Below are 57,199 nucleotides of genomic sequence, written 5' to 3' on the forward strand. Positions count from 1 at the left end.
ACTCGGCCAGGCGCTTTTCATTCGAAATACCTTTCCTCAACAGGTCGCGGATATAAAGGAGGTGAGGATCGATCGCGGGATCCAGCCCGCTGGTCGCCAGGGTCAGGCGAATAATGGTGCGGCACAGTAATTTCTCTCGCTCGTCCGTTTTCTGCCGGGATCCCGTCGATTCATCGACCAGCGTTGTGTGTCTCGCTTTCCAGTATTGCGGATCATCTGATTTGAGGTTGTTCATAGTCGTGTCTGTCGCGGCGTGAGGTGCTTGCCTTCCAAAGAAAGGAGGACTGAAACGGGTTCTTACAAAGTTTAATCGGGATCGAGAATGTCGCAGCGGTATTAACGACACTTATTGCAAATAAGTAGAAATTTCTTTCTGAATTAAATGTAAGCACGGTGCATTTGTTGAAATGATGTTATTTCTAATTAAAAAACAATAAGCTACGAAACCCCTTATTGTGGATAAAAATCATCGTACACACGGGTAAGAACTGTGGACAAATGTAGATGAACCGTTGCTCTCTCGGCTTGGAACAGCTTGCTAACAGGGTTTTGGATATATTCTGCACATGCCGGCTCGAGGTTCCGGAGGAGTCGGCAGAAGAATTTGCACAGAGCTGGAATCGACATCCTGGCAGGCACGAATGGCGTTTTTTCGGCTCGCGGGCGGACTGTCGAAGAGCGGTTTACATGAACTGTTTTTGGCAAATCCGGCCTAAAATGAATCTTCTGCGACCGGTACAATAGCCAGCCTTACTATTGTCCGAATCATCATTCCATGAAATATCGCGATCTTCGTGAATTTATTCTCCATTTGGAGTCGATCGACGAGCTTAAACGCATAACCGTGGAAATCGACCCGAACCTCGAGATGACCGAAATATGCGACCGGACTCTCAAGGCTGGCGGTCCGGCACTACTGTTCGAAAGGCCGACCGGATCGCATGTCAGGGTGCTGGCCAATCTGTTCGGGACGCCTCGCAGGGTTGCTTTGGGGATGGGGCAGGAATCGGTCGAAGCGCTTCGTGAAGTTGGAAAGCTTCTGGCTTTTCTCAAGGAACCGGAACCGCCGAAAGGCATGCGCGACATGTTCGATAAGCTGCCAATGTTCAGGCAGGTGCTGAACATGCCGGCCAAGGAAGTGAAGAACGCGCCATGCCAGGAGATCGTTTATGCCGGATCGGATGTCGACCTCGGCCGTTATCCCATTCAAACGTGCTGGCCGGGAGATGCGGGACCATTGATCACCTGGGCCTTGGTCATTACCCGAGGTCCGCATAAGGAAAGGCAGAATTTGGGAATTTACCGGCAACAGGTCATCGGCAAAAACAAGGTCATCATGCGCTGGCTCGCGCATCGGGGCGGCGCGCTGGATTTCAAGGACTGGCAGGAGGCCCGCCCCGGCCAGCCGTTTCCGGTTGCCGTCGCATTGGGCGCGGATCCCGCCACCATTCTTGGTGCCGTGACGCCGGTGCCGGATTCGCTTTCGGAATACGCCTTCGCGGGGCTCTTGCGTGGCGCCAAAACGGAAGTGGCCAATTGTCTTCTGAGCGATTTGCAAGTGCCCGCGACGGCCGAAATCGTCTTGGAAGGTTTCATCTATCCCGGCGAAACGGCGCCGGAGGGCCCGTTCGGAGATCACACCGGCTATTACAACGAGGTCGAGGAATTCCCCGTTTTCACCATCGAGCGCATCACGCAACGGGAAAGCCCGATCTACCACAGCACGTATACGGGACGTCCTCCGGATGAGCCGGCCATTCTGGGCGTTGCCCTGAACGAAGTCTTCGTGCCTATCCTGCAAAAGCAGTTTCCGGAAATCGTCGATTTCTATCTGCCGCCGGAAGGCTGTTCTTACCGGCTTGCCGTGGTCAGCATGAAGAAACAGTACCCTGGCCATGCAAAACGGGTGATGTTCGGCGTATGGTCGTTCCTGCGGCAGTTCATGTACACCAAGTTCGTGATCGTTGTGGATGAGGATATCGATGCGCGGAATTGGCAGGATGTGATCTGGGCGATGACGACTCGCATGGATCCTGCGCGCGATATCGCGTTGATCGAAAACACGCCGATCGACTATCTGGATTTTGCCTCGCCGGTTTCGGGTCTGGGTTCGAAAGTCGGGTTCGACGCGACCAATAAGCGGCCCGGCGAAACGGTTCGCGAATGGGGCCAACCCATCGCGATGACGGAGGCCGTTCGGTCAAAAATTGATCAGCTTTGGGATAGCCTGGGCATTTAAGCGAGGCCTCTAAGCGGAATGTAAACGGTCACGCAATCGGTGCCGCCGCTATCTCTCTATATTTCAAAATGACTAAGTATTTTTCGATGCCGCGTTTTCTTTGGCCGGTAATTCTTCTTTTAATGCTGGTATCCCACCTCGGGCTCAGCCAGTCGGCCGAGGTTGAACAGGCGCGCCCGTTGAACGAGTTGGTGAAGGATTGGCAGAAAGTCCTGGACCAGGCCGAAAAGGATTTGGCTAAACCCGATGTCCCAGACCGCCGGCTTGCGGCTCTGCGCGAAGAGCTGACGACCATGCAGCTCGATGCCCGCAGGGCATCGGACGAAGCCCTGCCGGAAGTACAAGTGATTCGGGACGAACTTGCTGCCTTGGGGCCGCCGCCGGCCGAGGGAGCGCCGCCCGAAGCGCCGACCGTGGCGGCCAAGCGCAAAGCCATGAACGAACGCCTCGCTGCGGCGGAAGGCGCAATCAAAGAGGCGGAGCTCATCATCGCTCGAGCCGGGCGACTCGCAGGCGAGGTCAAGACCTTGCGGCGCATCCGTTTTACCGAACACGTCTTGAAGCGGGGTATCTCGCCGCTGACGCCGGCAGTTTGGCGAAAAGCTTGGTCCGAGTTGAGTACCGGATTTAGCGTCATCGCGCAAAACCTTCAGCAGTGGCGGTCCAGCGATACCTTTGCGCGAGATGCCCGGGCCATCGGTTGGCGTCTGGCCTTAGGCGTAGGCGTCGCGATCCTGTTGGCGTTTCCCTTGCGCAGGGCTTTGATTCGAAGATTCGGCTATATCGAAGTCGAGGCCGAACCGACTTATGGCCAGCGTTTGAGAACGGCTTTGTTCACAGGCTTTATTCGGGCTCTGTTACCGTCCGCGGCCGTTTTGGCGCTTTTCCTGAGCCTGTCTTATACCGGATTGTTGACCGAGCCGCTGCTGGCCGTGGCTCGGACCGCTTTGCTCTCTCTGATTTCGCTGTTTTTCGTGGCAGGCTTTTCCCGTGCGGCGCTGGCCCCGTTCGAGCCGGAGTGGCGCTTGGTTCAAATCCATGACGAGGGAGCCCGGGCTATCAGCCGCACCGTGAACGGCTTGGCTTTCGTATTCGCTCTCGACCGGGTATTGAGCGAAATCGGGACCCAGTTCAATGCCTCGGTCGAATCGACGCTTTTGCAAAAATTCCTGTTCGGCTTGCTCATTGCAGCTTTGCTGCTGAGTCTGCTGCGTCGCAGTATATGGTTCTCGCCCGACAGACCCCCGCTCAGCCCGACCTGGCAGCGTCTTCGCTTCGTGTTGAAGGTCCTCGTTTATGCGATTCCGGTATCGGGCTTGCTCGGTTACGTGGCCTTGTCCCGTTTGCTGGCCACACAGCTGGTGTTGACTGCCGGGCTTTATTTGTCCGTGCTCCTGTTGCGCAAGATCAGCTACGAACTCATCGACGACGTCTTGAGCAAGACATCGCCCTTGGGGGCCAAGCTCCGCAGCAGCCTCGCCCTGAGCGACGACGGCGCCGAGATGCTCAAGTTCTGGCTGAGCGGAACCGTTGGCCTCTTAATCCTGGCCATGGGCGTGGTCCTGCTGTTGGTATTGTGGGGTGCCGCAGGCAAAGATCTCACCGCCTGGCTTCACAGCGTGTTTTTCGGCTTCAAGGTCGGCAACATCACGCTATCCCTTGCCGACATGCTGCTGGCCTTGGCGCTTTTTGCAGGGCTACTCGCAGCCACCCGGATGATTCAGAAAGCGCTGGACCAGCGTATCTTTCCGCGGACGCGACTGGATGTCGGCATCCGGCATTCGATCCGTTCCGGAACCGGCTACGTCGGATTTACTGTCGCGGCGATGCTGGCGATCTCGACCTTAGGTATTGACCTGTCCAATCTGGCCATCATCGCCGGCGCATTATCCGTAGGTATCGGTTTCGGCCTGCAGAATATCGTCAACAATTTCGTGTCCGGGCTGATTCTGCTCATCGAACGCCCGATCAAGGCCGGCGATTGGGTCGTGGTGGGCGATCACCAGGGTTATGTGAAGAAGATCAGCGTGCGCGCGACCGAAATCACGACCTTAGACCGCGCTTCGGTGTATATCCCGAACTCCACGCTGATTTCGGGCGCGCTAACGAACCGAACCTACGCCGACAAAGCGGTGGGGCGCGTCGTGCTGCCGCTCGGCCTGTCTCATGACACGGATGCCAAGCGAGTACGGGACCTTCTGCTGAAGATCGCGCTAGATCACCCGGAAATCCGCCGCATCCCGCCGCCGGTCGTTTTGTTCAAAGGGTTCGCGGAAAGTACCCGAAACTTCGAACTGATCGCGCTTCTCCACGATGCCGGAAAGGTCGATTCAGTGACCAGCGATCTTTGTTTCGAAATCGACGAAATATTCCGCAAGGAAGGAATCCCGATTCCGTTCCCGCCTCGGAATTTGAACCTGAATCTTAACGGCGAGCAGTTGCAGCAGATCCTGACGGTGCGCGAGGAAAAAACACCGCCAGGGAATTGAACCCGGATCACTCCGACTGATCGCCCGCCGGATTGTCCGAATAGCGGAGCGCTTCGGTCAAGTGAGGGTCGATGATGCTTGCCATGATTTGATGCAGCTTGGGATTTGCCGTCAGCACGTTACCGGATTCGAAGTATTTGTCTTTCCCTTCCAAATCGGTAACGATGCCGCCTGCTTCCTGAATCAGGAGAAGGCCGGCAGCCATGTCCCATTTTTTCAGGCCGATTTCCCAGAAACCGTCCAACCGCCCTGCTGCCACGTAAGCGAGATCCAGAGCCGCCGAGCCCGCGCGCCGGATTCCGGCCGTATCTTTCATGAGATCGCGCATCATGCCCAAATAGGCCTCGACGTGACGCTGATCCTTGAACGGGAAACCCGTACCCAGCAACGCCCCCTTCAGGCCGTTTTGCTTGCTTACCCGGATACGCCGATTGTTGAGCGACGCGCCGGCGCCTCGGGCCGCCGTAAACAGCTCCTGGCGCAATGGGTCGTAGATCACGCCCTTTTCGATGCGCCCGCGGTGGAGCAGAGCGATGGATACGCAGAATTGAGGAAACCCGTGCAGGAAATTGGTGGTTCCATCCAGGGGATCGATGACCCAGACGAAATCGGTCTTGGCCGGGCCTTGCCGACCACTTTCTTCCCCTAGAAAAGCGTGAGTGGGATAAGCTTTCTGCAAAGTGTGGATAATTTCACGTTCCGCCTGGCGGTCCACTTCGCTGACGAAGTCGTTGCGTCCCTTGGGCGTGATCGTAAGAAGGTTCACCCGGTCCATCGAGCGAACGATAATATCGCCCGCCGTCCGAGCCGCGCGAACCGCGATAGTGAGCATGGGATCCATATTGGAATCGGCGCTGGTTAAAAAGCGGTTTAGGGTATCAAATTTCTGATAGTATTTTACCTTTTTTGGTTATAGCTCTCGCTGAAGCATGAATCGCTTGTCCCATGTCAGGATCGTGCTGGTTGGAACCACGCATCCCGGCAACATCGGTGCGGCGGCGCGCGCCATGAAGAACATGGGGCTGCGCGATTTGGCTCTGGTCGCGCCCAAGGTCTTTCCCAGCGGAGAAGCGACGGCGCGAGCATCCGGTGCCGACGATATTCTGTCCGAGGCGCGGGTTTGCCGTGACTTGCAGGAAGCCATCGACGATTGTGCTTTGATTGTCGGGGCCAGCGCACGGCTCCGCACCATTTCCTGGCCGCAGCTCGATCCGCGGGAATGCGCGAAACAGGTCACTGCGGGTAATACGAAGACTGCGATTTTATTCGGGCGGGAACATTCGGGTCTGACCAATGAGGAATTGGAGCGATGTCACTACTTGCTGCATATTCCCTGCGATCCCGATTTCAGTTCACTGAATGTCGCCGCGGCGGTTCAGATCGTGGCTTACGAGCTTTTTCTCTCAACTCAGAAACACGCTCACACCGACAATAACGGTCCAGCCCTGGCTACGGCGGCTGAAATGGAATCCTTTTACGGACACTTGGAACGCACCTTGTACAATCTCCGATTTCTCCACGAAAGAAAGCCTGGACCTTCGGTGATGCGCAGGCTCAGGCGAATCTTTAACCGAGCCATGCTGGAGAAAAAGGAAATTCATCTTTTGCGCGGCATCTTGACGGCCGTTCAGCTTCGAATACGACCCCCGGCGTGAACCCTTATGTGGCAACGATTGAAAGAAGAATTCAGCTGTATTTTCGACCGTGACCCGGCGGCCCAATCCTATTTCGAAATTTTCACCACCTATCCGGGGGTGCACGCCATTTTGGCTCATCGATTCAGCCATCGATTGTGGAATTTCGGGCTCAAATGGCCGGCTCGATTCATCTCGACCTTGGCCCGCTGGTGGACGGGTATCGAAATCCACCCCGGAGCGCGGATCGGAAAGCGGTTCTTCATCGATCACGGCATGGGAGTGGTCATAGGTGAAACGGCGGTGATCGGCGACGACTGCACGCTATATCACGGCGTGACGTTGGGCGGCACGTCCTGGAAAAAGGGAAAGCGGCACCCGACCTTGGGCAATGGAGTGGTGGTCGGCGCCGGCGCCAAAATACTCGGTCCGATAACCATTGCCGACGGCGCCCGTATCGGCTCCAATTCGGTAGTACTGAAGAGTGTCCCTGCCGGCGCCACGGTGGTGGGCATCCCCGGTCATGTGGTGAGTACCGACCGCCAGGCCCAGGAAGCGCGCCGTCAGGCTATCGCCAGCAAACTGCGTTTCGACGCTTATGGTTTGACGCCCGACATGCCCGATCCGGTGGCTCACGCGATCAATCACATGCTCGATCACATACAAGCGCTGGACGAGCAGATCGAGGCGCTAAAGCGCGCCCTCAAACAGCAGGGTATCGGCGTTTCGGAAGCGCCATTGCCCGAACTGGAGCATTGCGAGCTGAAAACGGGCGAGGAAAAATAAAGAAATTCAGCCCCACGGCTATCGGGAGTGGCGATGCCGCTATTTTTCCAGTACTTGAAAAATCTTGTTCGCCCATCCGACACTTTCGAGATGAATCTTGCCTATTCGGGATAAGTCCAGGTTCTCGAAACGCACCTCGTCCAGCTTCCAACATTCGTAGTTGATGGCGCAACTCAGGGCCTCTCCAGCCAATCCCGCGCGATGCACTAAGGCATCTTTCACCTCGCTCGATAGCGGCAGGCCGCCAACCGCGTCATCCAAGGAAGTCTCCAGCAGCTGGTCGATGGTGGACATCAGGCCTACCAGGAAGAATTGCTCGCTGTTCGGCAACTTGAGGAACGCGGCGAGAGATTCGCACATTTTTGCTCGAATCAAAGCGATTTTGACAATCTCTCTCGGCCGGTCGGGAAAATTCGCCAGGCTGATCAACGATGCCCAGCGCTGGACTTCGCGGATACCCAAATAGGTAATCGCGAATTTCAGCGAATCGATCTGTTTCGGCAGCGCGTAAAATGCGGAGTTGATGTAGCGGAGCAGTTTGTAGCTGAGTCCCACGTCCATCGAAATCGTGCGCGCGAGTTCGGGTATCGAGATGTTCGGCCGATTGATTTTTGCCAACAGCTGTAAAACGGCGTGTTGACTGGTTTCCAACCGTTTTCCCCGCACCATGTTCGGCCGGCTGAAAAAGAATCCCTGAAAATACTGGCAGCCCAGCTCCCGATACTCCAGATATTGCTCCTGCGTTTCCACCTTTTCGGCCAGGAAGCGGACCGGCAGCTTCTTCAGTCGTTCCATCACACGTCCGCTCGCAGACGGAGTGACCATTTGGATGTCGAACTTGATGAAATGGGCCATTTCGATCAAAGGCTGCCAACGCTCTTCAAATACAAAGTCGTCAAGCGCGATCTTATAACCCTGTTGAACCAGGCCTCGCACGGCTTGAATCAAAGCCTCGTCGATGTGGACGTCTTCCAGTACCTCGATAACCACCTTATCTTTGGGGAGCAGCAAAGGGGTTTCGGAAAGCAAGTTCTCCCGAGTGAAATTAATGAAAGCCAGTTGTGCTCCGACGATTTGATCCAACCCGTATTCAAGCAAGCTGTCCACGACGATTTGATTGCTGGCGGCGGTTGGTCCGAACGTCTCAACGGTATCTCCGTTTATGTCGCGGAATAACAATTCATAGGCAAAAATGCGCAAGTCGCGGTCAAAGATTTGTTGCCGTCCGATGAGAAAATCGTTCCTCACGATGATCGAGCCCTGTGTCTGAGGTTTGAATCGGTTTGGCATGTTGCAGACTGGTTACTGCGCTACGATTTATGCCCGATTCACCGACGATAGCGTCGGATAGGTAATGAGTCATGAAAAGTTTAGCGAAGACTGAGACACACACTCGACAAGTCGGGTGGCTCACCCGGCAGGAACGAAGATTTGAACTCTCCGCTCGCTTGGCCCGATTGGCCGTGATTCAGTGAAAGAATAGTTCAGCTTTACGAAAATAGATTCGAGACAAACAAAACCTCATTCAGATGGAAACGATCATGTCCGACGCTATCCCAGACTTTGATGCCGATGTGCTTCAACGCAGCCACACCATACCGGTTCTAGTCGATTTCTGGGCGCCTTGGTGCGCGCCCTGCCGCGCTTTGGGCCCGCTCTTGGAGCGGCTCGCACAAAGAAATTCGGACCGCTTCGTGCTCGTGAAGATCAACACCGAGGAATTGCCGGACGTCAGCGCCCGTTATCAGGTGCGCAGCATTCCCAACGTCAAGCTTTTCGTTGACGGACAGGTCGTCGATGAGTTCAGCGGCGCGTTGCCGGAGACCATGATCGAGCAGTGGCTGAACCGTGTTCTGCCCAGCCCACTGAGGAATAGGATCAAACAAGCGGAAACCGAGGTCTTCGCCGGTCGTCCCGACAAGGCCGCGGCAATCCTGGAAGAAGTGCTTGCCGCAGAACCGGATAACGATGTCGCCGCCATCATGTTGGCTCGCTTGCTCCTTCCGTCGGATCACAGGCGAGCCATGGCAGTCGTGGAACGAATCGGCCCCGATTCGGATTCTCATCCGATGGCGGAAAGTATTCGCACTTTTTCCCGGTTGTTCGGTTACGCCGAAAACCCGGAAATGCTGCCGGAAGCTCCCCTGAAGCCTGCCTATTTATCAGCGATCGAGTATTTGAAGAATGCCGACTTCGAGCAGGCCTTATCGACCTTTATCGAGGTGGTCAAAGCCGCGCGTCATTATGACGGCGATGGCGCCAGAAAAGCCTGCCTGGCCATTTTCAAGTTTCTCGGCGATGACCATGAACTGACCCGGGAGTATCGCGGCCGTCTCTCCAGTGCCCTGTATGTTTGATCCGGCGGTTCGCTCTTATTTGTGAATTTTGACCCGGAAATATTCGGGATCGGCATCACCGGTCAAATCGACCATTGACGAGAAAGAACGAACCTCGCCCCGCTCCAGCATATCCAAATTCGGCGTGCCGTCTTGGTGAAAACCGATTTTGGACACGCCGACTTGAACGCCGACCCGGTCGAAAAAAAGGACATCCACCTCGGGATGGATGAGCGTCAAGTCGGTATTGTGCATAACGATCTTATACTCGTAATGTTTATCCGAGTTCTTGCCGGCGACGGTGAAAACGATGTTTTTCACATAGCCTAGATCGAGCGGAATCACTTTATCGAACTCGAGCTTGGTCAAGTTCGGCAAGCGAGACGTCGTTAGTGCAGCGATGTCGGCCCGCAGTTTTTCGACTTCCGGTTTCAGGGCTTGAAGCTCCAGCGCCTGTTTCTTCTCCAATACGGTCAAATCCAGATTTTCCTGTTCACTTAGAGTCAACTGGATAAACAAGACCAAAAGCGCCGTGGTTTCTACGACCAACACAATGGATAAAAGAAAAATCAACCTCGTCTTGGACGACGAGCGGCGATGTTTGCCTCGAGACGAATACGCTTGCACGTTATCCGTCGCATTTGCGGAGTCATTGTTCGATAGCCTGTACATTTTTTCTCCTTAGGCAACACCTTACCATCTCTATGAGTACGCTCGACGAGGTTTCGCATATCTGCCATACATTCCGGTACGGCCGTAAAGCGATCTCCCCCTTTCCGAAGACGCCAAGCACATACTTTCCATCCCCCGCTGGAAAACCCTTGCTAAAGTTTGTGGACAGCGTGTGCTGAACGAGCACGAAAGAGCTCGGCAAAAAATTATCCACAACTCAGCCACAGGCGTACACTGTTTTTAACACACCTTTATATATTTCTTAATGCATTGTTTAAAAAAGAAAAATAGTGAGCGTCAACAGACTTCTTCCGGCTTTGTAATTAAAGGAAAGATTTTTTGACTTGTTTACATTTGGTAATGTGGCCAATCGGGTCCGAGTCTAGATAAGCGGCTAAGCTTTAACAGGTCGCGAAAAACGAGAATATCGATTCCTGTTTGCGAAAAAGCGGCTGAGTTGCAAAAGAAAAAAGTTTCTAGAACGTTACATATTCAAAAAATCGATAAGGGGGGAGAGATGACCGCGTTTGGCGTTTTCGTATTATTTCTCTTGGTACTGTCCGTTATCTTGGTCGTACTGAGTGTCAAGTTCGTGCCTCAAGGTTCCGAATTCACGGTACAGCGGTTCGGAAAATACACCGCGACACTCAAGCCCGGCCTCAATGTGATCATGCCGGTGATCGATCAGATCGGCGCACGGATCAACATGATGGAACAGGTCTTGGACGTTCCTTCGCAGGAGGTCATCACGAAAGACAATGCCATGGTCAAAGTGGATGGCGTCGTGTTTTTTCAAGTGGTGGATGCCGCCAAAGCGGCCTACGAGGTCAGCAACCTGCAGCTTGCCATCATGCAGCTGACGATGACCAATATCCGTACCGTGATGGGTTCCATGGACTTGGACGAGCTGTTGTCGAAGCGAGACGAAATCAATGCCCGTCTGCTTTCAGTGGTGGACGATGCCACTACGCCCTGGGGTGTCAAGGTGACGCGGATCGAGATCAAGGACATTACGCCGCCGCAAGATCTGGTCGATTCCATGGCTCGCCAGATGAAGGCGGAACGGGACAAGCGCGCTGCCGTACTCGAGGCGGAAGGCTTGAAACAGGCAGCGATTCTCCGCGCCGATGGCGAAAAACAAGCGGCGATTCTCGAAGCCGAGGGCCGCAAGGAAGCCGCATTCCGCGAGGCCGAAGCCCGCGAGCGTCTGGCCCAGGCCGAGGCGCGGGCTACCCTGATGGTCTCCGAGGCCATCGGCAAAGGGGATGTTCAGGCGATCAACTACTTCGTTGCGCAAAAATACGTCGAAGCGTTGCAAACCCTCGCCGCGGCCGAAAACAGCAAGGTTATTCTCATGCCCTTGGAAGCCTCCAGCGTTATCGGCGCTCTAAGCGGCATCGGCGAAATCACCAAAGAAGCGTTTTCCAAGAAGGCAAGCTAAATGGCATTCGAGATCGTTTTTTGGCACTGGTGGGCGTTCGGCGTGTTTCTTCTTATCGTCGAACTCCTCGCGCCGGGAATGTACTTTCTATGGATGGCCGAATCGGCGTTCGTCGTCGGCGTGATCAAGCTGATCGTGCCGGCGCTGGACTGGGAGTATCAGCTGATATTGTTCTCGGTACTGTCGATCGTCAGCATCGCGGTGTTCCGGCTGTTCCTCAAAAGACATCCCATCGAGACCGATCAGCCTTTGCTGAACCAGCGAGCCGCGCAATATATAGGACGACTGTTCACGCTCGAATATCCGATCGTCAACGGTCAGGGGCGGATCCGCGTGGACGATTCCACATGGAAGGTGCAAGGGGAGGACTGCGAGCCGGGAAGCAAGGTTCGCGTCGTGGCCGCCGAAGGCGTTGTTCTGAAGGTCGAAAAGGCTGCGTGAATCGCGCGCGTTTAAACCCTCAACGCTCTCACGCGTCGCCTCAGCTGGTCGATATCGCGCGGATCTGCCTGTCGTCCGTATCGGATCCGCAGGAACAGCGTGGTGATGGCGCCGATGGCCTCTTTGGCCTCGGGCCGTTCGGAGGCGGCGCGTAAAGCGAAATCACGGGGTCCTTCGCCGGTCTGTTTGACCAGCCCGTTTTTTGCCATTTTTTTGAGGAATCGATTGTAAGCCGCCATGGCGGGATCGGCCGCCTTGGGCTTTCGGCGAGGGCGCAGCCAAAGTCCGACCAGCACGCCGCAGAGGATTAACAGCGCAGTCAGCCAGGTGATCAATCCCCGCCAGTCTACGATACCCAAAGCTTCCCAAAAACGCTTTTGGTTTTCCGGGTTATAGCTCAACACCCGCTGGTTCCAAGCGTGATCGACGCTGGCCCAGATGAGACGTGCCTGATCGTACCAGTCGTGGAGATCGAAAGCGGCATCGGCCAGTGCCCGTCCGACAGGACTGAAACTGACCTCGTGATCGGCCATTTGCCGATCCAGGTCTATCCCCTGCTCGATCCGGTGCGGCGCCACGGCGGCAGTGGGGTCGACGCGCGTCCAGCCTTGTTCGGATAACCACACCTCGGCCCAGGCGTGAGCATCGGCTTGGCGTACTTCCAGGAATTTTCCAACCGGGTTCCATTGCCCTCCCTGATAACCGGTTACCACCCTCGCCGGAATTCCCGCCACCCGCATCAGATAAACGAACGCCGTGGCGTAATGCTCGCAAAAGCCCTTGCGGGTCTCGAAAAGAAAGGTGTCCACCGGCTTGTCGCGTATGACCGGCGGGTTGAGCGTGTATACGAACGGCTCCTCGCGAAAATGGAGCAGCGCCTTGTTCACGATGTCTTTTGGGTCCGACGACGACTGGCGCCAGCGTTCGACCAGCCGGAGCATGCGTGCCGAAGGTCTATCCGGCAGCTGGAGACCCTGTTCCCGCTCGGCGGGGCTGAGTTCGCCGGTTCGGTAATTCGGATAGGAGCTGATCGTGTATTGCCGGCGTTCGCCGACGTTTTGCGGCGTCAGCAGCAAATATTCGGGCGTCTGAGCGAGGTTCTCGGGAAAAACTTTGGGTAGATCCAAAGCGAAAACCCAGCGTTTTTGATGCGGCTCAAGAGTGATCGTGTAACGGTAAGCCGGTCCGGAGAATGCCGGTGCCTGAACGGTGTTCCGGCCTTGTTCCGGCGGCAGGGTCCAGCGTCTTCCATCGGTATGCCAGAACACCGGGCCTCGCCAGTAGCGCTCGGCGGGCAGCGGCAAGGGACCTTCGAAATCGGCGCGAAAAGCCGGCTCCCGCGACAAGGCGAGGCGGCTGACGCTGCCGGGCTCTATGATATCGCTGAGCCCGGTCTTTGCGCTGCTCGGATCGTCCGGAAGCTTCCACAAAGGCCCCGCGATACGCGGGAAGAATATGAACAGGACTACCATGATCGGCATGGCTTGCGCCACCAATGACGCCGCCATTCTGAACTGGGTTTTGAGCGACAGGACAGGACCCGCGTTCAGGCCGATCAATACGGAAATCAGCAAGGCAACGGCAGCCAGCGTATAGACGGCCAGGGCGATGCTCTGGGAGAACAGGTACTGAGTCAGAGCCACGAAGAACGCGAGATAGACCACCAGGTATACGTCGCGCCGGTTCCGCATTTCCATCAGTTTCAGTCCCAGGCCGACGAGAAAGAGGCTGGATCCGGCTTCGCGTCCGTAAAAGCGATGGTAATCGACGTAAACCAAAGCTGCGCCGGACAAGGTCAGAAGAAACAACAGCAGACGGCCGGGCAGCAAGGCGGGCCGATACCCTGACGCGAATCGCCAGGCCGCCATCAAGGAAAAATAAAGAACGATTGCCCAGCCGAGATTGAGAAGATGCGGTGCGGCAACGAAGAAAACACTGAATAGAAGCAGGTTTTCCTGCGTCCGATCCGGCACGAACGACGTTGCTGCGGGCTTCTTCATAGATCGAACAGAGCCAGCGACTCGAGACACTTCCGGCAGTGCGATGCGCCGTGACCTTCGGCTATGGTCGTTCCTGGCAAGCTGAGGGCATATCGCATCCCAGCCTGCTCGGCATCCAACACCCAGCGGCAAAACCGGCTCAAGCGCGCCTCCGTATCCAATCCCTTGGTATCCGTCCAGTTCAAATGAAGGACTTCCGTTTCGTCCCCCGCGTATTGCTTGATTACCGGATCGCGTCCTTTGGCCAGACTTTTCCAATGAATGTGCTTGAACGGATCGCCCGGTTGATAAGCCCGAAACCCGTGGAAATCATCGGAAGCATTTCGTGGTCGGGCACCGACATGATCGTCCTCGGAACGTGGGAAAGGCAATCGTTCCTGGGTGGGTCTCGGGTAGACCAGAACCTTATATTTCAGATTGATCGGCGACCAGGCGTAGAAGATTCCCAAAGGAAACGCGGTGCTGATGGTTACGGTGTCGAGCTCGAGCCAGCCCCGCTTTTCCGCTGGGACCCGAAGGATTGCCGAAACAGTACCCTCGGGAGGTATGTCCATCCGTAACGCCTCGGCGTCTTTCAGCCTCAACTCGATGCCATAGCGCGGCAAAGCCGCGGAGTTGGTCAGCCGCAACTCGAAAGATGCCAGGTCGCCGGCGAAGACGGGGCTCATTTTTCCGGCGCCGACGCTCAGTCCGGAAAGGTTGCGGTAGCTGTAGAACAACGAGGACATGGCAGCCGCCGCCAATAGGAAAGTGAGGATGAACGCCAGATTGTTGCCATAGTTGATGGCGGTGAGCCACTGAATCAACAGGAGCAGCGCAAGGGCCAAGCCGGATCGGCTGGGCAGAATGAAGATTCGCCGGTGAGACAACATGACCGGCCCATCGATCGCTTTTTCGCCTCGGAGGAAGCGCCGAAGGTCCAGCCGTTCCCGAAGCGGGAGCGCAGTCATCTCAAACCGCCGCAACCTGTTCCAGCATCGGCGCCACAATGACGTCGGCGTTCGTAGCGCCGCTCGATACGGGACGCAGCCTATGCCCGCAAACCGGAGCCAATACCGCCTGCACGTCCTCGGGCAAGACCGCTTCACGGCCTTCGATGAAGGTCCAGGCGCGGGCGGCGTTCAACAGGGCGAGGCCCGCGCGCGGCGATAATCCGCATTCGTAATGACCGGATTCGCGGCCGAATCTGATCAGCGCCTGGAGATAATCCAACAGCGCATCGGAGACGTGTATGCTCCTGACCTGGTCCTGGATCGCCACTAATTCGTCCGTCTGAAGGCAGACCGGGAGTTTTTCGAGCAAAACGGAGCGGTCCTCGCCTTTGAGCAAGGCACGCTCCGACCGGCTATCCGGATAACCCAAGCTAATGCGCATCAGGAACCGGTCCAATTGAGACTCGGGCAAAGGAAACGTTCCGATCTGGCACACAGGATTTTGAGTAGCGATGACGAAAAACGGTTCCGGCAGCGAACGGGTTTCTCCCTCGACCGTGACTTGGTGTTCTTCCATCGCTTCGAGCAGCGCGCTCTGGGCTTTCGGGGTCGAGCGGTTGATCTCGTCAGCCAAGATCATTTGGTGGAAGATCGGACCGGGTTGAAAATGAAACGCATGGTTGTTCCCGTCGAAGATCGACGAGCCGACGATATCGGCCGGCAAAAGATCGCTGGTGAACTGAATGCGTTGGTATTTGAGGCCCAAAAGGTTGGCGAGAGTGTGCGCCAAGGTCGTTTTGCCGACGCCGGGCACATCCTCGATGAGTAAATGCCCCCGCGCCAGCAGGCAACAGATCGCGAGACGGATCTGACGCGGCTTGCCGAGGATGACGGTGTTGGCGGTATGGAAGAGTCGGTTTAGGGCGTTGCGCATGGAGAACCTGAGAAGTCGTTTTCGCAACGAAGTATAGCTTTGTCGGAAGACGCGACGGCGCAGAGACCGGACGCGGGCTTCCGTATCAATTCGAAAGCATCTGAATCGGTTATATCCCAAAATCCGGTATGTTTTTGGGATATAACCTAAAACGACGCCCCGATGGGTTTCTAGGCATCTTGAGCCCGCGATTCTGACCGCCCGCCGAAATGACAGCGAAGTGTTCATCTCGCTCATACGGCATAACGGACTTGACGGAAGTCGTTGGCGCTTTCGGCTAGGGTAAATCGACTCAAGTATTTGTAGGTCGGCAATCCTTTGCCGACAAATGCGCCGTGAAAGGATTCCCGACCTACTCGCGAGTGCCCGTACGGTAGATATGAAAATGCTCTAAGCTCGAACCAGGGCTTTCCGAGCCGATGCGCAAACTCTTGATGCATTGGATGTCCGGCGCTAGTACAAGGAACTGCATGCCCGGGACTGCATCGGCACGCACGGCCGTTCTGGATAGAGGTCGAATTGCTACTGGAGATTAGCCTGAAAACGGACGGACTGAACGGCTGGGACAGTCTCCCCGAACAATCGATCTAGGCGAATTCGTATCTCCGCTCTATGGCTGAATGCTTGGAACTCGGGGGCTGCGCGTGCATGCTGAAAAAACGCTCAAAGAAATGCTCGGAGCGGCATTGGATTCAAGAGTCCCGCTGCTCGATAAAGCGTTTTTCGAACTCGTCCTCCGGCAGAGGGGGAGAAACGTAGTAACCCTGAATTTCGTGGCAGCCATAGAATTTTAAAAGTTCCAGTTGCTCCCGAGTTTCGACGCCTTCGGCCACGACCTTTAAATTGAGGATTTGCCCCAAAGTCACGATGGTCTTGATCAGCGCCGCTTGCTCCGAAGTCGGGTCGCCGGTGTAGGCATGGATGAAGGAGCGGTCGATCTTGATGGTCTGGACGGGCAATTTTTGCAGATAAGACAAGGACGAATAGCCGGTGCCGAAATCGTCCATGGCGATATGGATGCCGCGATCCCGGATACGGCTCAGCCGCTCGGACGCTTTTTCGATGTCGTGCATTACCAAGGTTTCGGTGATTTCCAATTCGACGGCCCCGGGATCGGTTCCTGTTTCGGCCAGCACGCGATCCAGCAAGTCGATGAAATCGTCCGCTAAAAGTTGTTTGGCCGAGAGGTTGATAGCGATTCGGAATTCCGGCAGTTTGTGCTGCCAAGCGCTGGTTCTTAAACAGGCTGTCCTGAGAATCCATTGACCGAGCGGAATGATCAGGGCCGTTTCTTCGGCAATGGTGATGAAGCGGCCGGGCGATACGATGCCCTGCTCGGGGTGCCGCCAGCGGATCAGCGCTTCAGCGCCGGTGATCCGGTTCGAAACGCAGTCGACCTTGGGCTGATAGTAGAGTAAGAACTCCTCCCGCTCGATCGCCTGGCGCAACTGGGTTTCCATCACCATGCGCTGGCGCGGCTCCTCTTTCATGTGGTCTTCGAAATAGCGGAATGTCCGGCGTCCCTTTGCCTTGGACACATACATGGCGGCATCGGCGTGTTTGGTCAAGGTGGTGAAATCCCGACCGTCGTCGGGGAATAAAGCTATGCCGATGCTGGCGCCCACGAAGATCTGATGGTTCTGAATGTGGATCGGCTTCCCCACCGTATCGATAAGTTTCTGGGCAACATCGGCGGGTTCCGCGGCATCGGCGACGTTCGACAGAATGATGGTGAACTCGTCTCCGCCGAACCGCGCCACGGTATCGGTTTTGCGCAGGCAGTTCCGGATACGCGACGCGACTTCCTTCAGCAGGTAATCGCCGGCCCAGTGCCCCAGCGTGTCATTGACATCCTTGAAATTGTCCAGATCGATGAAACATACGGCCAACCTGGTTCCGTTGCGTAGCGCCAGAGCGCTTTCGTGCTCGAACCGTTCCTTGAAGAGAAAGCGGTTGGGCAGGCCCGTCAGAGAATCGTAGTAGGCCAATTGTTCCAATTTTCTCTCGGCATGTTTCAAGCTGCTGATATCCAGGGCGACGGCCACGTAATGGGTGAGCCTGTCCCGCTCGTCGGCGACGGCATTGATGGTCAGCAGCATCGGGAAGCACTCGCCGCTCTTCCGCCGATCCCAGATTTCGCCCTTCCAATAGCCTTTGCTTAAAAGGGTTTTCCACATACGGACGTAAAATGCCTGGTCTTGCAGACCCGATTTGAGCAAACGGGTGCTTTGACCCACCACCTCCGATCGCCGATAGCCGCTGATATCACAAAATGCGTCGTTCACGTCCAGAATCGTTCCCTCGAGATCGGTGATGAAAATCGCCTCGCTGGTGTTCTCGAATACTTTGGCGTTCAGCCGCAGTTGGGTTTCCCTTGCTTTGATTTCGGTGATGTTCGTCGCCGTGATGACGGCGCCTTCCAGCTTGCCCTGCTCCGAGTGCAGCAGGTTGCCCTTCAGCCAGTAAATCGGGCCCGGGCGCTGGCGGGGCGGAACGGACAGACGGTGCTCGCCGCTATAGGATTTGTGCAAACGGATGGTCTCCAGCAGTGCCGATTTCGCCGGCCAGGGCAAGGGTGGCAATTGCGCGGCGAGAAACCGTCTGTCTTCCGGGGACAGCAGTTCGTCGACAGGGGAACCGGACCACGCTTCCTCGGAGAGCCCGAGCTGGCGTTCCGCCGCTCCGTTGACCTGACGGATGCGGCCCTCCGCATCGACGACGACCAGAACATCATCCATGGTGTCCAGCACACGCTGGATGAAGCGGCTGAGAGCCTGCTGGCGTCCCATGGCTTCCTTGAGTTTCGCCTTCTGTTGCTCCGATTCCTTGAGCATGGCATCCATGCTTCGGGTGATGGCCAGGATGCGTTTTTCCTGTTTCAGATTCGCCAGCCTCAGTTTTTCGGTTTCTTCCCTCATTTGGCGGAGGGCTTCGGAATCCTCTTCCCCGCGACTTGGTTCGTGATCGGTGTTGCAAATCCAATAGGGTCCCTTCTCCGGCAAGGGGATGTTAAATCGGCCGTTGTCCACTTCGACCTTCAGTGCTGCCGAATTCAGTTCGATACGCTGGCCGTGCACCGGACAGATCAACTTTCCGCCGTCGAACAAGGGACAGTCCGTCAAATCGTGACCCTCATGCGGACAATGGGCGGGAATCGCCCAGAATTGGCCATCCCTGCTGAAAATGAGGATGTCCGTGAATCGGCGTTCGCCCGGAAAAAGAATGCGCCCCGTCCAACGGGGCGGACAGGCCGTTTCGACGAGAGTCACCGATTCGACGGCGATACGGCGGCTCGGCGGGTTTAGGGGTTTCACACCGACACCAGACGCTGGATGGTACGGACCGCCTTTTCGACGGCGCGTTCCGACTTGCCGGACAGACCGGGAGAGAAAGGCTTGATGGCCCTTTTCTCGACCTCGGCCCCCACGATGATGATGTCCGGTGGCGACTCGCAGACGATTTCGAGGGCCTTCAACAAGTACGGAATACCCAAGCCATGACCGATGGGGGTTTCCCAGCGTCCGACCGTATCGTCGGGTTTGAATACGCAAACAGCGCCGGCATTCCCCGTATCGGCCAATGCGTCAACCAGAATCGCCTGACGGCAATCGGTCAAGAATTCCAGTGCGTTCAGTCCGGCTATGCCCGCGTTGAACAGCTTGACGTCCCTCGGCCAAGCCAGCCGGCGGAGCTGTTGATAAACGCGGATGCCGAAGCCGTCGTCGCCGTGCAACTCGTTACCGAAACAGACGATGTGACGACCGTCCATGATCAGGGCCAGACCGTCATCCGCTTGCCCGTATCCAACAGGTGCACGGTGCAAACCAGGCAGGGATCGTGGGAGCGGATAATATGGCCGATCTCCACGGGATCGTCCGGATCGTCGACGGTAAGGCCGATCAAACTACTCTCCCAATGTCCGTGCCGGCCTTCGCTGTCCTTGGGCGATGCGTTCCAGGCGGTCGGCGTGATGACCTGGTACCGGGAAATGGCTCCGTCGGTGACTTGCACCCAGTGGCCCAGGGCACCCCGTGCCGCAGTTATCAGTCCGAATCCCTCCCCGTCCGGGATTTCGTCCGCGGCAGGCGAAGTAAAGTGGGGATCGTCCAGATGGGCGGCCAGCTCGTGCAGGATCTCCCGCATTTTCTGGAGCAGCAAAGCCGTGCGGCGCAGGCGGGCGAACTGCCGCAACCAGGTGTTTCCGCCCTCCGCCCGATACAGCGAGCCGATCAGCGGATCGCCGTCGATCAGCAATTCGGCCAGGGGACCCGTTTGTACCACCTCGTTCCGATAGCGGGGCGCCTTGCTCCAGGAATAGCGATTGGAGTGGGGTTGAAAATCCGGAATGGTCTCACCGCGGAACGGATGGCGGCCGCCTTCATACGGCTCGAACCAGGAATAGCGCACGTGCTCGGCGATTTCGGCCTGATCGAAAGGTTCGATCTTCCCCGTATCGCCATCGAGGAAGCCCGATTTGAACATCTGCCCGCCGGCCGAATCGCAGTAAGCGCCGCAGCTCAGCATATGGGAAGTTCCGAAACCGGAACGGTGCAGGCCGATGTCGCGGCTCATCCTCGTCATCAGGCCGATGGCGCTATTCGCGTGAGTGTCCGCGGCTTCGAGCCAGGCGAAGAGCTGGTCGGCGGATTCGAGCTCCAGCCAGGGACCCAGATCGGTTCCGATGACTGCCTGCTCGAACCATCGGGTCAGATTGTTGATGATGGACAGGCTGTCCAGGATGCGGCGACTGGTGGGAGGAGCCGTCACCCCGCCCGGCACCATGTAGGAGGAATGGGGCCACTGGCCTCCGAAGATGGCAACGATCCCGGGAACATGGCGCGAATGCTCCAGGGTGCCGCGATGGGCCCAGCCTTTGAAGGGCAGGAAGGCCCCCAGTGTTTTTTCGTAAAGCGGCCGGCCGGCATATTTGGGATGGCAAAAATCGGCGGTAAAGAATAGAAACGATTGCCGCAGATCGCTTTGCACCGTCTCGGCCATCAGGCATAGATTGCGGATGCGGGAAGCATTGGGGGGCACGGCAATACGACCGATTTGCTCCAGGGCCAGAACGGCCGAATAGAGATGGGCGGTGCCGCAAATGCCGCAGATTCGGGGCGTAATGACCAATGCGTCCTTAGGTTTTCGGCCTATGAGGATTTGCTCGAATCCCCGATAGAGCGAACCGATGCAGCGGGCATCTACCACTTCGCGACCTTCCAGCTCCAACTGGAATTCCAGGTCGCCTTCGACCCGATTAAGATCGATCTGGATAATTCGTCTAGCCATCAGGGATCCATTTCTTTATTCAGGACCCGTTCGGGCGCGGCCTCGTGGGCCAGGCTCTTGTACGCCATATAATTGGCGCGCTCCACCCCCAAGGGCAGGTTTATCGGAACGGCGCCGATTTTCTCGGTGCGAAACAGATCCTGGTCCAGCGGGAAGTCCGGGGACGTACAGCCGAAACAGGGTACTCCCGCGCGGGTTTTACTGCTGCGGCCGTTCCAAAGCTCGGTATTGCAAATGGCATGCGTGGTCGGTCCCTGGCAGCCCAGGTTGAAGAACAAACAGCCCTTTTCGCCGAAGGCGCTGTCCTCGACGTCGTACTCGTGATACTCGTTCCGCGTGCAGCCTTGATGCACCAGGGAATTGAAAAAATCCTTAGGGCGGTTGAGATGGTCGAGTTCCAACGGAAGTCCGGAAGCCAGCATGGCCAGCGTCTTGGTCATGGCGTTGGGATGTGCCGGACAGCCGGAGACATTGATGACCGGCGCTCCCGCTCGCGACCGCCATTCGGCAGGCAGCAAGCCGCCGGGAAGTTTCTTGTCGAACTGGATGCCTGTGCAGTCGGTCGGATTGGGGGGTGCGGCGTGGACGCCGCCGAAGGCCGCACAAGTACCCATGGCAACCAGATAACGGCATTTTTCCGCCAGCTCCCTGACCAAACTCATCTTGGAACGGCCGCGATACGGATCGTACAGGCCGGATCCATTGGGTCCGGTCATGATGCTGCCTTCGATGCACAAGATATCGAGTCTTTGCTCGTCCCTGAGAATGGCCTCGATCAGGGCGTCCAGCTTCCCTTTGGGCTCTGAGGACAAGGACGGTTGCCAGAGGATGTCGATGCCGTATTGATCCAGGAGTTCTTCCAGCGACGGACTGTCGGCGCACAGGATCGACATCGTATCGCCGCCACAGGCACCGGTTTGTAGCCAAAGTAATGTAGTCATCGGAGTTTCGATAAGGACTGGCGGAGCCGTGTTGTTCGATTTGTTAACGCTAGGTGTAGAATGTGTTGAACAATAGTGTATAGGTAAAAAGATTGCGTGGCTTTGCATCACAGAGCGTACGGGCGTGTCTTGGCTTAAACGCAATGCCAATTTTGGCGTTCGATGTAGTAAGCTATGCGCGCACTTCAGGGGAGTGCAAAACCGGTCTATCTGCCTGAAATTTCAACTCTCATGCATTTTTCCACCGAATTCGACGTCATCGTGGTCGGTGGCGGACACGCTGGTACGGAAGCGGCTTTGGCGGCTGCGCGGACTGGCTCTAAGACGCTGCTGCTTACCCAGAACATCGAAACCCTTGGCCAGATGAGCTGCAATCCCGCTATCGGGGGGATCGGCAAAGGGCATTTGGTCAAGGAGATCGATGCTCTGGGCGGCTTGATGGCGCATGCTGCGGACCGAGCCGGCATTCAGTTCCGTGTGCTCAATGCCAGCAAAGGCCCGGCGGTGCGGGCGACTCGGGCCCAAGCCGATCGCGTGCTTTATAAGAAAGCCGTGCGTCGGGTGCTGGAAACTCAGCCGAATTTGACCTTATTCCAGCAGGCCGTATCCGATCTGATCGTGGAAAATTACCGCGCAGCCGGCGTGATCACGCAGATGGGGCTCAAATTCAGGGCTCGTACGGTGGTCCTCACCGTAGGCACCTTCCTGGCCGGCCGGATTCATATCGGTCTCGAAAACTACGAAGGCGGCCGGGCGGGCGATCCGCCCTCTAACGCTTTGGCGGCGCGTTTGCGCGAACTGCCGTTTCGGGTCGGCCGGCTCAAGACCGGAACGCCTCCTCGGATCGACGGGCGAAGCATCGATTATGCGGTCATGCTGGAGCAGCCCGGCGACGAGCCGGTTCCCGTGTTCTCATTCCTCGGCCGGCGGGAGGAACATCCTCGCCAAGTGCCTTGCTACATCACCCGTACCAACGAACGGACTCACGATATCATCCGCTGCGGTCTCGACCGCTCGCCGATGTATGCGGGCGTTATCGAAGGGGTCGGGCCGCGCTATTGTCCCTCTATCGAAGACAAGGTCGTGCGTTTCGCGGAAAGGGATTCGCACCAGATTTTTGTTGAACCCGAAGGTCTCGATACTTACGAAATCTATCCGAACGGCATTTCGACCAGTCTGCCCTTCGACGTGCAGTACGAGCTTGTGAGGTCGATACGCGGTTTCGAAAACGCTCATATCACACGGCCGGGCTACGCCATCGAATACGATTTCTTCGATCCGCGCGACCTGAAGTCCTCGCTCGAAACCAAGCACCTCGAGAACCTGTTCTTCGCCGGACAGATCAACGGCACGACGGGATACGAGGAAGCCGCCGCGCAAGGTCTGATCGCGGGCGTCAACGCCGCGCGCAAGGCCAAGGATCTGGAACCCTGGTCGCCTATGCGCGACGAGGCTTACATGGGGGTTCTGATCGACGATCTGATCACTCGGGGCACGAGCGAACCCTATCGCATGTTCACCAGCCGGGCGGAATACCGGTTGCTGCTACGAGAGGACAACGCCGATCTTCGGCTGACCGGGAAAGGCCGCGAACTCGGATTGGTGGACGACGAGCGCTGGCGTGCATTCGAAGCGAAGCAGCAGGCCATTGCGGAGATACAGACCGGCCTGGCAAAAACGTATGTCAGACCGAATACTGCCGAAGCCGAAACCATAAGCCGGTTCCTGAGTGCGCCGCTGTTGCGGGAATCCACCCTACTCGAACTGCTGCGGCGACCGGAGATCCGCATCGAACACCTCCAAGCGATATCCGCTCGGTTAACTGAAGAAGAAAACGAGCAAGTTCTCGATCAAGTCGAAATTCAGGCGAAGTACCAAGGCTACATCGATCGCCAGCAGGCGGAGATCGAGCGCTCTCGCCGCTACGACCATTGGCGTTTGCCGGAAAGTCTCGATTATCAGAACGTCATCGGGTTGTCCAACGAGGTCCGGGAAAAGCTCAAACAACAACGTCCCGAAACTGTCGGGCAAGCAGCGCGGATTCCGGGCGTCACACCGGCGGCGATTTCGCTGCTGTTGGTCCATCTTAAAAAGAAGAGCGCCTGATCTTAAGTGGACGAAATCGGTAGACGTCTAGCGGACGGAATAACCGCGTTAAACATACCGTTTACGCCGGAGCAACACGAAAAGCTTTTGGCCTTTCTGCGCTTAATCCAGAAATGGAACCGGGTTTACAACTTGACGGCCATCCGCGAATTGCGGACGGGAGTGGATTTGCATCTGCTCGACAGTCTTACCATTTGGCCGTATCTCCGGGGCGAAAGGATACTGGACGTGGGAACCGGGGCCGGTTTGCCGGGTATTCCCTTGGCTGTCATGAGCGAGAGCAGGCATTTCGTTCTGTTGGACAGCAACGCGAAGAAGACCCGTTTTGTTCAGCAGGCCGTGATCGAATTGGGTCTCGCGAACGTGGAGGTCGTCACCTCGCGGGTGGAAGACTACCATCCGGACCACGGATTCGACACGATATTGGCGCGGGCTTATGCGAGCCTTGCGGAAATAATGGAGACAACGCGCAGAATGCTGGCTCCCCACGGCGTGATATTGGCTCAGAAAGGGCAGTTTCCGGAGGGCGAAATACAGACCCTTAAAGACTCGCCGGTTAAGAGTCATCGTTTAAAGATTCCGGGTCTGGACGTCGAACGTCATTTGATCGAAATAGCTATCGGCTGAGGAAACCATGGGCAAAATTATTGCGGTAGCCAACCAAAAGGGGGGCGTGGGTAAAACGACCACCAGCATTAACTTGGCTGCGTCGCTTGCGGCGATCAAGCATCGCGTTTTGCTTGTGGATCTGGATCCGCAAGGCAACACGACTATGGGATGCGGCGTTGACAAGAAAAGTCTCAAAAATTCGTCTTACGACGTATTGACGCGTCACGCCACGGTACGCGAGGCCGTCAAATCTTTGACCGAGATCGGCTTCGATCTTCTGCCGGGTAATGCCGATCTGACTGCCGCTCAGGTCGAACTGATGAAACAGGCAGGCAAAGAGCGCGCGCTTGCCGAGGCGCTCAAGAGTTGCCGCGACGATTACCAGTTCATCCTCGTCGACTGCCCACCGTCGCTTAACGTGCTGACGCTCAACGCCTTGGTCGCTGCGGACAGCGTGTTGATTCCCATGCAGTGCGAATATTACGCCTTGGAAGGACTTTCGGATTTAATGGATACGCTGGGGAATATCCGCGACTCGGTCAATCCGGAACTTCGTGTCGAGGGTTTGCTTCGCACGATGTACGATCCACGCAGCCGGCTCGCCAATGACGTTTCCGCGCAATTGATCGCCCATTTCAGCGATAAGGTCTTCCGCACCATCATCCCGCGCAACATTCGGCTTGCCGAGGCGCCGAGCCACGGTTTGCCAGCGATAAAGTACGATAAGTCTTCTCGAGGAGCCGTCGCTTATCTGGCCTTGGCGGGCGAAATCGTGCGACGCAATCAAAAATCGCGAAAAATTCCTTCAATTCTTCAATAAATTCAAGTCATGACGGCAAAAAGACGAGGACTCGGCCGCGGCCTCGATGTCCTGTTGGGCGGCGCGAAACTCGAAAACGAGACCGAGAAGCTCAGAACGCTTTCCATAGATCAACTCAGGCCGAGCCGTTTCCAGCCGCGCAAGGATATCGACCCGGCGCGACTTCAAGAATTGGCCGATTCGATCAGTGCGCAGGGCGTGGTCCAGCCCGTGGTGGTCAGACCTATGGGCGACAGCCAGTACGAAATCATCGCCGGCGAGAGACGGTGGCGGGCGGCCCAACTGGCAGGATTGCACGATTTGCCGGTGGTCGTGCGCGAGGTTACGGATCAGACCGCCTTAGCGATCGCCCTTATCGAAAATATCCAGCGAGAAGACTTGAATCCTCTCGAGGAGGCGGAAGCCCTGAAGCGCCTGCTCGAAGAGTTCGAGATGACCCACCAGCAGGTCGCGGATGCCGTCGGCAAATCCCGGGCTACCGTCAGCAACTTGCTGCGCTTGAACGAACTTCATCCGGATGCTAAGCATCTTCTGCTTACCGGTGCCATAGAAATGGGACACGCTCGGGCGATACTCGCGCTGGAATTTCAGCTTCAGGCTGAAATTGCCCGTAAAGTCGCTTCGGCAAAGTTGAGCGTTCGTGCTACGGAGTTGCTTATCCAAAAGCTCCGGGATGGGCAAAAGGCGCGAAAACCGGAGATGAAGGATCCCGACATTCGCCGCCTCGAAGAGCGAATCGCCACGCGAATCGGCGCTCCCGTGCTGATCAAACACGGAAAAAAAGGCGCCGGACAACTCGTCATCCATTACGACAGCCTGGATCAACTGGAAGGTGTGCTCGATCGCTTGAAATAAACATGCAACATTGATCTTCCGCATTTTGGTTGTTATCATTCCGAAGCATTTGTTTGGGGGCCCTCAATGGGTGCGAAAAAGTTGTTTTTCGCCGTCAAGCGGGTTCTGTTGATGCAGCTTCTTGCGATTGCACTGATCGGCGGTTTCACGTTGGCCTTCTTCGGTTGGCTGGCAGCTAGGTCAGCGTTGCTCGGCGGGTTGATAGCCTTTTTGCCGAACGTCTATTTCGCCGCAAAATTCGGATTTTCCGATAAAACAAGAACGGCAAAAGACATCGTGAGATCGTTTTATATCGGCGAAAGCATAAAAATAATCATAACCGCCGGTTTATTTATTTTAATTTTCCAACTGCCTAACATTTTATTCCTGCCATTATTTGCCGGTTTCGTATCGGTATTGATGGTATTTTGGTGTGCGCTTTTGATGCGCGATATCGAACGCTAACGAGAGAGAATATGGCGACAGAAGAACACGGCTCTGGCGGGGCAACTGGATATATCGTTCACCACTTGACCCCCTTATCGACCGGCGAAGGATTCTGGACATTTCATCTGGATACCCTGTTTTTCTCTGTTTTCTTAGGCGGCTTATTCGTCATTATTTTCCGCAAGGCGGCTGAAAAGGCGACTTCCGGCGTACCCGGCCCCCTGCAAAATTTTGTGGAGATGATCGTCGAATTCGTTGACGCTCAGGTCAAGGATAGTTTTCATGGGCGTAGCGCGTTAATCGCACCCTTGGCGTTGAGCATCTTCGTCTGGGTATTCTTGATGAACTCGATGGACCTTATTCCGGTCGACCTGTTGCCCGATATCGGCAAGGCCATCGGGCTCGACTATCTTCGCGTGGTTCCCAGTACGGATTTGAACGCGACCTTTGCGATGTCGATTTCGGTGTTCTTCCTGATTCTGTTCTACAGCTTCAAAGTGAAGGGGCCGATTGGTTTTGGGAAAGAAATGATTCTGACCCCTTTTCACAGTGTATGGATGATCCCGTTCAACCTGATTCTGAAGCTTGTCGAGGAATTGGCGAAACCGGTATCTCTCGGCCTTCGTCTTTTCGGAAACATGTATGCCGGCGAGCTGATTTTCATATTGATCGCGCTGCTGCCTTGGTACGTGCAGCCCTTGCTGAGTTTCCCCTGGGCGGTCTTTCATATTCTGATCATCACTTTGCAAGCTTTCATCTTCATGGTTCTGACCATCGTATATCTGAGTCTAGCCCACGAAGATCATTAATCTCTTTCAATCAACCTTAACGTTCGATAATTCGGAGGAACAATGGAAATCGCATCTGTATCTGGCATGACCGCAATCGCCGTGGGCATCATCCTGGGCCTGGGCGCCATGGGAACCGCTATCGGTTTCGGCCTGTTGGGCGGCAAATTCCTGGAAGGCGCCGCGCGTCAGCCGGAGATGGTTCCGATGCTGCAGGTCAAAATGTTCATCGTCGCCGGTCTGCTCGACGCCGTAACCATGATCGGCGTGGGTCTCGCTCTGTTCTTCACTTTCGCCAATCCGTTCCTGTCCGCACTCAAGGGCTAAAAAAGCCGCGATTGCGACGCTTTAATGGCAAACAACCAAAGAGGAAAGCGCTGTGAGTATTAACGCCACTCTGATCGGCCAAATGATCACATTTGCGCTTCTGGTGTGGTTCACCATGAAGTACGTGTGGCCGCCTTTGATGCAAACGCTCGAGGAGCGCAAAAAGAAGATTGCCGACGGTCTCGCTTCGGCTGAAAAAGGCAAGCATGAGATGGAGTTGGCCGAGAAGCGCGCGACCGCTTTGTTGCGGGAAGCTAAGGATCAGGCCGCAGACATCGTAAATCTAGCGCAAAAGCGCGCCAGCGAGGTGGTCGAGGAATCCAAGCAATCGGCGAAGGATGAAGGCGAGCGGATCGTTGCTGCGGCGAAAGCCGAGATCGAGCGCGAATTGCAGCAGGCGAAAGAAGGTTTGCGTCAACAGGTAGCGGTGCTGGCCATTTCTGCGGCCGAGCAAATCCTGCAGAAAGAAGTGGATCAAAAGAAGCATCGGGAAATTATCGACAACCTCGGTAAGCAGTTGGGTCAAGCATAATGAGCGAGTTAACGACGTTGGCGAGGCCTTATGCCGTTGCGGTTTACAAGAGGGCCAAAGAAACGGGAACGGCTGATAAGTGGAGCGACGCGCTCGCTTTCGTCACTCTGCTCATGCAAGACGAGCAGTTAGCTAAAGCCGCGGCCAATCCCAAGGCTAACCGCGAGCAGTTTTCGGAGGCTTTTCTCGGTCTCTGCAAAGATCACCTGGACACTGAGGCACAAAATTTTGTCCGGCTGCTGATCCGGAATCGCCGGCTTGACCTGGTTAAATATATCGCCGAGCTATTTAACCAATATAAGGCCGAGGATGAAGGATACATCGAGGTAGACGTCAGCACGGCTTTTCCGTTGAAAGACGCTGAACAAACGCGGTTGTCTTCCGTGCTGGAGCGTGTTCTGGAGAAAAAAGCACGTTTGCGCGTCGATGTCGATCCAACTTTGATCGGCGGCGTTTACATCAAGGCGGGTGACCGGGTGATAGACGCATCCATCCGCGGCCAGGTTGAAAGATTAGCAAAGAGACTCTGGACTTAGAGCGAGAAGAATCATGCAGCTGAACCCATCTGAAATCAGTGAACTCATTAAGAAGCGAATCGAGCAGTTCGATATAGGTGCCGAGGCCCGCACCGAGGGCACGATCGTTAGCGTGACCGACGGCATCGTCCGCATCCACGGCTTGACCGAAGTGATGCAGGGCGAAATGATCGAATTCAAGGAAAATACCTTTGGTATGGCCCTGAACTTGGAGCGCGACTCGGTTGGTGCGGTAGTGCTCGGTGCCTATGAGCATCTGGCTGAAGGCGATACCGCGAAATGCACTGGGCGCATTCTTGATGTTCCGGTCGGCGAGGCATTGCTCGGGCGTGTTGTGGACGCTCTGGGCCGGCCCATAGACGGCAAAGGTCCCATTGAGACCAAGGAACGTTCACCCATCGAAAAAATTGCTCCCGGCGTTATTGCTAGACAGTCGGTCAGCCAGCCGCTACAAACCGGCCTGAAGGCGATTGACTCAATGATTCCGATCGGCCGAGGCCAGCGCGAGCTGATCATCGGCGACCGCCAGACCGGGAAATCGGCCATCGCCGTCGATACCATCATCAATCAGAAAGGCACGGGCGTTAAATGTATTTACGTCGCCATCGGCCAGAAGCAGTCCTCGATAGCCAACGTGGTCCGGAAACTCGAGGAACACGGCGCGATGGCTCACACCATCATCGTAGCCGCTTCCGCTTCCGAATCCGCGGCGCTGCAGTTCATCGCACCCTATGCCGGATGCGCCATGGGCGAGTTCTTCCGGGATCGCGGCGAGGATGCATTGATCATCTATGACGATTTGACCAAGCAGGCTTGGGCATACCGCCAAATTTCACTGCTGCTCCGCCGCCCGCCGGGTCGCGAAGCTTATCCGGGCGACGTTTTCTATCTGCACTCGCGTCTTTTGGAGCGTGCCTCCAGAATCAACGCGGCCGAAGTCGAAAAATTGACCGGCGGCAAGGTCAAGGGCAAAACCGGCTCACTGACCGCGTTGCCGATCATCGAGACACAGGCGGGAGACGTATCGGCTTTCGTTCCGACGAACGTGATTTCGATCACCGACGGTCAGATTTACCTTGAGACCAATTTGTTCAACGCGGGCGTCCGTCCGGCCGTGAACGCCGGTCTTTCCGTATCCCGTGTGGGTGGTGCCGCTCAGACCAAGATCATCAGGAAATTGGGTGGCGGTATTCGTCTCGATTTGGCCCAGTTCCGTGAGTTGGCAGCATTCGCGCAGTTCGCCTCGGATCTGGACGAGGCTACGCGGAAGCAGATCGAGCGCGGCCAGCGCGTTACCGAAATCATGAAGCAAAGCCAATACTCCCCGCTTAGCGTGGCGCAAATGGCCGTATCTCTGTTCGCCGCCAACGAAGGCTTTTTGGACGATCTCCAAGTCAATCAGGTGAAGGATTTCGAAGACGGTCTGCAAAATTACATGAAGTCGGAACATGCCGATCTCATGGAAAAGATCAATGCGACCGGCGACTACAATGACGAGATTCAATCGGCATTGCACGCTGCGGTTACGAAGTACAAAGAAACCCACACTTGGTAGGGATTGATCGATGGCCGTCGGAAAAGAAATCCGTCTGAAGATCACGAGTATCAAAAATACTCAGAAGATCACGCGGGCCATGGAAATGGTGGCAGCCAGCAAGATGCGCAGAACCCAGGAACGAATGCAGGCTACGCGGCCGTATTCCCGGAAGATCGCGCAGATCATCAAGCATCTGGCTCACGCGAACCCGGAATACAAACACCCATTCACGATCGAGAGACCGGTAAACCGGGTCGGGGTCATTCTGATTTCGTCCGATCGGGGACTGTGCGGAGGGCTCAACGCCAATTTATTCAGATTGGCTCTGCGCAGAATGCGCGGATGGAACGCGGAAGACAAGGCCGTCACCCTAAGCACGATTGGCCAAAAGGGTACCGCGTTCTTCAGTTCGATCGGTGCAAACGTGGTTTCTCAGGCGACCAAGCTCGGCGACCGTCCCCATCTGCAGGATATCATCGGCGTCATAAAGACCATGGTCGACGAATATTCCGAGGGCAAGATCGACGAGTTGTACGTTCTTTACAACGAGTTTCTCAATACGATGACTCAGAAGCCGCGGCTCGTCCAGCTGCTTCCCATCCGACCGGAGGACATCGGTGAAGAACAGAAAGGCCAGTGGGATTACATTTACGAGCCTGACGCGAAGGAAGTGCTCGATCAGCTGTTGATCCGGTACGTGGAGTCGATCGTTTTCCAAGGTCTGGTGGAGAACAACGCCTGCGAGCAGGCGGCGCGAATGGTCGCAATGAAAAGCGCATCCGACAACGCCGGAAAACTCATCAAAGAGTTGCAGCTGATCTACAACAAAGCGAGGCAGGCGGCCATTACCCAGGAGATCGCGGAAATCGTCGGCGGCGCGGCTGCGGTCTAAGCGAATCGTTACAGAATAAACGCAAGAGTTTTTACGAGGACAGTCATGAGTTCGGGCAAAATCGTACAGATTATCGGCGCCGTGGTCGACGTGGAGTTCCCACGGGAGACCCTTCCCAAAGTTTACGACGCACTAAAGGTGGATGATAAAGACCTGGTGCTCGAAGTTCAGCAGCAGCTCGGTGACGGTATTGTCAGAACGATCGCCATGGGCAGCACCGACGGTTTGATGCGCGGGTTGAAGGTAACGAATACGGGAGCTCCGATTTCCGTACCCGTCGGTAAGGAAACCTTGGGTCGAATCATGAACGTCTTGGGCGATCCGATCGACGAGAAGGGCGCGATCGGCGAGAAGGAGCGCTGGGCTATTCATCGGAAAGCCCCGAGCTTCCAAGATCAAGCGGCGGCCAATGAGCTGCTGGAAACCGGCATCAAGGTTATCGACTTGGTCTGCCCCTTCGCCAAGGGCGGTAAAGTCGGCCTGTTCGGCGGCGCCGGGGTCGGCAAGACCGTAAACATGATGGAGCTGATCCGCAACATCGCGATCGAACACAGCGGCTATTCGGTGTTTGCAGGCGTCGGCGAACGGACGCGCGAGGGGAACGACTTTTATCACGAAATGAGCGAAAGCAACGTTCTCGATAAAGTGTCGCTGGTATACGGCCAGATGAACGAGCCGCCGGGCAACCGTCTGCGCGTGGCGCTGACCGGCTTGACCATGGCAGAGTATTTCCGAGACGAAGGCCGCGACGTGCTGCTGTTCATCGACAACATTTACCGCTACACGCTGGCGGGTACCGAAGTATCCGCGTTGCTTGGCCGTATGCCTTCCGCGGTTGGATACCAGCCCAACCTGGCGGAAGAAATGGGTGTGCTCCAGGAACGGATTACTTCGACGAAGGTGGGGTCCATCACCTCGATTCAGGCCGTGTACGTCCCCGCCGACGACTTGACCGACCCGTCTCCGGCAACCACCTTCGCCCACTTGGACGCGACCGTGGTTTTGTCCCGTCAGATCGCCGAGCTGGGTATCTACCCGGCGGTAGATCCTCTCGATTCGACTAGTCGCCAATTGGATCCGCTCGTCGTCGGCCAGGAGCATTATCAGGTTGCCCGCAAAGTGCAGAGCACCCTGCAGCGCTACAAAGAGCTTCGCGATATCATCGCGATCCTCGGCATGGACGAACTTTCGGAAGAAGACAAGCTGACCGTTTCCCGTGCGCGGAAAGTGCAGCGGTTCTTGTCGCAGCCGTTCTTCGTCGCCGAAGTATTCACCGGCTCGCCGGGCAAATACGTATCCCTGAAGGATACGATCTCAGGATTCAAAGGGATCGTCGAAGGGGAATACGACGATATTCCCGAGCAGGCGTTCTACATGGTCGGCAGCATCGACGAAGCCCTGGAGAAAGCCAACCGGGGCGCCGCATAATTCAAAGAGAAAAAGCACTATGGCTATGACGATCCACGTTGATATCGTGAGTGCGGAGGCGGAGATTTATTCCGGGCTCGCGGAATTGGTGGTTGCTCCGGCCGAAATGGGCGAAGTGGGTATTGCCGCACGGCACGCACCATTCCTCACCCGGCTGAAGCCGGGCGAGGTGCGGGTAAAGGTTAACGATCAGGAAGTCCATCCGTTTTTCATTTCGGGCGGCATGCTCGAGGTTCAGCCCCATGTCGTGACCATACTCGCCGACACCGCCGTTCGCGCCAAAGACATCGACGAGGCGGCAGCGCTGGAAGCCAAGAGACGTGCGGAAGAGATGCTGTCGGACAAGTCCGGCAAGATCGATTACGCTCTGGCACAGGCACAGCTCGCCGAGGCTGTCATGCAGCTTCGAACCTTGGAGAAATATCGGAAAGGCCGCGCGTAAGTTCAGCCGTTTTCGAGACCCAGCAAAATACCGGGCACGCCGCTCCTGTATTTTGCTGGGTTTTTTAGTTTTTCACGTTAATATAAATACGAGTATCCGGTCGCTGTTTTCGATCGGGTCGAACCAGTCCTTATTTTCCGCTTCTTCAACAAGGAAAAACGGAAGATGCCTTTGGAAATCGTCATCCTGGCCGCGGGCCAGGGAACGCGTATGCGTTCGTCCCTTCCCAAGATACTCCATAAAATCGGCGACCGTACGCTACTCGAGCATGTATATGCATTGGCCACCCGGTTGTGCCCCGACAAGATCACTGTGATCTACGGACATGGTGGCGAGACAGTTCTCAAGAGCCTCGAGCACCTGAAGGTCATCTGGGTCGAGCAGAAGGAACAGCTCGGCACCGGCCATGCAGTCATGCAAGTTGCGGACGACATCGACGAAGCGCGCACGGTTCTGATTCTTTATGGCGATGTGCCCTTGCTCGGCGACGAGACGGTCGAAAAGCTGATTCCGCTGGCAGAGGCGGATCAGATGGGGCTGTTGACGGTCGATCTTGCCGACCCTTACGGCTATGGCCGCATCGTCCGGGATAGCAGCGGTCGAGTGGTCAGGATCGTGGAAGAAAAAGATGCCACGCCGGAGGAGCGTAAGATCAGCGAAGTCAATACGGGAATTTTGGCCATAAAAGGCAGACACCTCAAAACCTGGCTGAGCCGGTTGGAAAACAATAATGCCCAGCGGGAGTATTACCTTACCGATGTGATCGCCATGGCGGTTGCCGATGACGTTCGGGTGGAAACGGTACAGCCGCACGATCCGGACGAAGTGCTGGGCGTGAACAACCGCGAACAGTTGGCTCACCTGGAACGGGTTTTCCAAAGACGAGTGGCGGAAGATTTGATGCGGAACGGTGTCACCTTGCGCGATCCGTCGCGTTTCGATGTGCGGGGAGAAATCGAATCCATCGGGCGCGACGTGGAAATCGACATCAATGTCATTTTGGAGGGCCGGATCAAACTCGGCGATAACGTCCGCATCGGTGCCAATTGCGTGATCAAGGACAGCCAGATCGCCAACGACGTGGAAATTCTTCCGAACTGCGTCATCGAAGATGCCGTGATCGGCCAGGGCTGCCGCATCGGCCCGTTTGCACGCATCCGTCCGGAAACGCGGATCGAAGATCACGTCCACATCGGCAACTTTGTGGAAGTCAAGAAGTCGGCGATAGCCAGTCGTTCCAAGGTCAATCACCTCAGCTATATCGGAGACACGATCATCGGCCGCGACGTGAACGTCGGTGCCGGCACGATCACCTGCAACTATGACGGCGCCAATAAACATCAAACCGTCATAGAAGACGGCGCGTTCATCGGTTCGGATACCCAGTTGGTCGCGCCGGTCAGAGTCGGCAAGAATGCAACCATCGGTGCCGGAGCAACGGTTACCAAGGATGCGCCCGAAAATGCCCTGACCCTCAGCCGAGCGAACCAAGTTACCATCGAGGGTTGGCAGCGACCCACCAAGAAAAGGAGTTGAGTCATGTGTGGTATTGTTGGTGCCATCGCACACAGAGTCGTTACCCCCGTCCTGCTGGAAGGACTTCGCCGTCTGGAATATCGCGGCTACGACTCGGCGGGGCTGGCGGTATTGGACGATTCCGCTCAGCTTCAGCGTGTACGCAGAAAAGGGAAGATCAGGGAGCTGGAAAAGGCTTTGGAAACTTCCTTAGTCGACGGCAAAGTCGGCATAGCTCATACCCGTTGGGCGACACATGGCGTTCCCTCCGAACGCAACGCCCATCCTCATATCTGCCGCGAGTCCGTGGCCGTGGTCCACAACGGCATCATCGAGAATCATGACGATCTTAGAAAGGAACTCCGGCAAAAGGGATACGATTTCGAATCGGAAACGGACACCGAAGTCATCGTCCATCAGATCCACGGATTTTTGGAGGAAGGTCTGAGTCTTTTCGAGGCCGTCAAGGAAACCTGCAAGGTGCTCGAAGGGGCTTATGCCATCGGCGTGATCAGCATCAACGAACCGAAGCGGCTGATCGCCGCGCGCCACGGCAGTCCATTAGTGGTGGGGTTGGGCGAGAGCGAAAACTTCATCGCCTCCGATGTCTTCGCGCTAGTCGGTGAAACGCAGCGTTTTATTTTCCTCGACGACGGCGACATCGCCGATTTGTCCACGGAGGCGGTCGATATTTACGATAGACACGGAAATCCGGTACAGCGGCCCGTCCATGAAACGAAATTGGCGGCCGACGCCGTTGAGCGCGGCGAATACCGCCACTACATGCAAAAGGAAATTCATGAGCAGCCGGTGGCAATCGAAAAAACCCTCGACGGGCGGATACGGGCCGGAAAAGTGCTCGATGCCGCTTTCGGGCCGTATGCCGAGAAAGCGTTCGACCACATCAAATCGGTTCAGATCGTCGCCTGCGGTACCAGCTATCATGCCGGCATGGTGGCGCGCTACTGGATGGAATCGATCGCGGGACTTCCGTGCAGCGTGGAAGTGGCCAGCGAATTCCGTTACCGCAAGAATGTGGTTCCGCCCGGGACCCTGTTCGTCAGCATTTCGCAGTCCGGCGAAACCGCCGATACCTTGGCGGCGCTGAAGGAGGCCAAGAAGCTCGGCTATGCGCACACCCTCGCGATCTGCAACGTGCCGGAAAGCTCGATCGTTCGGGAATCCGAATCGACCCTGATGACTCGAGCCGGTCCCGAAGTCGGCGTCGCCTCCACCAAGGCGTTCACCACCCAGCTGACCGCCCTGCTCCTTCTGGTCGTCGCTCTGGGCAAGCGCAACGGGCTCCCGCAGGAGCAGGAAGCGCGGATCGTCAAGGAGCTTGAAAGTCTGCCGGAGCAAATCGAGCGAGTTTTACTTCTGGAGGACGAAATTCAGCAATGGGCGGAACGTTTCGGCGACAAGCGTCACGCGCTCTATCTGGGACGTGGTGCCCATTATCCGGTCGCGATGGAGGGTGCGCTCAAACTGAAGGAAATCTCCTATATTCACGCCGAAGCGTATCCGTCTGGCGAGCTCAAGCACGGCCCTCTCGCGCTCATCGACGCCGAGATGCCGGTAGTGGCGGTTGCTCCGAACAACGAACTTCTGGAAAAGCTCAAATCGAATCTTCAGGAGGTTCAGGCCCGGGGCGGCGAACTCTACGTCTTCGCCGACGTGCGCGTGCCCATGGAGAGCGCGCCGGGCGTCAATTTGTTACGCGTCGCGGAGACCGAAGAGATCGTTGCGCCTATCGTCTACACGGTGCCCTTGCAGATGCTCGCCTATCACGTCGCATTGATCAAAGGTACCGACGTCGATCAGCCGCGCAACTTGGCGAAATCCGTCACTGTCGAGTGAACCGGATCGCGTGACTATCAGTCCTCAGAACTGACGTTCCGAACTACGGATGGTGGTCCGCTGGGCTGGCACGTAATCCACGCCAGCGGGTGGCGAGTAATTTGAAGATCAAGCCGGTGCCGAGTCCCCAGGCGCCATTGATCAGGAACGCCGTTGCGAGCAAAGGAGGGTGCCAGCCGCCTCCCAAGGGCCGGCCCTTGAGCGGAAATACCACCAAGAGCGCCACCAGCGACGGCAGAATGGCGCCGAACAGGAACGCTGTCACCCAGTAGCCGGGAGGCGGCGGAAACCGGGGTTCTACCAGCGCAAACAAAAAACCCCAGACGCCGCCCCAGAAGGCCAACGAGAACACGGCCGGGATGCCGAACGGCGAGGTTGGCGCCAATGAGAACGGTGCGAAAGGCGCCAGACCGACGGCCCAAAGCAGCGCCAATGTGAGCTGGTGGAAAATCAGTGTGGCGAAAAAGCCCGCGACAAAACCGAACAATCCCCGTGTCGCAGTGTCTATGGGCGTATCGTGATAAGCCATAACAGGTTTCCTCCTGAATAATGATTCCCGTATCCCGCTTGAAACCAAGCGCGGCGCCATTACGATGAGCTTCTGGCCAGCGGTTAGCCCCGTTTAAATTAAGACTTCATGCCGCTGGGCAGGTTTCGGATCGGCTTATTGCAGGGACCGGTCATTCATAGCGAAAGACCGACCCTGCGGCGCGCATCGAGGCAGTTTCCGCTGCCGCGGGTAAAGTCGCGGCAGGTTCTTGGACGGTCGTCGTAGATCACGCATGCGTAGCTCTCGGTGGAAGTGCCGCCTCCGGACAGCGCAGCACAGCGCGAGCCGTGTCGCCGCAGCTTGCTGCGGGCATCGTGAATGATGACGAGGGTCGGATGGCGCTTGATCACCGGCTCGCGCTTGGAGATCTCGACCGAATCATAAGCCTCGCGGCAACACGCGCCGCAGGTAAGGCAATCGAGCTCGTCGGCCGGTTCGAAACGCGAGCACGCCGGCGCATCGCTTGGCAGCCGGACGCCGGGCGCATGCCGGCAGCGCAATCCCCGGCGCTCGACGAACGCCCAGGCACAACCGGTACAGCCGCGGTCGCTATGATACGCCGCGATGGGCGCGTGCCCCGCCGGATGCCGAGTGGGTGGTTCGGCCGCCTTCGTCCACAGCGAAGGCATCGCGCTTTCGCCGCAGGCGTCTGGGCCAGCATTAGCGTTGTGCTTCACACGGGGAACTAAAGCCGCAATGGCCGCGCTGGCGGCGAGCGCCTCGTCGAGGTGCGGCGCCCAACGGTGCTGCGATGCCCGCCAAGCGGCAAGGCGTGCGGCGACACAGCTACGCTCGCGGCGCCCTCCCTCTTTCGGCGACGCCGTGAATGGATCGGCGGGCAGCGACTCCCAAAAGCTTACGCGGAAATCGGTGGTCGGCGCGAAGAAATCCCGCAGGCCCACGCTATCGGCCAGATAGGCTTGCAGCCGCAGACAAGCATGCTCGCGCCATGGATTTCGGCCACCGCTGCCGACTAGCCCCCAGTCTACCTGTCTTTCGCCGGCTTCCCCTTCGACCAGGGCATGACATAGCTCGTGAAGAATCATCTGGGCGAGCGAATCGTCAGGGTCGAGGATGTCGTCGGTGCCGATGAAGATCGTGCCGCGCCCATCGGTCGAGGCGTAGGCGTGCGGAGTGCGTTCGATGCGAAAGCCCACGCGTTCGGCGCAGGCAATCCACACCAGCGCGAGCGGGTCGTCGTAACGATGGGTCGGGCAGCGGAGGAACTCGGTCATGTCGGATGCCGGCAAATCGGGTCGCCGATATTACCAGGTGGAACCTTGTCCGTCTTCAAGGCGAGACCGGCGCATCCGCGAACACACCGTAAAGCCAGATCATCCCTAGAGCGGCCAGCGTCAACCAAATCATGACGATAAAGGCTCCGGCCGCATAACTCACCGGTTTGTTGCCGGGCGTGAATGCGTCTGCAGCCGCGGATCGGCATTCGGCGAGTACCGCGGATGGAATCAATCGAATCACCAAGGCCAGTCCCAGCGGAATCAAGACTAGATCGTCGAGATATCCCAGCACGGGGATGAAATCCGGGATGAGATCGACCGGGCTGAACGCATAAGCCACGATCGCGGCCGCGAGAAGCTTTGCATACCAGGGCGTTCCTGGATGACGGGCGGCCAGATACAGCGAGAAAGCCTCCGCTTCGAGGCGGCGGGCGCGTTGCTTAAGCTCGATCAAGAGTGACATGGGAAAAGAATTGTGCAAAGGCGGGCTGCGGTTCTTCCGTTCGCAACGAGCATGCCGATCTAAAACCGCTACGCAAGCGATCCGACAACCGGTTCAGGGCGCGCGGCGATTGGCTTCATAAACGGGCATCAACTGCTGAGCCTTTACCCGCATGCTTTGCAGGCGTTGTTCGGGATCGGGGTGAGTGCTGAGCCAGTCCGGACCGCCGCTGCCTCCGACTTTGATCATTTTCTCCCAGAGGGAAATAGCGGCAAAAGGATCATATCCCGCTTTGGCGGCGAGCTCGATGCCGACCGCGTCCGCCTCGCTCTCGGCCTTGCGGCTGTTGGGCAACTGCAAGCTGACGGTGGCGACGGTATCGGCGAGGCCGGCCACGCCGCCCAAGTTATAGCCAGCGATTGCCCCGGCCAGAACGCCTAGGCCCAAGCCAAGCTTTTGAACCTGAAGGCGCGACATTTTCTCGGCCTGGTGCGAGAGCAAGGCGTGAGCGATTTCGTGTCCCAGAACCTGAGCCAGTTCGTCGTCCGTGGGACGGATTTTCTGAAGCAGTCCCGTGTATACGGCGATCTTGCCGCCGGCCATGCACCAGGCATTTACTTGATCGCTTTTCAGAACGTGCACCTCCCATTGCCAGTGGCGGGTCTCCGGACGCAGCGCTGCGGCTTGTGCAATTAACGGCTGTGCTATGGATCGAACCCGATTGACCGTGGCGGGATCTTCGTCTAGGACCTGCTGTTTTTCTGCATTCAGCAGCAATTGGTCGTAAGCCTGTGCGGAGTACCGGGCGGCCTTGTTGTCGCTGACCAACATGATCTGACTGCGGCCGGTGATGGGATTGGTCGCACAGCCGGCGATTCCGACAGAAAGCTGGATGGCAAGAAGAGCAGCCAGGAAGCGATTCACCAAGTGACTTTGCCTCGACATAGCGCCGGATACCCCCGATTTGACGCCGAAATCGACGAAAGATTCGGCTGGTTCCGGTCGAGAGCTTCCGACGAGCCGTGCCGAACGGCCTGGCCATGCAGTGGCGCTATTGGTCACGGTGCCCTTTTTGCTCGATGCGCTTGAGCAAGGCAAAAAGATCGCTGTTGGTCGAAAGAACGACCGTAGATTCGCCGTTGATGACCTTGCGATAGGTTTCGAGGCTCTTCAAGAAACGGTAGAAGTCGGCCGCCTCGGGGCGCTGCGTGTATGCCCTGGCATAGATCTCCGTCGCTTTGGCATCCGCCTCGCCGCGAATTTCCTGAACCCGTTTGTAGGCGGCCGATTCGATTTCGTTGATGTCGCGGTCCTTGTTGCCGGAAATGCGCGCGGCTTCGCCCTCGCCTTCGGATCGGAACCGCTGGGCAATCTGTAGCCGCTCGCTGATCATGCGTTGGTGGATGCGCTCGAGCACGCCCGGATTGTAATTGATCCGCTTGAGCCGGATGTCCAGAAGCTCGATGCCGAACTCGGCCAGTTTCGGAGCGGCGGCGTTGAAGATGCCTTTTTCGATTTCCAGCCGACCGTATTGGATCGGACGCAAAACGCCAAGCCCGCCTACTGCCGATAGCGCGCCTGCGACGCTTTCATCCTGCAGCGGTCGACGCGTTTTGTCGGTGCGAACCACCTCGATCAGTTCGTGCCTGGCTATCGCCGTGCGCGTCTCGCTGCCCAAGATATCTTCCAGACGCGATTGGGCGCTCCGCTCGTCCCGCAGGCGAAGGTAATACTGCATGGGATCGGTGATGCGCCAGCGCGCGAAGGTATCCACCTGAATATAGGTCTTGTCCTTGGTCGACATTTCCACCATGGGTCCGTCCCAAGCCAGATAACGTTTGTCGAAACGGGTGACCTGCTGGATGAGAGGCAGTTTGAAATGTAGACCGGGGTCGGTAATGGGGTCGCGGACCGGCCTGCCGAACTGGGTAACGATTGCTTGCTCGGTTTCGTTGACCGTGAATGCGGACAGCAGTACCAATGCGGCCGCCAAGAGCGCGAGAAGAATCGCGAGAGTCTTAGCCAAGCTCATTTATTTTTCCTCCGGCAGCCGTGCGGGTAAGGGAAGCATCGGCAGGATCTGCTGTACCGATTCGTCCACGATGATCGATTGCTTGGCCTCGGGAAGAACGTCGCCCAGCGTTTCGAGGTAAAGACGCGCCCGGGTGATCTCCGGCGCCTTGATGTATTGCTCGAGAACGGCGCTGAACGCGGCGGCATCGCCCTCCGCCTCGTTGATCCGCTTGAACCGGTAGCCTTCGGCTGCGCGGATTTTCTGATCCGCCTCGCCACGGGCGCGGGGCACGGCTTTGTTGTATTCGCCGTTGGCCAGATTGATGGCATTCTCCCGGTCCTGCTGCGCCCGATTCACTTCGTTGAACGAGGGTTGCACGGGTTCCGGCGGATTGACGTTTTTCAACTGCACCTGATTGACGGAAACGCCGAGGCGATAGCGGCCCGCCAATTCCCGCAGCCGATCGAGGACCGATTCCTCGATTTCCTGGCGGCCTATAGTAATGATTTCGTCGACTGTCCGGTCTCCTACGACTTCCCGCATGACCGATTCGGAGAGGTCCCGCAGGGTCAGTCCCGGATTGCGTACCGCGAAGAGGTAAGTCTCGGGTTCGGTGATGCGGTATTGCACGACCCACTCGACGAGCGCCGCATTCAAGTCTCCGGTCACCATGGATTTTTCCTTTTCCGGCTCCTTGCCCACCTGATCCGGGTGGGTGTAGCCGGGTGTGACCAAACCGAATTCCAGCTTGAGTTGCCGCTGGGTCGGCACCTCGATCACGTTGTCGATGCCGAACGGAAGTTTGAAATGCAGGCCGGGCGGCACTTTAAGAATGTATTTTCCGAACCGGAGCACAATGCCTTCCGATTCCGCCGGTATTGTGTAGTACGAGGTCCATGCCAAGACGATGAGCAATAGAATCAGGAGGATTCGCGGCAGAGAGATGGGCGGCGGGCCGGAAAAACGTCCGAACAAAGGTTTTACGTTACTCACGAAGTTCTTCCTTTGAAAAACATATTAAGCCGTAGTCCGGCAAACTCTAGCGATATGGAACAGCTCAAGGATAGCCCTATAACGCGTGCATGTGGATGCCACATCACAAGCTTTCCCCGGATGCGAAGTCTCAATTTGTCTGAAACTTAAGCCGGTGCAGTTCGGCAAAAAGTAAATGATTCGGACGGTTTGATTCAGCATCAGAGTTCTTGTTGCCCGTCATTCGGGAGGTCATCCTCGTTAACGATTTCGTGGAAGGAAGCCTGAACGCAATTCGCGCCTGGGCGCCGTTTTGGAGCCGATTCAAGTAATCAAGACGAGCCTGATCCCGGGGCAAAAAAGCGTGTCCGGCTCGCCTGCCGGCTCACGGGGATGATCAACAATATGATGCTGGATTTTGCCGCACTGCATGGAATAGCCCCGCAGGCCGAGCATTTTCCGATGAGCCGGGGGAACGAAGCGTTGAGCTCTTTAGGACTGGGAAAGCACGGTACCGTGTCGTGCCGGAGGTCGACTTTGCCTCATCCGAGGCCGATCGAATTAGAGAGCGTCAGAAAGGGAGAGTTTCGTTATTCTTAAATAGAATAACGATACCAATGTATAGTCTTGTATGTAATAAGATAGGTAGGTTAAAATCCTTTACAGCGTAATAATCGACTCTCCTCTTAACCTCACCTTTAACAGCCTCGGTCTACCGGGGCTTTCTTTTGAACGAGCCTTCTTATCGACCATATCGAGGTTGACAGGCTGATTTCAAACCGCCGACGGCGCGTTTGAGCGCCGCTGGCGGTACACGATTGATTTAGATCTGTTCGGCTACGGTTACGCAGAGATTGGTCGGATTTTGCTGCGCGTCCAGCACTGGCTTGATGGTAAAGCTCACCAGATTTTCCACACCTGCATCGCCGAGATCGGTTACCGGAACACCCTCTATCTTGATCTTGGTGCCTTTGATCGACCAGGTGTAATTGGCGTCGAAGCCGGTATTGTTTCCGGAATTCTCAAGATCCACCTCGAGCGTGGCTCCGTCGCAGGCCGCTGTGGGTTTCTTCAGATCGAGCACGTGGGCGTGAAACCCGCTCTTGGGATCTACGTGCGTGCTGTCCTGTATGGGCAAATGAGTAACCAGGATCAGGACGTTGTTGGTGCCGTCGGTCAGGGCGCCATAACCGAATGCGCCTGCCTTGCCGTCCATAGGCACGGCGGCCGATGTTTCAATTTCCACGTCAAGAACCTTCCCTTTGCTCTTGTTTTCCCATTCGACTTCCGCTTGTTTCACTTTCAGATAGTTCGGTGTTTCGGCCCAACTTGGGGAGGACACGAGGATCATCGATGCCACGGAACCGAACAGGGTCATCAATCTTATCGTTTTCATCGAGAGATCTCCTTTATATTAGCGATTGGTTAAGGTGCCGAACACGGATCGGCGCCCGAAGCGATAATATGATCGACTCGATAATATTTCTAGGGAAGAGATCGAATGGGAGAAACTATTCCCGGCCAAAATTCTGATTTTCTCTCTCGCTTACAGCAAACACATGCCTGTTTTGGTCGAATCCTCTCTCGGCGATTCCCAATCGGGTTTCCGCTATCGCCTTGGCTTCAAGGCTGGTTGGTGCCTTTATCTTGATAACCTCGGTACGGCCATCGAGATAAAGATAAACGTCGTAAGTATTCATAATGGGGAACACTCGAAAGAAACTTAGAGCGGGGCTTGAGATCGCTTTTTTTCCAGCGAGTCCGACGGAAAAAATACGCGTGCGACCGTTTCCCCAAGCCAGATCGAGACGATAGAAAGAATCGAGATGTGATTCTGTGAGAAATTACCCAAGAGCCAGGCTTACAAAGCGTGCTGGCGCTCAGGTATCAGGATCGATGGCGGTCCGTCCTTGGCGGGAGATTACCTTCGCCTTGCTGTCGCAAGCCACCCCGATCGGCTGACTTAAGATCGAAGTCGCCCGGCAGAGATGTCTCTCCTGGGCGACAAGGGGGGCATCGCGCAACGCGACACCCGCGTAAGCGGGAAAGCAGTTCTAGGTGGCCGGGGAACGGGTTGCGCCGTTTATCGAGGCTTTTGATCCTTCAGCGTTGCGCTTGCTCAGTTCGTCGATGACACTGTCCAAAGAGCCGGTCCGGGCAATGTCCTCGCTAAACGTCGTGCGATAGTTTTGCACCAGACTGATGCCTTCTATCAGCACGTCATAGACTTTCCATGCGCCATTGGTGTCGACCATGCGATAGTCCACGGCGACCGGTTTTGCGCCGGGCTGGAGAATCTCGGTCTTGATGACGGCTTTCTTGTCGGCTAGCGGTGTCTGAAGCGGCAGATAGCGGATGTCCCAGTCCTTATATTCGGTGAATGCCGCGGTGTAAGTGCGAATGAGCAGCATACGGAATTCGTTTTTGAAACGTTCCCGCTGCTGTGGAGTGGCGGTTCGCCAGTGCTTGCCTAGAATGAGCAGGGCCGCGCGATCGACGTCGACATGGGGCTCCAGGATCTCCTTGACGATGCGCGTCGCTCTGGGAACGTCGAGCTTATAGTCGTATTCCCGTAAGGCTTGCTTTACCTCATCGGACGTTTTCTGAATGACTTGCTGGGGTGGAAGCAGGGCTTCAGCACCGGTCACAACCGGGAGGAACCCAAGAAAAATCGAGCACAAAGCCAGGAGGGCTTTGCCTGTTGAGGTAAATTGAAAAGTCATCGGCTAGCTCATAAAACAAAATATAAAAAAGACATTCAGCGAGCGTTCCGAATTTTTCGGGCGGCATGCTGATTTCTCGGGGTTCGGAGTCCAGAACAAACAGCAAAATGATACCGGCTTATCCGATCGGCGGTAATGGTTTTGTTCCCCGGTATACCGGTAGTTTGTCGTAGCTGGCATCGCTGTTCTTTAAGCATTCACTGTGCCAAATCTTTTCAGCTCTGACGTTTAAAGTACGACCCGATCACGAAGGAAATAATCCTTGCACCCATGATTTTTTGGTGCGAGAGGAGTCTAATAGGTCGATATCAAAACTGTGACACTGACTGCTCATAGGCGTGCGCTGCTTATGGATGTCTGCTTCAAAGAGCCCTGTCGATTACTTCGGATCCTGCTGTTCGCGTTCATCGGTGCGCTCGTGAGCGGCTGCGGCACAGGTGTTCATTATCGGGTGGGCGTCGGCGCGGGATATCCGAGTCCTTACTACCGGTACGATTATTACCCTTATAGTTATTTCCACGGATACGGCGCCTACCCTTACACGTACCGGCGACCCTACGGCTATGACCGGCGTTTCTATGGATTCGATCGTTATCATCGCCCTTATTACTGGGATAGACGGCCTTATCGCTACGATAAACCGTTCCAGTATCGCGACAGACGGCCCGATCGATTCGATAAACCATTTCAGTACCGTGACAGACAGCCTCATCGGTTCAATAAGCCTTTCCGTCACTGGGAACGGCGGCCTTATGGTTCCGGTGTGCCATTTCGTAATCCTCGGCCTCATTATCGCTACCGACGTTAACCACGTGACTGCGAGCCCTTGGCTTTGCGCCATGGCAACCCCGAAATTTTTCGTTCAATCATGGCGGGCGTATAGGGCGCCCTTTACCATCGCTTGGTTTTCCCGTAATTTGACCGGAGTGTCGGTTATTTAGGGTGAATAGGATAGAACGATGAGCAGACTGCCGGACGATTTGAAGTATGCGAAAACCCATGAATGGGCGAAACCGGAGGAGAGCGGGAACGTACGCGTGGGCATCTCCGATTACGCTCAAGAGCAATTGGGCGACGTGGTATATGTCGAGCTGCCGGAAGTCGGCCGGCGAGTTAAGGCGGGCGAAGCGTGCGCCGTGGTCGAATCGGTGAAAGCGGCCTCGGACATCTATAGCCCGGTATCCGGCGAAATCGTCGAGGTCAACGGGTCATTGTCGGATGCTCCCGAAGCGATCAACCAAGACTCCTATGCCGCGTGGTTGTTCTGCGTCAAGGCGGATGATCTTTCAGAACTAAACACCCTTTTGGATGCCGAAGCTTATAAAGCAGACGCTGAGGCCGACTAAACGGTTCGTTTGTTTTATCGCTTGTTCTCCTCCGGTAGCGATGCTAGCGAATCGAGTGTAGCGGCCGGAACAGGCACCGGCGTTTCGCATGTCTTTGGGTTATACGCGTCGCGCGTGCCAATCGGCATAAATTCTCCGGCAGATGATACATGCCGATTTGTCCGGTGTTTGCCAGGAGCGCCCATGCCTTGTCCAGGCCCAGATCGAATGTCTTGAGCCCATAGCATTCTGGCCCGGCGGAGGGGCCAGAAATAATTAAGAAAGCAAACCCTTAGCCATGCCTTTCATTCCTCATACCGAAGCCGATATCCGCGAGATGCTTGCGGCCCTCGGTGTGCCATCGACAGAAACGCTCTTCGACGAAATACCGGCGGAGTTGTGTTGCGGCGCGCTCGATCTCCCGCCCGCTTTGAAAGAAATGGAAGTTACGCGTTTGATGCGCGCACGCGCCGGCCAGAACCGTCCGCTTCTATGCTTTGCCGGCGCCGGGGCTTACGAGCACCACATACCGGCCGCGGTTTGGGCCGTAACCAGCCGGGGCGAGTATTACAGCGCGTACACGCCCTACCAGGCGGAAGCGAGTCAAGGCACGCTGCAGGTGCTCTACGAATATCAGAGCATGATGGCGAGCCTCACCGCCATGGACGTATCGAACGCTTCGCTCTACGACGGCGCGACCAGCCTCGCGGAAGCGGTGTTGATGGCGGTGCGGACGAACCGAAAATCGCATTCGCGCCGCATCCTGATGCCGAAGACCGTACATCCGTTTTACCGGCGGGTGGTCCGGACCATCGTCGGGAGCCAGGCGCTGGAACTGATCGAGCTGCCCTATGACGTCGAAACCGGGCGCGTCGATCCGGCGTCTCTGGAAATCCACTCGGGCACGGACATCGCCGCCTTGGTGATTCCCCAGATCAATTTCTTCGGCGTGCTCGAGGCCGTAGACGAACTGACCGTTTGGGCCGCCGCAAACGGCGCCATCGCCATCGCGCTGGTCAATCCCATGGCACTGGCTCTCCTTAAGCCCCCGGGCGAATGGGGGCAAGAGGGCGCCGATATCGCTTGCGGGGACGGCCAGCCTTTGGGCATACCCTTGTCGGGCGGTGGACCGTATTTCGGATTTATGTGCTGCCGCAAGGCGCACGTCCATCAACTGCCCGGACGTCTGGTCGGCCGGACCGTGGATATGGACGGCAAGCCCGGTTTCACGCTTACGCTTCAGGCACGCGAGCAACATATCCGCCGCGGCCGGGCTACCTCCAATATCTGCACCAACCAGGGCTTGATGGTCACGGCGGCGACCATTTACATGGCGCTCTTAGGGCCGGAAGGATTGCGGCGAGTCGCTTTGCAGAGCCATCAAAACACGCTCAGCCTGATGAGTAGCTTGACTGCCGTCGACAGCGTCGAGCGGGTTTTCTCGGGGCCTTTCTTCCATGAAGCGGTTTTCCGCACGCGGAGGCCCGCCAGGGAGATCATGGACGGTTTGGCGGAACGGGGGATTCTTGGAGGACACGAACTCGCAAGGGATTATCCGGAACTCGGCGAAGCAATTCTGGTTTGTGTCACGGAAACGCGTACTCAGGAGGATATCGAATCGTACGCACGCCAAATAGCGTCGCTGCTTAGCCATGGCTGAAGAAGTCGGAGCCGACATAATGCTGATTTTCGATCGTTCGCGCCGAGGGCGCGCCGCGCATGCCCAGTTGCTCCCGGAATCCGGTGAATCGCCGGCCATTCCCGATTATTTGTTGCGCAAGACTCGTCCGGCCTTGCCCGAAGTCTCAGAGCTGGACGCCGTTCGCCATTACACCCGGCTGTCCCAGCAAAATTACTCCATAGACACCCAGTTTTATCCCCTGGGCTCTTGCACCATGAAGTACAACCCCAAGGTTTGCCATGACCTCGCAAGTCTGCCCGGATTTCTGAATACCCATCCTCTGGGGCTGGAGCGGACCGGGCAAGGGACTTTGGCCGGTCTGTACGAGCTCCAGGAGATGCTCGCGGAAATCACCGGCATGGCCGGGGTTTCGCTGGCCTGCGCGGCCGGGGCGCAGGGCGAATTCGCCGGTGTCGCCATGATCCGCGCTTACCACAGGTTGCGGGACGATTTAGCTCGAACCGAAATGCTGGTGCCCGACGCCGCGCACGGCACCAATCCCGCTTCGGCGTCCATGGGCGGCTTTCGGGTACGGGAAGTCGCCACCGATGCCGACGGCAACGTGGATCTCACTGCACTGGAGCTGGCCGTGGGTCCGCAAACCGCCGGCATCATGCTCACCAATCCCTCGACTTTGGGAGTGTTCGACCAGCACATTCGAGCCATCGCCGATATCGTGCACCGGGCCGGCGGGCTGCTCTATTACGACGGCGCCAATCTGAACGCCATCGCCGGCAAAGTGCGCCCCGGCGACATGGGCTTCGACGTCATTCATCTCAATCTCCACAAGACGTTTTCGACGCCCCACGGCGGCGGCGGTCCGGGTGCGGGCCCGGTGGGCGTGGGTGACAAGCTGCTGCCCTTCCTGCCTCTGCCCGTCATTGTGAAAGACGGGTCGCGCTATCGCATGCTGACCGAAACCGAGCGGCCGCACAGCATCGGGCATCTGGTCACGTTCGCGGGAAATGTCGGCGTTCTCCTGCGCGCTTATGTCTACATCCGAATGCTAGGCCATGAAGGCCTCGAGCGGGTGGCGGAATTCTCGACCCTGAACGCCAATTATCTGCTCAAGAAACTGGTCGAAGCCGGATTCGAACCCGCTTTTCCGCAGCGCCGCGCCGCCCACGAGTTCATCATTACGCTGAAGCGGCTGGCCAAAGAACATCATGTTACGGCGCTGGACTTCGCTAAACGCCTGTTGGATTATGGCGTCCATGCGCCGACGGTATATTTTCCGCTCTTGATTCCCGAGTGTTTTCTCATCGAGCCGACCGAGACGGAAAGCAAGGAAGCCCTGGATGCGTTTGTCCGGATAATGGCCGAGATTCTGAAAGAAGCGGAGACCGACCCGGATCGGCTTAAGAGCGCACCCCATTCGCTGCCGGTGCGCCGTTTGGATGAAGTCCGGGCGGCGCGGCACCCCGATCTCGCCTATAAATCAGAATAAGAACCCCTCTATGGCAGGACAAACGCTCACGGGCATTGCCCGTTTTTACGCGGCATTTACCAATTCCATTTCGGGTATCCGGGCCGCCTGGCTGAATGAGGAGGCGTTTCGGCAGGAGTGTCTGCTGGTCCTCGCCGGCGTTCCCTTGGGGCTGTGGATCGGCCAGAACGGCATCGAACGCGCGCTTCTGATCGGCGTGTTGCTGAACGTCTTGATCGTCGAATTGTTGAACAGCGCCGTCGAAGCGACCGTCGACCGTATCGGTTTCGAACGGCACGAATTGTCCGGCCGCGCCAAGGATATTGGATCGGCGGCCGTGTTTTTCTCGCTGGTCCTCGCCGGTGCGGTCTGGTTACTGATTTTGATTCGATAAAAAGGTAAAAAAGAATGACAGCGTTAATCTGCGGCTCGGTGGCCTACGACACTATCATGGTGTTTCAGGATCGATTCAAGAATCACATCCTGCCGGAGCAGGTCCATATCCTGAACGTCTCCTTTCTGGTTCCGGAACTCCGCCGTGAATATGGCGGCTGCGCCGGCAATATTGCTTATAACCTCAAGCTCTTGGGCGCCGATCCTCTGCCCATGGCCACTGTGGGCAAGGATTTCACACCCTACGCGCAGTGGCTGGGCTACTGCGGCATTAATCAGGATTTCATCAAGGTCCTGGGCGACAGCTATACGGCACAGGCTTATATCACCACGGACATGGACGACAACCAGATCACGGCTTTCCACCCTGGCGCGATGTCGTTTTCCCATCTGAACCGAGTACCCACGGATTGCGGCATCCGCATCGGCATCGTGGCGCCGGACGGCAAGGACGGCATGGTTCAGCATGCCGCCCAATTCGCCGAAGCCGGCATCCCGTTCATCTTCGATCCCGGCCAGGGCATGCCTATGTTCGACGGACAGGAACTCTTGAGTTTCGTCGAGCTGGCGACCTGGGTGACCTTGAACGACTACGAAGCGCAGCTCATGCAGGATCGCACCGGTCTCGCGCCGGAAGAACTCGCGCAGCGCGTCGAAGCGCTGATCGTCACCAAGGGCGCACAAGGATCGTTGATTTATGCCAATGGCATCCGCCACGAAATACCGCCGGCAAAGCCGACTGCAGTGCTCGATCCGACCGGTTGCGGTGACGCCTACCGCGCCGGGCTGATCTACGGCCTTCTGGAAGAATTCGACTGGCCCACCATAGGCCGTATCGCCTCGTTGATGGGAGCCATCAAGGTCGAGACCTTCGGCACCCAGAATCACAGCTTCACCCTGCATGCGTTCAAGGAGCGCTATCGGGAAAGCTTCGGCTGCGAGCTGCCCGATCGGATATGACGAATATCCAGCGGCTGTTGGACATCATGGCGCGCTTGCGCCATCCCGAGACGGGGTGTCCCTGGGACTTGCAGCAGGACTTCGCGAGCCTCGTACCCTACACCTTGGAAGAGGCGTACGAGGTCGCCGATGCGGCGGAGCGCGGGGATATCGAGGATTTACGCGAAGAATTGGGCGATTTGCTTTTGCAGGTCGTTTTCCATTCGCGGATCGCCGAGGACCGCAGCTTGTTCACTTTCGAAGACGTGGCTGGCGCGATCAGCGAAAAGCTGATACGCCGACATCCCCATGTTTTCGGCGGGGCCGTATTCGAGACCGATGCCGAAAGGCATGAGTATTGGGAATCATCGAAAGCCGCCGAGCGCCGGGAAAAAGGCAAAACGGAGCAGGACGAAAGCGCTTTGAGCGGCATCGCGGCGAATTTGCCGGCGCTCGTAGCCGCGCAGAAATTGCAGAAGCGGGCCGCGCGACACGGCTTCGATTGGCCCGACATAGGGCCGGTTTTCGCCAAAGTCAGAGAAGAATTGGACGAGCTCGAGGCCGCCTGCGCAACGGGCGACCAAAGCCATATCCGGGAAGAAATCGGCGATTTGCTGTTCGTCGTCGTCAATCTCGCCCGGCACCTCGAGGTCGATGCCGAGACGGCGCTTCGGAGCGGCAACCGAAAGTTCATCAACCGCTTTCGCTATATCGAAAAGCAATTGTCGGCACGGGGAAAATCCTTGACTGAGTCCACACTGGCCGAGATGGACGCCTTGTGGGATGAGGCAAAACGAAGTTTGTCAGATTAGGCATGTAGGATGCGCTGAGGTACGACAAATCGGCAAGATCGCCGATTTGCACGGAGAGAGCCGCCCGGAGGGAGCCGGGCAGGATAGCCCGGCATGAACCGAACCGCATCAATCGCGAACGATGCCTGTCCTGAGCTCAGTCGAAGGGCCCGTCCTGAGCCGAGTCGAAGGGCGCTTCCCTTCGTTCAGCACATCCTACGAATTTGTTCGGGTCTACACCTTGGACGTAGGTCGGCAATCCTTTGCCGACAAACCCGCTGACGAAGCCGAAAGGTTTAATCCACCAAAATGGACGTTGAAGTTGAAGCTACGACACGAACACCCCTGGGATGTCACACCGCAAGAAGCGATCGCCATTCAGAAACGGCTGCGAAACCTCGTCAGTTTGCAGGACGAATTACCGGAAACGGTCCGATGCGTAGCCGGGGTGGACGTCGGTTTCGAAGAAGGGGGCACTGTCACGCGAGCTGCCGTGGCGAAGTTGAGTTTCCCCGAGCTGGAGTTGATCGATAGCGCCGTCGCGAGGCGGCCGACTTCGTTTCCTTATATTCCGGGCCTTCTATCCTTCCGGGAAATTCCAGCCATCTTGGATGCCTTGCAAGCTTTGCGAGACCTGCCGGATTTGATGCTGGTCGATGGTCAAGGCTATGCGCATCCTCGCCGCTTGGGCATAGCTTGTCATTTGGGGGTACTAACCGATATCCCGACGATAGGCGTCGGAAAGACACGGCTCTTGGGTGTTCATGACGGCGTTCCAGACCGGCGCGGCGCCTGGGTTCCCCTTTTGGACAAAGGGGAGACCATCGGAGCCGTGTTAAGGACGAGGCAGGGCGTCAAACCGGTTTACATCTCGCCCGGCCACCGTGTCGCTTTGCAGACGGCCGTCGAATGGGTGATGCGCTGCACTAAGCGTTACCGCTTGCCCGAAACGACGCGGCATGCACACCGCCTCGCTTCGGGATAACGAATGCGAAATTCTCGTAGCTCCGCGTGCTCTTACGGTTTACTTGCGGGGAGTTCCTTGTCGCGATAGTGGACATCCGTCCAGCAAACCGGAAGCTCTTCGCCTGACGGAAATACCAATTCGGTCTTCGGGAATTTTTCCGGATCCTGCATCTCCTCGCCCCAATGCAAGCGCCCGACTATGTTTTTATGTATCGGATTGACCAAATCGTTGAGACCGAGAATCTCGACCAGATGTCCATTCTTTTTCAGTTTGAGAAACATGGCACATGTCTCCTCTCAGGAATGAATTCGTTTAAAGGCTCGTCATCCGTGGATTGAATTCTACTGTAGAGCGATTTTGGGCGCGATGCAATCACTCGGAACGTTCGCCGCCCCAAAGAGATTCGATGCCCCAGTAAACCAACTGCGTCAAAACGACGCCTACCCCGAAACCGCCGATAAAAAACTCCGACGCATGATGCTGCATGGTGGTCGCGAGAAACTTGCCGGTAAAAAATCCAACTACCAGCGACAAGCCGATACGCAATCGTTTGAATATTTCTTCTGTGTTCATGGCTGAGCGAACTTATAAAGTTGAATGAGAAAGTTCTCGGGCAAACTTTAACCTAGAAGCGACAATTGGACGCAGTCGACGTCGTTTCTCCGCTAAGTGGCTTAAGGACTGGCTCCAGCCCGCGGCAATCCACGTTTTTCCCCGGTACTCCGAGGTTTGCTGGGTGAGTTAGGTGCGCACCGGGACGGGGCGCCGGCTGAACTTCATCGGCCGTAACGAAATCTTAGTGATTACACTGACAGACGAAACGGGTTCGCAAAGATGCCGGTATCCGACGAGTACACCTTGAATGAACTGACTGCGTGGTTCCGCCGGCGGCTGGATGAACTGAGAATCCATTTCGACGACGAGCCACTCAGTTACGAGGCTAATACAGCTTACGATATCGCCTTTTATCGTCTTCTGGCGGAAGCCCGAGACGCATGGCTGGCGCGTCACGGTTACACTCCCACGCCGGGACAGCTCACCAAAGCCTTCTTCAATGCGGAATTCGAACGCTCGCGCGAACAACGCCTTGCCAAGCGCAATTGGCTGTCGCGCGCCATTTGCCGATTGTTTCCTTTCAAGGTGTCTCGAAGGCCGTTCCACGTGAAATAACACCTGCCCGACCTTTTCTTCTTCAGTTCCCTCGGCACACACGAAAGCCCATCGAAAACAAGAGATCCGCTTGAATTCGGTAATTCGAGCGCATCCCTTTGATCATCGGAGGGCAACAATCCGCCCTATCCTCTTCTTGCGGCTGTTTTGGACGCGCCGCTCCATCACGGCCGTTCGTCGGATAAATCCTACCGATTGTCGGCTTCTGCCGATGCAGCGAAAAAGCGCTGCTATAACTATCGGCATGAAAACAGATCATGAAAACGGTTTTACATTAATCGAGCTGATGGTCGCGGTAGCGGTGCTTGCCGTGACACTCACCATCGGGGTACCCAGCTTTCGAGAGACGATACTTAATAATCGCCAGACGACACAGATCAACGAACTGGTAGCTGATGTGGGTCTTGCGAGAAGCGAAGCCATCAAGCGGGGTATTCCGGTGACGCTATGCAAGAGAAACACAAGCGGTAACAACTGCGACTCCAGTGCCGCATGGGCGGACGGCTGGATAATATTCTCGGATCGCAACCGCAACGGGGTTTTGGACGGCGACGACAATCTGCTCCAGGTAAAACCGCCACTGGCTTCTGGAACCACCCTTACCTTCAGCGGGGGTCGGGTTACCTTCGATGCACGAGGTTTTTCCGCCGGGTTCAATGGCACATTCATTTTTTGCGACAGCCGGGGATCGAGCAAAGCCAAAGGCCGCGTCCTTTCCAACACTGGAAGACTTAGGGAACCCACAGACAGCTTGAGCTGTAACTAAAACCGATATGAAACGACTAGATTCTCGAATAAGTTTTTTCTGCGGTTCGGATCGTATTTACGAATACGGCCGCATGCCATTGAAGTCGGCAAACTCGCGCCCTTGGCATCTCCTGGCAAGGATGGGAGGTTTCTCCATGTTGGAAGTGCTGATCAGCGTCTTGGTCTTTTCCATAGGCGTCCTCGGCATCGCCGCGCTTCAGCTCAAGGCCAAGCAGTCGGGTTACGAGGCCGTACAGCGGACTTTGGCCACGTCCTTGGCCACCGAGCTGCTGGAAAGGATGAGGTTGAATTCGTCGGGCACGTCTTTGATCAATTACGTCACGGCCAACGGCACACAGACATTCAATTCGTCCACTCCGCCCGCAGCCGCTCCGAACTGCTCGGCCGGCTGCACTTCTACTCAAATTGCCGCCTTGGACTTGCGGAATTTTTGGGATGCCTTGAATGGCGCCAGCGAAACCCGGAACGGGAATCAAACCGGCGGCTTGGTCAATCCAACTACGTGTATCAGCGGCCCGGCGACCGGCACGCCCGGTACCTACACGGTTACCATCGCGTGGCGCGGTCAGGCCGATTTAGCGTGGAGCAATCAAGGTGTCAACGCCAGCACCTGTGGCCAGGGAAGTTACGACGGACCGAGCGGCACGAACGGCTATCGCCGCATCTTATCCATCACCACCTGGATCGGACCATGAGCAGATTGATACATACCACCACATTCAGGCAATCCGGCGTCGGCTTGGTCGAGCTCATGGTGGCGCTGGTCTTGGGCTTGTTCGTCACCGCCGGCGTCACCAGCATGTTTGTTCAGAACAAGGGGAGTTATAACCAGGACGAGCGGAGCGCCCGAATGCAGGAAAGCGCACGCTATGCTCTGCAACTACTGGCACGCGATTTGTCGATGACGGGCTTCTGGGGAGGGGTGGTCGGTTCCGGCAGTGATATCGATAGCTCAGGGCCCTCGACCGCGGGAACCGGGGCCGCCTGGGCCTATAACTTGGCATCGACGATCGATTATTTCGTACCTTCCGTAGCGGCGCCCGCTCCTACTTCTAGATTCGCTTGGTTCAGTGTCCCAAGCGGGTCAAGCTATAAATCCAATACTAATATTCTCGCCGTCAAGCATGTCTCCGGAGTCAATTATCAGAACCCCAGCACACCTCCTGCAGGCGTCTACGTCAGCACGGTGGGAGCCGGCGGCACTCTGGCGACACGGGACGGCGTTACCCAAACCCCCGCGGGAATGCAGGACTGGGAATATCAATCCCATATGTATTACATCGCCACCGACGATACCACGGGAGTTCCATGGCTGCGCCGGAAGCATCTTGTAAATGGTGCCATGAGCGAGCAAGGCGAAGGGGAATTGGTAGAAGGCATCGAGTTTCTCTACGTCGAATTCGGTATCGATACCGACGGCGACGGCATTCCGAATCGGTATCTGTCCAACCCTTCCGCTACGCAGCTGCAAACCGCGGTTAGCGCACGCATCTCTTTGCTGGTCCGCAGCTCAGACCAGGATTTTTCCTCTCCCGCCGACGACAAGACCTATTTGCTCGTAGATGCGGATGGAGACGGCGCATACGACTCAGGTGTCGATGTGAGTGTCAATGGGATTCTTAACGGCGGCAATGCCTTCAACGATCACTATTACCGCCGGATGTACACAACCACTGTGCAACTACGAAATACCCAATACCAACTCCTTCTGCAAGGAGCGACCGCCTCATGAAGCACTTCAGTAATCTTCACATTCAGAGGGGCGCCGCTTTAGTGGTGTCGCTGCTGATTCTCCTGGTGGTGACGATCGTCGGATTGGCCGGGATGCGGACGAGCACTCAAGAGCTGCGTATGGCCAGTAATGCCGAAGATAAAGAGACGGCATTTCAACAAGCACAAGCGGCTATCGATTACCTCGTCAATAATCCGGATCTGCTCCCGGTCATCGGCAATGTCGGTTATGCCCTCTGTACGGCAAACCAAACCAAGGCGGACGGAACGGCTTGCGACCAAACCAACATCGATCTTCCTGCTCCGCCATTCGACGACAGCGCCACGGGTACCAGCAGATTACGACTTACTCGCCAGAATCCTGGTACCGGTTTGCCGCCCCGCCTTTTGGCTACCAGCTCGGCCATGTTCGCATCGGCTTATTACCTGGGGGAAAGCCAATACGATGCTACAGGCGTCGGACGCGGCGCGGCCGGTTTGGGCGCCGGACTGATGCGGATCATACCCAAATGAAAAAGAACTCGCGGAGTGCATCCATGAAACTCGCAACAGTCTTGGTCTCCTCTCTGATTGCCATTTTGAGTCTGCAACCCGCTCATGGCGAGGACACCGACATTTATCTGAACTCAGCCAGCACCGAGGGCGGAAGTCCCATGGTGATGTTTGCTCTAGATTACCGCTCGAATTTGGGGTCGACGGTTTGTCAGGGCAGCGAGTGCAACAGTCTCCGCTCGGCCGTATCGCCGAGCACGGGAACGACTTATCTTCCCGCTAGCGGCACCGTCAGTTTTTTCGAGCTGTTGCGGGCTGTCTTGAGAAAAGTGACGGACGATCTGGCGCCGCAGCTCACCGGCGTGAAGTTCGGACTCATGATCAACCATAACAACAATAACAATTGCGAAGGCCCCAACAGAACCGGTTGCAGTAACGGCGGCTATATGATGCTGGGTTTCGATACCGGCACAAGCCGTCTGCACAACAAGCTTGCTCAAATCCCGGTGCCGCAAGGCAATCTTGCCCATTCGTTTCAGGGAAAGGAGCTTTATTTCGAGCTGTTCCGCTATTTGACGGGCCAGGATATCTATAACGGCCATAATGGCTGGACCGATTACGACACGAACAACCAGCAAAACTTGCCCGTTGATAATCCCGACATCAGTTGGGATACCTCCATAGAAACGGGAAACCGCTACACTAGCCCTTTGTCCGGGACCCAATGCAGTAAGATTTTCGTCATCAACATCATGTTCCAGGTGTCCCAGCAGGAT

At 56.6% G+C, this 57,199-nt stretch carries 58 protein-coding genes (2 of these 58 running past the window's edge); 35 read left to right on the forward strand and 23 right to left on the reverse strand.

All coding sequences use genetic code 11. From position 1 onward, the window contains the following. Positions 1–346, reverse strand: the 5' end (the start) of a protein-coding gene (locus B2A78_RS02280; protein WP_143735046.1) for a GGDEF domain-containing protein. 1,358 nt of this gene lie to the left of the window's left edge; only the first 346 of its 1,704 coding nucleotides appear in the window; its start codon is at positions 344–346; its stop codon lies off the left edge, out of view. Positions 347–775: 429 nt separating this feature from the next. On the opposite strand from B2A78_RS02280, the gene ubiD reads away from it, so the two are divergent. Further along, on the forward strand, positions 776–2,239 hold the full coding sequence (gene ubiD, locus B2A78_RS02285; RefSeq protein WP_077728290.1) for a 4-hydroxy-3-polyprenylbenzoate decarboxylase: 1,464 nt from the start codon (positions 776–778) through the stop codon (positions 2,237–2,239). An 86-nt stretch (positions 2,240–2,325) separates the two neighbouring features. Then, positions 2,326–4,728 carry a DUF3772 domain-containing protein gene (locus B2A78_RS02290; protein ID WP_168175322.1) on the forward strand — a complete coding sequence of 801 codons (2,403 nt, stop codon included), beginning with the start codon at positions 2,326–2,328 and terminating at the stop codon, positions 4,726–4,728. Between the two features lie 7 nt (positions 4,729–4,735). Here the strand turns inward: B2A78_RS02290 and B2A78_RS02295 are convergent, their stop codons facing one another. Continuing rightward, positions 4,736–5,569, reverse strand: a complete 834-nt coding sequence (locus B2A78_RS02295) for an inositol monophosphatase family protein (RefSeq protein ID WP_077728292.1) — start codon at positions 5,567–5,569, stop codon at positions 4,736–4,738. Positions 5,570–5,657: 88 nt separating this feature from the next. Between B2A78_RS02295 and B2A78_RS02300 the strand changes: the two genes are divergently transcribed. Both B2A78_RS02300 and cysE read left to right on the forward strand, forming a co-directional pair. Beyond that, a complete protein-coding gene (locus tag B2A78_RS02300) occupies positions 5,658–6,383 on the forward strand; it encodes an RNA methyltransferase (RefSeq protein WP_077728293.1) in 726 nt (241 codons plus the stop codon). Positions 6,384–6,389: 6 nt separating this feature from the next. Beyond that, positions 6,390–7,148: a serine O-acetyltransferase gene (gene cysE, locus B2A78_RS02305; protein ID WP_077728294.1), complete on the forward strand. Its 759-nt coding sequence runs from the start codon at positions 6,390–6,392 to the stop codon at positions 7,146–7,148. Between the two features lie 39 nt (positions 7,149–7,187). Here cysE and B2A78_RS02310 read toward each other — a convergent pair whose 3' ends face one another. Continuing rightward, positions 7,188–8,438, reverse strand: coding sequence for an HDOD domain-containing protein (locus B2A78_RS02310; protein ID WP_077728295.1), 1,251 nt, complete (start codon positions 8,436–8,438; stop codon positions 7,188–7,190). A 251-nt stretch (positions 8,439–8,689) separates the two neighbouring features. On the opposite strand from B2A78_RS02310, the gene B2A78_RS02315 reads away from it, so the two are divergent. Further along, positions 8,690–9,505 (forward strand): tetratricopeptide repeat protein, encoded by an 816-nt coding sequence (locus B2A78_RS02315; protein WP_077728348.1) that lies wholly within the window; start codon positions 8,690–8,692, stop codon positions 9,503–9,505. Positions 9,506–9,520: 15 nt separating this feature from the next. On the opposite strand, the gene B2A78_RS02320 is transcribed toward B2A78_RS02315, so the two are convergent. Then, positions 9,521–10,156, reverse strand: coding sequence for a hypothetical protein (locus tag B2A78_RS02320; protein ID WP_077728296.1), 636 nt, complete (start codon positions 10,154–10,156; stop codon positions 9,521–9,523). Between the two features lie 517 nt (positions 10,157–10,673). Here B2A78_RS02320 and B2A78_RS02325 point away from each other — a divergent pair. Then, the gene (locus B2A78_RS02325; protein ID WP_077728297.1) at positions 10,674–11,597 is read left to right on the forward strand and encodes an SPFH domain-containing protein; all 924 of its coding nucleotides are present in this window, start codon (positions 10,674–10,676) and stop codon (positions 11,595–11,597) included. After that, complete coding sequence (locus B2A78_RS02330) at positions 11,598–12,038, forward strand: NfeD family protein (RefSeq protein ID WP_077728298.1); 441 nt, start codon at positions 11,598–11,600, stop codon at positions 12,036–12,038. An 11-nt stretch (positions 12,039–12,049) separates the two neighbouring features. Here the strand turns inward: B2A78_RS02330 and B2A78_RS02335 are convergent, their stop codons facing one another. The 7 genes from B2A78_RS02335 to B2A78_RS02365 all read right to left on the reverse strand — a co-directional run bounded on the left by B2A78_RS02335 (position 12,050) and on the right by B2A78_RS02365 (position 22,131). Then, positions 12,050–14,038: a DUF3488 and transglutaminase-like domain-containing protein gene (locus B2A78_RS02335; RefSeq protein WP_077728299.1), complete on the reverse strand. Its 1,989-nt coding sequence runs from the start codon at positions 14,036–14,038 to the stop codon at positions 12,050–12,052. Continuing rightward, complete coding sequence (locus B2A78_RS02340) at positions 14,035–14,988, reverse strand: DUF58 domain-containing protein (protein ID WP_077728300.1); 954 nt, start codon at positions 14,986–14,988, stop codon at positions 14,035–14,037. The genes B2A78_RS02335 and B2A78_RS02340 overlap by 4 nt, the downstream gene beginning before the upstream one ends. Before the next feature lies 1 nt (position 14,989). After that, positions 14,990–15,904 carry a MoxR family ATPase gene (locus B2A78_RS02345; protein WP_077728301.1) on the reverse strand — a complete coding sequence of 305 codons (915 nt, stop codon included), beginning with the start codon at positions 15,902–15,904 and terminating at the stop codon, positions 14,990–14,992. A gap of 692 nt (positions 15,905–16,596) precedes the next feature. Next, complete coding sequence (locus tag B2A78_RS02350; RefSeq protein WP_077728302.1) at positions 16,597–19,218, reverse strand: EAL domain-containing protein; 2,622 nt, start codon at positions 19,216–19,218, stop codon at positions 16,597–16,599. Next, on the reverse strand, positions 19,215–19,673 hold the full coding sequence (locus tag B2A78_RS02355) for a hydrogenase maturation protease (RefSeq protein ID WP_077728303.1): 459 nt from the start codon (positions 19,671–19,673) through the stop codon (positions 19,215–19,217). Before B2A78_RS02355 ends, B2A78_RS02350 begins: the two co-directional genes overlap by 4 nt. Positions 19,674–19,675: 2 nt before the next feature. Then, positions 19,676–21,190: a nickel-dependent hydrogenase large subunit gene (locus tag B2A78_RS02360; RefSeq protein WP_077728304.1), complete on the reverse strand. Its 1,515-nt coding sequence runs from the start codon at positions 21,188–21,190 to the stop codon at positions 19,676–19,678. Beyond that, entirely contained in the window at positions 21,190–22,131 is a 942-nt protein-coding gene (locus tag B2A78_RS02365) for an NADH:ubiquinone oxidoreductase (RefSeq protein WP_077728305.1), read from the reverse strand. The genes B2A78_RS02360 and B2A78_RS02365 overlap by 1 nt, the downstream gene beginning before the upstream one ends. A 231-nt stretch (positions 22,132–22,362) precedes the next feature. Here B2A78_RS02365 and mnmG point away from each other — a divergent pair, with 231 nt between their 5' ends. From mnmG to glmS, 15 genes are all read left to right on the forward strand, one after another. Then, complete coding sequence (gene mnmG / locus B2A78_RS02370; RefSeq protein WP_077728306.1) at positions 22,363–24,237, forward strand: tRNA uridine-5-carboxymethylaminomethyl(34) synthesis enzyme MnmG; 1,875 nt, start codon at positions 22,363–22,365, stop codon at positions 24,235–24,237. Positions 24,238–24,243: 6 nt separating this feature from the next. Then, positions 24,244–24,864 carry a 16S rRNA (guanine(527)-N(7))-methyltransferase RsmG gene (gene rsmG / locus B2A78_RS02375; protein WP_077728307.1) on the forward strand — a complete coding sequence of 207 codons (621 nt, stop codon included), beginning with the start codon at positions 24,244–24,246 and terminating at the stop codon, positions 24,862–24,864. 7 nt (positions 24,865–24,871) lie between these two features. Next, positions 24,872–25,666: a ParA family protein gene (locus B2A78_RS02380; RefSeq protein WP_077728308.1), complete on the forward strand. Its 795-nt coding sequence runs from the start codon at positions 24,872–24,874 to the stop codon at positions 25,664–25,666. A gap of 9 nt (positions 25,667–25,675) precedes the next feature. After that, entirely contained in the window at positions 25,676–26,521 is an 846-nt protein-coding gene (locus B2A78_RS02385) for a ParB/RepB/Spo0J family partition protein (protein WP_077728309.1), read from the forward strand. 66 nt (positions 26,522–26,587) lie between these two features. Then, positions 26,588–26,965 carry an ATP synthase subunit I gene (locus B2A78_RS02390; protein ID WP_077728310.1) on the forward strand — a complete coding sequence of 126 codons (378 nt, stop codon included), beginning with the start codon at positions 26,588–26,590 and terminating at the stop codon, positions 26,963–26,965. Positions 26,966–26,976: 11 nt separating this feature from the next. After that, on the forward strand, positions 26,977–27,756 hold the full coding sequence (gene atpB, locus B2A78_RS02395; RefSeq protein ID WP_077728311.1) for a F0F1 ATP synthase subunit A: 780 nt from the start codon (positions 26,977–26,979) through the stop codon (positions 27,754–27,756). Between the two features lie 48 nt (positions 27,757–27,804). Further along, complete coding sequence (atpE, locus tag B2A78_RS02400) at positions 27,805–28,062, forward strand: F0F1 ATP synthase subunit C (protein ID WP_202901216.1); 258 nt, start codon at positions 27,805–27,807, stop codon at positions 28,060–28,062. Positions 28,063–28,114: 52 nt separating this feature from the next. Then, entirely contained in the window at positions 28,115–28,594 is a 480-nt protein-coding gene (locus B2A78_RS02405) for a F0F1 ATP synthase subunit B (protein ID WP_077728312.1), read from the forward strand. Then, on the forward strand, positions 28,594–29,130 hold the full coding sequence (locus tag B2A78_RS02410) for a F0F1 ATP synthase subunit delta (RefSeq protein ID WP_077728313.1): 537 nt from the start codon (positions 28,594–28,596) through the stop codon (positions 29,128–29,130). The genes B2A78_RS02405 and B2A78_RS02410 overlap by 1 nt, the downstream gene beginning before the upstream one ends. A gap of 10 nt (positions 29,131–29,140) precedes the next feature. Further along, entirely contained in the window at positions 29,141–30,685 is a 1,545-nt protein-coding gene (gene atpA, locus B2A78_RS02415) for a F0F1 ATP synthase subunit alpha (RefSeq protein WP_276205320.1), read from the forward strand. Positions 30,686–30,695: 10 nt separating this feature from the next. Next, entirely contained in the window at positions 30,696–31,559 is an 864-nt protein-coding gene (atpG, locus tag B2A78_RS02420) for a F0F1 ATP synthase subunit gamma (protein ID WP_077728315.1), read from the forward strand. Positions 31,560–31,604: 45 nt separating this feature from the next. After that, positions 31,605–32,987, forward strand: coding sequence for a F0F1 ATP synthase subunit beta (gene atpD, locus B2A78_RS02425; protein ID WP_077728316.1), 1,383 nt, complete (start codon positions 31,605–31,607; stop codon positions 32,985–32,987). 19 nt (positions 32,988–33,006) lie between these two features. Then, positions 33,007–33,429, forward strand: coding sequence for a F0F1 ATP synthase subunit epsilon (locus tag B2A78_RS02430; protein ID WP_077728317.1), 423 nt, complete (start codon positions 33,007–33,009; stop codon positions 33,427–33,429). 165 nt (positions 33,430–33,594) lie between these two features. Beyond that, positions 33,595–34,965, forward strand: coding sequence for a bifunctional UDP-N-acetylglucosamine diphosphorylase/glucosamine-1-phosphate N-acetyltransferase GlmU (gene glmU, locus B2A78_RS02435; RefSeq protein WP_077728318.1), 1,371 nt, complete (start codon positions 33,595–33,597; stop codon positions 34,963–34,965). Between the two features lie 3 nt (positions 34,966–34,968). After that, a complete protein-coding gene (glmS, locus tag B2A78_RS02440) occupies positions 34,969–36,801 on the forward strand; it encodes a glutamine--fructose-6-phosphate transaminase (isomerizing) (protein ID WP_077728319.1) in 1,833 nt (610 codons plus the stop codon). 43 nt (positions 36,802–36,844) lie between these two features. Here glmS and B2A78_RS02445 read toward each other — a convergent pair whose 3' ends face one another. The 10 genes from B2A78_RS02445 to B2A78_RS02490 all read right to left on the reverse strand — a co-directional run bounded on the left by B2A78_RS02445 (position 36,845) and on the right by B2A78_RS02490 (position 45,581). After that, the gene (locus B2A78_RS02445; protein WP_077728320.1) at positions 36,845–37,330 is read right to left on the reverse strand and encodes a hypothetical protein; all 486 of its coding nucleotides are present in this window, start codon (positions 37,328–37,330) and stop codon (positions 36,845–36,847) included. 155 nt (positions 37,331–37,485) lie between these two features. Next, entirely contained in the window at positions 37,486–38,586 is a 1,101-nt protein-coding gene (locus B2A78_RS02450; protein ID WP_077728321.1) for a YkgJ family cysteine cluster protein, read from the reverse strand. 55 nt (positions 38,587–38,641) lie between these two features. Next, complete coding sequence (locus B2A78_RS02455) at positions 38,642–39,052, reverse strand: YkvA family protein (RefSeq protein ID WP_077728322.1); 411 nt, start codon at positions 39,050–39,052, stop codon at positions 38,642–38,644. 93 nt (positions 39,053–39,145) lie between these two features. Continuing rightward, positions 39,146–39,955 (reverse strand): M48 family metallopeptidase, encoded by an 810-nt coding sequence (locus B2A78_RS02460; protein WP_240502378.1) that lies wholly within the window; start codon positions 39,953–39,955, stop codon positions 39,146–39,148. 127 nt (positions 39,956–40,082) lie between these two features. Next, the gene (gene hflC, locus B2A78_RS02465) at positions 40,083–41,063 is read right to left on the reverse strand and encodes a protease modulator HflC (protein ID WP_077728323.1); all 981 of its coding nucleotides are present in this window, start codon (positions 41,061–41,063) and stop codon (positions 40,083–40,085) included. After that, a complete protein-coding gene (hflK, locus tag B2A78_RS02470) occupies positions 41,064–42,038 on the reverse strand; it encodes an FtsH protease activity modulator HflK (RefSeq protein ID WP_077728324.1) in 975 nt (324 codons plus the stop codon). Between the two features lie 802 nt (positions 42,039–42,840). Continuing rightward, positions 42,841–43,413 (reverse strand): hypothetical protein, encoded by a 573-nt coding sequence (locus tag B2A78_RS02475; protein WP_077728325.1) that lies wholly within the window; start codon positions 43,411–43,413, stop codon positions 42,841–42,843. 115 nt (positions 43,414–43,528) lie between these two features. Then, positions 43,529–43,717: a hypothetical protein gene (locus tag B2A78_RS02480; RefSeq protein WP_077728326.1), complete on the reverse strand. Its 189-nt coding sequence runs from the start codon at positions 43,715–43,717 to the stop codon at positions 43,529–43,531. A 354-nt stretch (positions 43,718–44,071) separates the two neighbouring features. Continuing rightward, entirely contained in the window at positions 44,072–44,740 is a 669-nt protein-coding gene (locus tag B2A78_RS02485; RefSeq protein WP_077728327.1) for an ABC transporter substrate-binding protein, read from the reverse strand. Positions 44,741–45,119: 379 nt separating this feature from the next. Then, positions 45,120–45,581, reverse strand: coding sequence for a hypothetical protein (locus B2A78_RS02490; RefSeq protein ID WP_077728328.1), 462 nt, complete (start codon positions 45,579–45,581; stop codon positions 45,120–45,122). Positions 45,582–45,699: 118 nt separating this feature from the next. Between B2A78_RS02490 and gcvH the strand changes: the two genes are divergently transcribed. From gcvH to nfi, 7 genes are all read left to right on the forward strand, one after another. Continuing rightward, positions 45,700–46,086, forward strand: a complete 387-nt coding sequence (gene gcvH, locus B2A78_RS02495; protein WP_077728329.1) for a glycine cleavage system protein GcvH — start codon at positions 45,700–45,702, stop codon at positions 46,084–46,086. Positions 46,087–46,363: 277 nt separating this feature from the next. Further along, positions 46,364–47,725, forward strand: a complete 1,362-nt coding sequence (gene gcvPA / locus B2A78_RS02500; RefSeq protein ID WP_077728330.1) for an aminomethyl-transferring glycine dehydrogenase subunit GcvPA — start codon at positions 46,364–46,366, stop codon at positions 47,723–47,725. A 19-nt stretch (positions 47,726–47,744) separates the two neighbouring features. Next, on the forward strand, positions 47,745–49,193 hold the full coding sequence (gene gcvPB / locus B2A78_RS02505; protein ID WP_077728350.1) for an aminomethyl-transferring glycine dehydrogenase subunit GcvPB: 1,449 nt from the start codon (positions 47,745–47,747) through the stop codon (positions 49,191–49,193). 10 nt (positions 49,194–49,203) lie between these two features. Continuing rightward, a complete protein-coding gene (locus tag B2A78_RS02510) occupies positions 49,204–49,566 on the forward strand; it encodes a diacylglycerol kinase (RefSeq protein ID WP_077728331.1) in 363 nt (120 codons plus the stop codon). Between the two features lie 14 nt (positions 49,567–49,580). After that, positions 49,581–50,525: a carbohydrate kinase family protein gene (locus B2A78_RS02515; protein WP_077728332.1), complete on the forward strand. Its 945-nt coding sequence runs from the start codon at positions 49,581–49,583 to the stop codon at positions 50,523–50,525. Then, positions 50,522–51,316 (forward strand): nucleoside triphosphate pyrophosphohydrolase, encoded by a 795-nt coding sequence (gene mazG, locus B2A78_RS02520; RefSeq protein ID WP_077728333.1) that lies wholly within the window; start codon positions 50,522–50,524, stop codon positions 51,314–51,316. The genes B2A78_RS02515 and mazG overlap by 4 nt, the downstream gene beginning before the upstream one ends. Positions 51,317–51,617: 301 nt before the next feature. Then, on the forward strand, positions 51,618–52,280 hold the full coding sequence (gene nfi / locus B2A78_RS02525; RefSeq protein WP_077728351.1) for a deoxyribonuclease V: 663 nt from the start codon (positions 51,618–51,620) through the stop codon (positions 52,278–52,280). A 32-nt stretch (positions 52,281–52,312) separates the two neighbouring features. Here nfi and B2A78_RS02530 read toward each other — a convergent pair whose 3' ends face one another. After that, complete coding sequence (locus B2A78_RS02530) at positions 52,313–52,543, reverse strand: acetyltransferase (RefSeq protein WP_077728334.1); 231 nt, start codon at positions 52,541–52,543, stop codon at positions 52,313–52,315. Between the two features lie 91 nt (positions 52,544–52,634). Further along, complete coding sequence (locus B2A78_RS02535; protein WP_077728335.1) at positions 52,635–52,835, reverse strand: hypothetical protein; 201 nt, start codon at positions 52,833–52,835, stop codon at positions 52,635–52,637. 285 nt (positions 52,836–53,120) lie between these two features. On the opposite strand from B2A78_RS02535, the gene B2A78_RS02540 reads away from it, so the two are divergent. The 6 genes from B2A78_RS02540 to B2A78_RS02565 all read left to right on the forward strand — a co-directional run. Beyond that, entirely contained in the window at positions 53,121–53,432 is a 312-nt protein-coding gene (locus B2A78_RS02540; protein WP_133716313.1) for a hypothetical protein, read from the forward strand. A 70-nt stretch (positions 53,433–53,502) separates the two neighbouring features. Next, a complete protein-coding gene (locus B2A78_RS02545) occupies positions 53,503–54,198 on the forward strand; it encodes a GspH/FimT family pseudopilin (RefSeq protein ID WP_143735047.1) in 696 nt (231 codons plus the stop codon). A 136-nt stretch (positions 54,199–54,334) separates the two neighbouring features. Continuing rightward, a complete protein-coding gene (pilV, locus tag B2A78_RS02550) occupies positions 54,335–54,895 on the forward strand; it encodes a type IV pilus modification protein PilV (RefSeq protein ID WP_168175323.1) in 561 nt (186 codons plus the stop codon). Continuing rightward, a complete protein-coding gene (locus B2A78_RS02555; RefSeq protein ID WP_077728339.1) occupies positions 54,892–55,932 on the forward strand; it encodes a PilW family protein in 1,041 nt (346 codons plus the stop codon). The genes pilV and B2A78_RS02555 overlap by 4 nt, the downstream gene beginning before the upstream one ends. Further along, positions 55,929–56,444, forward strand: coding sequence for a PilX N-terminal domain-containing pilus assembly protein (locus B2A78_RS02560; RefSeq protein ID WP_077728340.1), 516 nt, complete (start codon positions 55,929–55,931; stop codon positions 56,442–56,444). The genes B2A78_RS02555 and B2A78_RS02560 overlap by 4 nt, the downstream gene beginning before the upstream one ends. Before the next feature lie 23 nt (positions 56,445–56,467). Beyond that, positions 56,468–57,199: part of a PilC/PilY family type IV pilus protein coding region (locus tag B2A78_RS02565; protein ID WP_077728352.1), annotated on the forward strand (this coding region is incomplete at its 3' end). 1,772 nt of the annotated region lie beyond the right edge of the window; the window shows 732 of its 2,504 annotated nt.

It is taken from the genome of Methylocaldum sp. 14B (genome assembly GCF_002005105.1).
Taxonomy (GTDB): domain Bacteria; phylum Pseudomonadota; class Gammaproteobacteria; order Methylococcales; family Methylococcaceae; genus Methylocaldum.

Excerpts from the sequence above, each read along its gene's own strand:
- B2A78_RS02365 (WP_077728305.1), bottom strand. The coding sequence starts at position 22,131 with ATGACTACATTACTTTGGCTACAAACCGGTGCCTGTGGCGGCGATACG.
- B2A78_RS02535 (WP_077728335.1), bottom strand. The coding sequence starts at position 52,835 with ATGAACACAGAAGAAATATTCAAACGATTGCGTATCGGCTTGTCGCTG.
- B2A78_RS02340 (WP_077728300.1), bottom strand. The coding sequence starts at position 14,988 with ATGACTGCGCTCCCGCTTCGGGAACGGCTGGACCTTCGGCGCTTCCTC.
- B2A78_RS02560 (WP_077728340.1), top strand. The coding sequence starts at position 55,929 with ATGAAGCACTTCAGTAATCTTCACATTCAGAGGGGCGCCGCTTTAGTG.
- B2A78_RS02430 (WP_077728317.1), top strand. The coding sequence starts at position 33,007 with ATGGCTATGACGATCCACGTTGATATCGTGAGTGCGGAGGCGGAGATT.
- gcvH (WP_077728329.1), top strand. The coding sequence starts at position 45,700 with ATGAGCAGACTGCCGGACGATTTGAAGTATGCGAAAACCCATGAATGG.
- gcvPA (WP_077728330.1), top strand. The coding sequence starts at position 46,364 with ATGCCTTTCATTCCTCATACCGAAGCCGATATCCGCGAGATGCTTGCG.
- B2A78_RS02300 (WP_077728293.1), top strand. The coding sequence starts at position 5,658 with ATGAATCGCTTGTCCCATGTCAGGATCGTGCTGGTTGGAACCACGCAT.
- B2A78_RS02355 (WP_077728303.1), bottom strand. The coding sequence starts at position 19,673 with ATGGACGGTCGTCACATCGTCTGTTTCGGTAACGAGTTGCACGGCGAC.
- B2A78_RS02320 (WP_077728296.1), bottom strand. The coding sequence starts at position 10,156 with ATGTACAGGCTATCGAACAATGACTCCGCAAATGCGACGGATAACGTG.
- B2A78_RS02385 (WP_077728309.1), top strand. The coding sequence starts at position 25,676 with ATGACGGCAAAAAGACGAGGACTCGGCCGCGGCCTCGATGTCCTGTTG.
- B2A78_RS02530 (WP_077728334.1), bottom strand. The coding sequence starts at position 52,543 with ATGTTTCTCAAACTGAAAAAGAATGGACATCTGGTCGAGATTCTCGGT.
- B2A78_RS02510 (WP_077728331.1), top strand. The coding sequence starts at position 49,204 with ATGGCAGGACAAACGCTCACGGGCATTGCCCGTTTTTACGCGGCATTT.
- B2A78_RS02455 (WP_077728322.1), bottom strand. The coding sequence starts at position 39,052 with ATGTCACTCTTGATCGAGCTTAAGCAACGCGCCCGCCGCCTCGAAGCG.
- B2A78_RS02450 (WP_077728321.1), bottom strand. The coding sequence starts at position 38,586 with ATGACCGAGTTCCTCCGCTGCCCGACCCATCGTTACGACGACCCGCTC.
- pilV (WP_168175323.1), top strand. The coding sequence starts at position 54,335 with ATGTTGGAAGTGCTGATCAGCGTCTTGGTCTTTTCCATAGGCGTCCTC.
- B2A78_RS02330 (WP_077728298.1), top strand. The coding sequence starts at position 11,598 with ATGGCATTCGAGATCGTTTTTTGGCACTGGTGGGCGTTCGGCGTGTTT.
- B2A78_RS02490 (WP_077728328.1), bottom strand. The coding sequence starts at position 45,581 with ATGGCGCAAAGCCAAGGGCTCGCAGTCACGTGGTTAACGTCGGTAGCG.
- glmS (WP_077728319.1), top strand. The coding sequence starts at position 34,969 with ATGTGTGGTATTGTTGGTGCCATCGCACACAGAGTCGTTACCCCCGTC.
- B2A78_RS02315 (WP_077728348.1), top strand. The coding sequence starts at position 8,690 with ATGTCCGACGCTATCCCAGACTTTGATGCCGATGTGCTTCAACGCAGC.
- B2A78_RS02475 (WP_077728325.1), bottom strand. The coding sequence starts at position 43,413 with ATGAAAACGATAAGATTGATGACCCTGTTCGGTTCCGTGGCATCGATG.
- B2A78_RS02345 (WP_077728301.1), bottom strand. The coding sequence starts at position 15,904 with ATGCGCAACGCCCTAAACCGACTCTTCCATACCGCCAACACCGTCATC.
- B2A78_RS02325 (WP_077728297.1), top strand. The coding sequence starts at position 10,674 with ATGACCGCGTTTGGCGTTTTCGTATTATTTCTCTTGGTACTGTCCGTT.
- B2A78_RS02410 (WP_077728313.1), top strand. The coding sequence starts at position 28,594 with ATGAGCGAGTTAACGACGTTGGCGAGGCCTTATGCCGTTGCGGTTTAC.
- B2A78_RS02380 (WP_077728308.1), top strand. The coding sequence starts at position 24,872 with ATGGGCAAAATTATTGCGGTAGCCAACCAAAAGGGGGGCGTGGGTAAA.
- B2A78_RS02485 (WP_077728327.1), bottom strand. The coding sequence starts at position 44,740 with ATGACTTTTCAATTTACCTCAACAGGCAAAGCCCTCCTGGCTTTGTGC.
- B2A78_RS02445 (WP_077728320.1), bottom strand. The coding sequence starts at position 37,330 with ATGGCTTATCACGATACGCCCATAGACACTGCGACACGGGGATTGTTC.
- B2A78_RS02295 (WP_077728292.1), bottom strand. The coding sequence starts at position 5,569 with ATGGATCCCATGCTCACTATCGCGGTTCGCGCGGCTCGGACGGCGGGC.
- atpD (WP_077728316.1), top strand. The coding sequence starts at position 31,605 with ATGAGTTCGGGCAAAATCGTACAGATTATCGGCGCCGTGGTCGACGTG.
- B2A78_RS02360 (WP_077728304.1), bottom strand. The coding sequence starts at position 21,190 with ATGGCTAGACGAATTATCCAGATCGATCTTAATCGGGTCGAAGGCGAC.
- B2A78_RS02310 (WP_077728295.1), bottom strand. The coding sequence starts at position 8,438 with ATGCCAAACCGATTCAAACCTCAGACACAGGGCTCGATCATCGTGAGG.
- B2A78_RS02390 (WP_077728310.1), top strand. The coding sequence starts at position 26,588 with ATGGGTGCGAAAAAGTTGTTTTTCGCCGTCAAGCGGGTTCTGTTGATG.
- mnmG (WP_077728306.1), top strand. The coding sequence starts at position 22,363 with ATGCATTTTTCCACCGAATTCGACGTCATCGTGGTCGGTGGCGGACAC.
- B2A78_RS02515 (WP_077728332.1), top strand. The coding sequence starts at position 49,581 with ATGACAGCGTTAATCTGCGGCTCGGTGGCCTACGACACTATCATGGTG.
- B2A78_RS02555 (WP_077728339.1), top strand. The coding sequence starts at position 54,892 with ATGAGCAGATTGATACATACCACCACATTCAGGCAATCCGGCGTCGGC.
- atpG (WP_077728315.1), top strand. The coding sequence starts at position 30,696 with ATGGCCGTCGGAAAAGAAATCCGTCTGAAGATCACGAGTATCAAAAAT.
- atpB (WP_077728311.1), top strand. The coding sequence starts at position 26,977 with ATGGCGACAGAAGAACACGGCTCTGGCGGGGCAACTGGATATATCGTT.
- cysE (WP_077728294.1), top strand. The coding sequence starts at position 6,390 with ATGTGGCAACGATTGAAAGAAGAATTCAGCTGTATTTTCGACCGTGAC.
- glmU (WP_077728318.1), top strand. The coding sequence starts at position 33,595 with ATGCCTTTGGAAATCGTCATCCTGGCCGCGGGCCAGGGAACGCGTATG.
- B2A78_RS02290 (WP_168175322.1), top strand. The coding sequence starts at position 2,326 with ATGCCGCGTTTTCTTTGGCCGGTAATTCTTCTTTTAATGCTGGTATCC.
- mazG (WP_077728333.1), top strand. The coding sequence starts at position 50,522 with ATGACGAATATCCAGCGGCTGTTGGACATCATGGCGCGCTTGCGCCAT.
- B2A78_RS02480 (WP_077728326.1), bottom strand. The coding sequence starts at position 43,717 with ATGAATACTTACGACGTTTATCTTTATCTCGATGGCCGTACCGAGGTT.
- hflC (WP_077728323.1), bottom strand. The coding sequence starts at position 41,063 with ATGAGCTTGGCTAAGACTCTCGCGATTCTTCTCGCGCTCTTGGCGGCC.
- ubiD (WP_077728290.1), top strand. The coding sequence starts at position 776 with ATGAAATATCGCGATCTTCGTGAATTTATTCTCCATTTGGAGTCGATC.
- B2A78_RS02335 (WP_077728299.1), bottom strand. The coding sequence starts at position 14,038 with ATGAAGAAGCCCGCAGCAACGTCGTTCGTGCCGGATCGGACGCAGGAA.
- gcvPB (WP_077728350.1), top strand. The coding sequence starts at position 47,745 with ATGCTGATTTTCGATCGTTCGCGCCGAGGGCGCGCCGCGCATGCCCAG.